We start from the raw sequence: 56,251 nt of genomic DNA, 5'->3' as shown, positions 1-56,251 counted from the left end.
TTTCGCGCATGGCCGGCAGCACCGCCTGCGCGGCCTGCGATGCCCAAGGTGTTCAGCGAGGCGTGCAGGGGCACGCCGCCGGGGACGCGGCGCAGGACGGCGCCGTCCACCACGGCGTCCTCCTGCCAGCCGAGCAGACCGCAGACCCGGTCCCCGACGGCGAAGCCGGGGTGCTGCGTCCCGGTCACCGTACCGGCGCCCAGGGCGCGCATGACCTCACCCAGGGGTGAGGGCGGGAGGGAAGTCGGGATGTCGTTCATCCAGCTCCTGGCCGCGGGCGTCCAGCGACATCCACCCGACCTCCACCAGCACCTGTCCCGCTTCGAGCCGCGGCACGGGAACGTCCTCCTCGTAGCGCAGGACGCCCTCCTGCAGCGGCCCGGCCAGCGTGGCGGGCCGCTCCGCGAGGACGTACCTGCGCGTTCGCCCCGGGCTTCCGGACATGGTCATCGCTCGCCCTCCCCGCGTCAGACGGCGGTCTTGTCGCCGACGAGGTTGCCCCGCATGAGCCACGTCGGGCCTTCGGCGTAGGCGGCGGCTTCGGCGAAGAACGCCGCGAAGTACGGTCCGGTGGCGTGGGTGTTGAACGAGTCCACGTCCGCGTAGACCTCGTTCAGGTAGAAGACGTCCGGGTTCTGCTCGTCGGCGATGACCTCGAACCGGTGGGAGCCGGGCTCGTTCGCGAGGGAGTCCTGCGCGGTCTTCCGGGCCGCCCGCACGAAGTCGTCGCGGTGATCGGGCTGGACGGTGAAGGAGACGAGGAACTGGTACATGCGGCATGCTCCCGAGCTCAATGCGGCCAGTTCAGTGACTGAACTGATCTCGGGTCCACGGTAGCACCGATCAGTTCGGTGAGTGAACCGCTCCTGGTAGGATGGTGGGCATGACCCTGCCCAACACCTACGCCGACGGGAACTGCCCCCTCGCGCGGACGCTGGAAGTCGTCGGAGAACGATGGACGCTCCTGATTGTCCGCGACGCGTTCTACGGGGTCCGGAGGTTCGGGGACTTCGCCACGCAGCTCGGGATCCCGCGGGCCGTCCTCACCAGCAGGCTGAAGACGCTGGTGCAGGAAGGCGTGCTCACACGCGACGACGACGCGGCGGGCGGCGTCGAGTACCGGCTCTCGGCCAAGGGCATCGCTTTGTGGCCGGCCGTTCACGCTCTGATGAACTGGGGGGAGTCCTTCTACTCCCCGAACGGAACCAAGCGCCTCATCCGCCATGACCTCGACGGGGGCCTGCTCGACCCCGACGGACGCTGCCGGGAATGCGGTGCGGCCGTTCCGGTCCCGGAAATTCGCATGGAACCCGGACCGGGCTTCCGGCCTCAGGGGGCCGACGACGATCCCGTCTCCAGCGCGATCAACACCCCGCGGCGGCTGCTCGAGCCCATCGTGACGGTGCGCACCCCGGCGCGGGGGCGGGGGCGCGACCGGAGCGTGTGACGGCTGGGCCCCCGGGCGCCGCTGAACGGCCCGTGGCGGAGAACCCTCCGCCACGGGCCGTGACACGTCCGACGATCAACTCACCTGTGGGCAGTACCCATTGCCGCTGCGCGCGGCCCCGCAGCGCCGCGGGTCACCTGCCGCGCTCGCGAGCGGCGCGGCGCACGCTGTGGCGTTCGGCGGGCGGCTGCTCGGCGCGGATGTCGGCGAGGAGCGCGGTGATGGCGGTCATGATGTCCTCCGTGGCGTCCTTCAGAACGCCCGGCGTGAGCTCCTTGCCGTGGTGGCGGCTGAGGTCGACCGGGGGTCCCGCCACGACGTGCACGGTCTGGCGGGGCACCAGCCACACCCTGCGGTTGCCGCGTCCCCCGCGCGCGTAAGGCGGTGCGATCCGGTGCGCGCCCCACTGGGCGACCGGGATGACGGGCGCGCCGGTCGTCAGCGCGATGCGTGCCGCACCTGACTTGGCGGCCATCGGCCACAGCTGCGGGTCGCGCGTGACGGTGCCCTCCGGGTAGACCGCGACGCACTCTCCCTTGTTGACGGCGGCGATCGCGTCCCGGAGCGCCAGCGCGGCGTCGGCGGTTCCACGGTGGACGGGGATCTGGCCGGTCTTGCGCAGCACCATGCCGACGAAGGGGATGGTGAAGAGGGAGGCCTTGGCCAGAAGCCGGGGCGGCCGACCGCTGTTGTACTGGAAGTGCCCGTAGGTGAGCGGGTCGAAGTACGAGATGTGGTTGACGGCGGTGATGAAACCGCCCTCGGCGGGTATGTGCTCGTGCCCGCGCCACCGGTGCCTGACGAGGACGAACAGCACGGGTTTCGCGATGGCCGCGGCCAGCCGGTACCAGAAGCCGTAGGGGTTGTGTGATCTGCCGGACACCCCGGTTCCTCCCTCACATGCGCGGCGCTGACCGGCCGCTCGTTCCTGTTGTTCCCCGGTGCGTGGCAGGCCGGTGGCGTGTCAGGCGTCCTCGTCGGCTCACCGTTCGCCGGGAGCGCCCTGCACGTCCGACAATTTACTTGATCAGGCAAGAGCCTAATGGGTGTGTGGTGCAACGATCAACTTGCCTCCCGGCCGTCGCCCCCGGCCGTGGCCTGCCGCCTGTCGCCTGGATCGCGGCGTCAGCCGCCCGGAAGGCCGACGGCGTCCGGTGTGCGACCGGCGAGCCAGACGGCGATCCGCTCCTTGAACGCGCGGATGACGTAGGGGCTGGCGTCAAGCACGATCCGCTCCAGGTGCCGCAGGACGTTCTCCGAGCGGTCCGGGTGGCGCACCGTGAGCACGTCGACGCCGGCCTCGCCCGTCGAGGCGCAGAGGTACACGCTGCCGTCGAGGGCCATCATGGCGAAGCCGGGATGCCCCGCGTGGACACCGAGGAACGCCGATGCCGCGCCCCGTCCCATGATGTCCCAGCGCTCCAGGAGCCGGACCCGCGCCCAGACCGCCGGCGCGACGTGGCCGCCGTTGTGCAGGTTCCACAGGGCGGCCTGGTGCGTTCGGGCGCCCTGCGGAAGCTGGACGAGGAATTCGCGGCGATGGTCGAAGAGCCCCGAGGCGACGGCGAGGTCGTACCAGTCCTCGTTGAGCCGCTCGACGAGCCGTGGGGTGTCGTACGGGTGGGAGAAGCTGCCGCCCACGTCCTCGGTCGCGTACCCGTGGACGAACGGCATCGTGCCGTCCGGCACGGCGTTCGGGATCACCTCGAGGCCGGCCCGCCGCAGCGGCCGGTACACCTTGCGGTCGCGCTCCCGGATGCCCATCGGCGCCTGTTCTACCAGGCCCGCGGCGGTCCGTCACCCGACTTACCGGAGCCGACGGGCGGAGGCGGCCGGCCGCCTCCGCCCGGTGTCCCCGCCGGCGACTCGGGACGCCCGGGCAAGCGGGCCGGGCGCCCTTCGGTGCGCGATGCGAAGACCGGGGATTTCCCGCCGGGGCCGGGTGCCGCTTCCGGCATGGGGCGCGTGCTCAAGTTGCCTGGGAGGTAGGGCTGTTCCCGTACGTCGAGGAGGTCTCAAGCTGGCTGAGCGACAGTCAGACCGCTGGCCGGGGTGGGTTGTTCGGCGGCCGGCTGGCGCGTGCGGTTCGCCGCGTCCGGTCGGCTGGGATGGCGAACCCACGAAAGCCGGTCAAGAGCGTCGACAGGGACTGGTTCATCCGATAATCTCCCGCAATCTCAGGCGAAGTCCACCATCCTTCCCACTCAGCAGACCGGTGCGACGAAGACGCCGCCACCCGTCGGACTCGCCGGCAAGGAACGCAAGTGAACCCGCAGAACTCCCCGTCCTGGGGTGCCGGATGGCAGTCCCCGCCGCAGGCCCAGTCCCCGGGCACCCCGGGCCGACGGAAGTGGCTCAAGCGCATCGGCATCGGCGCCCTGATATTCGCCCTCGGCGCCGGAGGCGGCGCCGCCGTCACCGCCAAGGGGGACACCGAGAGCAGCGCGAAGGCCAAACCGTCGCCCACGGTGACGGCCACGGCGACCGTGGCGCCCGCGGCCATGACCAGTCAGGTCGAGAGCACGCTCGCCGCGGCGGAGCACGTCGCGCGGAAGCACGGCTACACGGTCTCCGCTCATGACGCGAGCAACCAGGATGCCGCTCCCGGTGACGACTGGACCGTGTGCTTCGAGCAGGTCACCTACCACAGCGTCGACTTCGCCACGGTGCCCGGCGGCGCCCCGTGCCCCAAGGCGGACGGCAGGCCGATCCCTTGGCCGACCATGCCGGCGGTCGTCGGCCGCAGCTACGAGAAGGCCCTCGAGGCCGTCGGCAAGGTGACCGAAGGAGACGTCACGCTCAAGGCCGCCTACGCGGACGAGGACGTCGACGACGTCTCCGCCGAGGAGGGCGACTACGACACCTGGAAGGTGTGCTTCCAGGCCCCCGGCCCCACGACGCAGGTCAAGAACGATCCGACGGTGACGCTGTGGCTGACGGAGGGGGCCTGTCCGGCCAAGAAGGGCACCTACAAGGACAGGACCAACGACCCGGACTACTCCCCGCCGGTCCGCGACGACGACGCGCCCAGCTCCGGAAGCGGCTCGGCCGGAAGCGGTGACACGAGCACCACGTGCGAGATCGTCTCCAACGCGGGCAACTGCTACAACGCGGGTCAGTTCTGCCGGGCCGCCGACGTCGGCCGGTCCACGCACGCCGGCAACGGCCGCCTGATCTTCTGCCGCGACGAGGGCAGTGTGAACCGCTGGAACTACTGAATGCGGGGCCGGCGGCGAATGATGCGCACCCGTCCACAGCAGGACCGCGTTTTCGGTGTCACGGCCCACCCGTGTGGTGACATGCAGGTATGGCCTTCCTCGGTGTCGACGTCGGCACATCCAGCAGCAAGGGCGTCCTGGTCGACGCATCGGGCACGGTGATCGCGACCGCCGTGCGCACCCACACCGTCTCCCGCCCGAGACCAGGACACGTCGAGATGGACCCCGAGGTGTGGTGGCGGGAGTTCTGCGCCATCACCCGCGACCTCCTGTCCGGCGGTGTGCGCGTGGAGGCGGTCGGCGTCAGCGGCATGGGCCCGTGCGTCGCCCTGGCCGATGCCGCGAACCGGCCGCTGCGTCCGGCCGTCCTGTACGGCGTGGACACGCGGGCCGTTGCGCAGATCGCCCGGCTCGACGCCGAACTCGGCCGCCTGGCCGTCCTCGACCGGTGCGGGAGCGTGCTGTCCACGCAGGCGGTGGGGCCGAAGGTGGCCTGGGTGGCCGAGCACGAGCCCGAGGTGTTCGGTGCGGCACGGCGGCTGTTCATGCCGGCCTCCTTCCTCGCCCACCGGCTCACCGGCGCCTACGTGCTCGACCACCACTCGGCAAGCCAGTCGGTCCCCTTCTACGACAGCCGGGCGCAGGAGTGGTACCGCCCCTGGGTGGACGCGGTGTGGCCGCACGCGGAGCTGCCCGAGCTGCGCTGGCCCGGTGACCAGGCCGGCACGGTGACGGCCGGGGCGGCAGCGGCAACCGGGCTCCTGCCGGGGACACCCGTCCTGACCGGGACGATCGACGCCTGGGCCGAGGCCGTCAGCGTCGACGCGACCCGGCCGGGCGACCTGATGCTCATGTACGGCACGACGATGTTCCTCATCGCCACCGTCACCGGGCAGCTGCGCGTGCCCGAACTGTGGAGCACCGTGGGCGCCTTCCCGGGCACACGCTCACTCGCCGCCGGCATGGCCACCTCCGGCGCGGTCACCGAGTGGCTGCGCGGCCTGTTCGGCTCACCCGGCCGCGCGGACCTGCTGGCGGAGGCCGCGGCCAGCGGCGTCGGCGCGCGCGGGCTCGCGATGCTCCCGTACTTCGCCGGTGAGCGGACACCGATCGCCGACCCCGACGCCCGCGGGGTGATCGCCGGTCTGACCGTCGAGCACACCCGCGGCGACCTGTACCGGGCCGCGCTGGAGGCCACCGCTCACGGCGTGCGCCACAACATCGAGGCCATGCGCCGGGCGGGCGCCGGCATCGAGCGGGTCGTCGCGGTCGGCGGGGGCACGCAGGGCAGGCTCTGGACGCAGATCGTCTCCGACGTCACCGGGCTGCCCCAGGACATCCCCACCGTCACCGTCGGAGCCGCCTACGGGGCCGCCCGGCTCGCCGCCCGATGGGACGGTGGAACGACGGCCACCGCGACGTGGAACCCCGTCCGCGAGCAGTGCGTACCGGACCCGGCCACGGAGGCCGCGTACGCCAGGCTGCACGGCCTCTACCGGGAGCTGTACCCCGCGACCCGCGACACGGTCCACGCCCTCGCCCGCCTCCAGCGTGACGCCGCGGGCATCGCGGACGCCGGGCCCGGCCCTTCGGCTTCCTGACGAACCCTCACGTCCCGCTGCGGTCAGCCACGGGCGTAGGGGTCGCCGCCGAGCCAGGTCGTGCCGTCGATCAGTTCGCGGGCGGCGTCCAGGTGGCCGCTGTGGCAGGCGACCTCGGTGAGCACGTGGATCAGGATGTGGCGCACGTCGGGCAGCCGCCAGTCGGGCCAGATCTCCTCGGGCCAGGCGGCGGGCGGCTGTTCGAGTGCCGTGGAGGCCAGGACGGCGTCCGCACGCTCGACGGCCGCCCGGTAGTCGGCGAAGACCTCCTCGGCAGTCATCGTCCCGGGCACGGACCAGTGTGCCTGCGCCCCTGCCGTGAGCTGCCGGGCCACAGCCGGCTCGCCCGCGATGACGCCGGAGAACCAGAAGCGTTCGACGTCCAGGGTCAGATGGCGCACCAGCGCCAGGCAGCTCCAGCCGCTGGGCAGCACCGGCCGGCGCAGGTCGTGCTCACAGAGGCCGGCGAGGATCCCGAGGACATGCTCGCGCTGCCGGTCCAGGCCGTCTTTGAGGGCGTCGAATTCGGCTTGCCCCGTCGTGCTCGTCATCCACGCGCCTCCGTCAGCCGCACACCGCATCCCTGACTCCGGGCGGATGCTACGCCGGGGGTACGACAACGCGGGCCGAGGACCTAGGAGCGCCGCCTGGTCAGGTCAGCTCCTCGGGCACGGGGACCCCGAGGTGACGTAGGAGGACTCCGACCTTGCGGTCCAGCTCCCGCCCCACGTCGGTGATCTCGGGCCGCCCGAGCGCGGCGACCGTGTCGCTGGGGCGGTCGATCGCGAACAGCGCCTCCCCGGAGGGGGATTCGTGGACCGTGGTGCGCAGGGGGGCGTACATGAGGGCTCCGGCATCGTGCCGGTACATGCGCTCGGCGATGATGTGATTGCCCATCAGGTACTCCGTGCAGCGTGCCTGGTTCCCGGCGACGCCGAACAGGGGCTGCGCGTCGAACTTCCAGTAGATCATGAACCCCAGTGGGGCGTTCTCGTCCACCAGATCGCGCACGGCGCTCCACGTCGCCCGGGCGGCGACCAGTTCGAAGGTGCGCTGGTAGTCGAGCGGAGGAACGGCCTGTTCGTAGCGGGCGCGGAAGTCCTCGTAATCCTCTCCGACCGGGATCTCCAGTCGTGTGACGGAGCGGGGGAGTGCGTGGGTCGCGGGGTGGCTCGTCGTGGCGTTGTCGGCCATGACCGGCTCCCTTCTGGCCTGCCCTACAACAGTCAGCCTAGGGCGGTGGAGCGGTTCCGGCAGGGTTGCCGCCGGGTGCGAAGCGGTCTAGCCTCTATGGTGCAAATCGCGACAATCAAGACTTATTACTTTCTGTTTCGAGTGGGAGTTCCGTTTTCAGGCCCGACCGGCCAGGGGAGTGATCGTGTACGCACGTTTCGCAGAGAAGGTCATCCTGATCACCGGGGCCACCTCGGGCATGGGCTGGGCGACGGCGGAGCGCGTCGCGGGCGAGGGCGCGAAGCTCGTCCTCGCGGCACGCGGCCGGGAGGTCGGTGAGGCGCTGGCGGCCGACATCCGGGCCGCCGGAGGCGAGGCGACCTTCGTGCCCACCGACGTGACCGTGGAGGCCGATGTGGAGGAGGCGGTCGGGCAGGCGCTGAGCCGGTACGGCAGGCTCGACGGCGCGTTCAACAACGCGGGCGCCCCCACCGCCGACGGCAGGGTCACCGAGGTCGACAGCGGGGCCTGGCACGCGGACCTGGAGCTGAACCTCACCAGCGTCTTCTACGCCCTGAAGCACGAGATACCCGCGCTCCAGGCGAGCGGCGGGGGCGCGATCCTGAACAACGCCTCCGTCTGCGGCGTCGCCGCGTACCCGCACATGGCCCCCTACAACGCGGCCAAGCACGGCGTCATCGGGCTCACCCAGTCGGCGGCGCTGGACGCCGCCGCGGCCGGCGTCCGGGTCAACGCCCTGGTCACCGGCGGTGTCGACACGCCCTTGTCGCGGGCTCTCGCGCGGGCCGACCCGGACCTGACGCCGGAGGACTCCTGGCGCTCGGCCGAAGCGATGCATCCGCTCGGGCGGATGGCCCGGGCGGAGGAGATCGCCGCGTTCGCGGCGTTCCTGCTGAGCGACGAGACCGGGTTCATCACCGGAGCCGCGCTCGCGATAGACGGCGGGATGACCGCCCGCCTGTAGACGGTCAGTCCCCGGCCGCCGGGCGCCGCCGCCTGGGCGTCGTGGCCTCGTCGAACCGCTCGGTCTGGAGTGTGGTGATCCGCCGGAACGCGTCCTTGAAGCGTGCGTACTCCTGCTTGCCGATCTCCTCGGCGTGGCGCTCCTCGATGGCGGCCATGATGGCGTCGGACTTGCGCATCTGGTCGCGTCCCAGGGCGGTGGGCACGATCAGTTTCGCGCGCCTGTCGCTGGGGTCCGGGCGGCGCTCCACGTAGTCCAGGGCTTCGAGTTCGTCGATCAGATTGCCGATGACCTGTTTGTGGGCCCCGGACAGCCGGGACAGTTCCGTCGCCCGGCTGCCCTCTTCGTCGATGTATCCCAGGACCGCGCCGTGCTGGGGGCGCAGCTCGGGATGGCCCTGCTCGGCGAGCTTCTCGAAGAGTTCCTTCTGGACCGAGAAGAGCAGGCGTGCGGACATGATCCCGATGTCAGGATCCGTCACCTTCCGTTCACTGCGCCGCACGGCCGGCCACCCCTTTGCGTCTGGAGTCCCTCACTACGGTCGATCGTAGTGTGGCGGCCTCGCCGGGTGCCCGCTGTGCATCCGGGGCGCACCGCCCGTGTGTTCACCGCGGTGGATGACCGCGCACAGGGCGCCCGGCCCTCCGCCCGGCTTCCGCCCTCACTTGCAGCCGTCCCCGCGGACACCTAAGGTTGAATAGTCAAGATCAGTGACTATCAAGTTTGCTCACTAATTGTGTTCCGTGCATCTCCCGTTCAGGAGCTGAGGATGTCTGTGATCGAGCTGACGACTTTCGTCGTCGCACCGGACAGGACGTCGGACATGCTGTCGGCACGCTCCGGCATGCTGTCGGCGTTCCGCAAGGACCGCAGGGGCTTCATCGGCGCACGCCTGGTGCGCGTCGCCGACGACACCTGGCTGGACGTCGTCGAATGGGCGGACGCACTGGCCTTCGACGAGTCACGCGCGAAGGGGGGCAACCTCCCCGAGATCGCCGCGTTCTTCGCCACGATCGACCGGCTCGTCAGCGCCGACAGCGGGGTGCGCTACGACGACGCGGCCGATGGCTCCCGAGCCGTGCGGACCGTCGCCTACGGACCCGGGCCGTCCCAGGTCGGAGAGCTCTACCTCCCCGAGGGCGAGGGGCCCTTCCCCGTCGTGGTCCTGGTGCACGGCGGATGGTGGACGGCCATGTTCGACCGCCGGCAGGTCGTACCGCTGGCCGAGGACCTCGTGGCGCGCGGCTACGCCGTCTGGAACGTGGAGTACCGCAGGATCGGTGAACCCGGCGGTGGGTGGCCGGGGACGTTCGACGACATGGCCGCGGCCGTGGACGCCGTCGCCCACCTCGACCCGGCGGTCGACGCGAGCCGAGTACTGGTGGTCGGACACTCGGCGGGCGGGCACCTGGCCACATGGGTCGCCCACCGATCCGCCCTGCCGGACGGCGTTCCCGGCGCGCATCCCAGGGTCAGGCCCATCGCAGTGGTGTCGCTGGCCGGCGTGCTGGACCTGGTCCACGCCGACGCGGTGGCACTCGGCAACGGCATGACGGACTCCGATGCCGACGTCCCGCCCAACGCGCCGCCGCCGTCCCACGCCGACGTGTGGCCGGCGGTGGCCGCACAGGCCGGGGACGGCATCGCCCGGCTGCTGCTCGGAGGGAGCGTCGCGGAACACGCCGACCGGTACGCGGTCGCTTCCCCCGTCGAACTCGCCGACGGCGGGGTCCCGGTCCTGGTCGTCCACGGCTCCGCCGACGAGGTGATCCCACCGGCCTACGCGCAGACCTACGCGCAAGCGGCCACGGCCAAGGGAGCGGACGTCACGCTCGTGATGTCACCCGGAGCGGACCACTTCGACGTGATCGACCCGGACGGGCACGCCTGGGGCGTGGCCCGTACCTGGCTGGACGAGCGGCTGCGGCAGCAGACCGGCGAGTAGCCGAGGCGACATGCGTCATCCCGGTGCCGGGGCCGATGGCGGTCCCGGCACCGGGACGAGACGCGCGGCGCTACGTGCCGTACGCGGCGGAGATCTGCCCGACGAGCACGGCGAACGGCATGTCGAGGGCCGCGTACACCTCGGCGGCCTTGGCCGAGGCGTTGTCGCCGAGGATCTCGACCATCAGCGTGGCGTAGTCACCGACGATGACGCCCGCCTGCTGGAGCCGGATGAGGCCGGCCTCCCGCTTGGCGGCGGAGAACGTCCCGGACGCGTCGAGCGCGACGTAGGTGTCGTAGCCCTCCGCGGCGGCCGCGATGGCGGGCAGCGTCGCGCACACCTCCAACGAGATGCCCGAGAAGATGAGCTTGCCGCGCCCTGTGGACGTGATGCGCTCACGTACCCGGTCGTCGTGCCAGGCGTTGACCGTGCTGCGGTCGATGACCTTGGCCCCGTCGGGCAGCACTTCGGCCAGTTCGCCGATCAGCGGACCCCACAGGCTGTCCGCGGAGGTGGTGGTGACGACGGTCGGGACCCCGAGCACTTGCGCCGCCTTCGCCAAGGCCACCACGTTGTGCTTGAGCTCCAGCAGACCGGTGTCCCGCACGCCGCTGTAGAGGCCCACCTGGTGGTCGACCAGGACGAGGGCGCTGTTGTCGGGGGTCAGGAACTCGTGGAACTTGTTGTCCGGCATGGTGCACGCTCCTGCAGCCGGAGAGATGGATGAACCTCGATAGTCAACATAAGTGACTATATTCGACGCTAACTCGCGCCCCGGCCGTCTGCAAGCGGCCGAGCCGCAGGCTCAGACGGCCGGGTCGCCCAGTGCCGCATCGCGGGTGCCGGAGCCGCCCAGCTCCTCGGTGATGGCGGCGGCCGTCCGCAGGAGCGCCGACTCCATCTCCGTCGCGTGCTCCGGCAACGAGGACGTGGTGCCCACCAAGGCCACCGTGGCCGCGACGTCGTGTTCGTCGAAGACGGCCGCGGCCAGCACCACGCCGTCGATCGAGGGCACCCGGATCCGGCTGAGGCCGCGGGACCGGCACGGCTCCAGCGTGCCCTCGAGCGCCGTCCGCGCCTCGTCCGGAATCCGGGCCAGGTACCGCTTCACCCTCTCCTCGTCCTTGGACAGCGCGACGAACAGCCGGGTCTGCGCCGAGTCGGGCCCCAGGGTCGAGCCGATCCGGACGGTGATCAGGATCGGATGGGTGCCGGCCTCGGAGACGAGCGAGACCACGGGACCGGACGCGCCCCACAAGGACAGCACCACCGACCGGCCGGTCTCGACCGACAGCGCGTCCATGTGACGAGGGGCGGTGTCCAGCACCCGCCGCTGGCCCTGGGCGACGGCGCCGAGCTGCAGCAGCAGGCGCCCGGGCATGTACGCCGACGCGTCGTCCGGCGCGCGTTCGAGGATCTCGTCGAGGACCATCGAGGTGAAGTAGCGGTGCACGGTGGTCCGGTTGAGGCCGATCTGCGCGGCGGCCTCGGCGACGGTGACCTTCGGCTTGTTGAGGGTGAACAGCCGCAGGATTTCCGCGACGCGGTGCACCGCCTGGATGTCGCCGGTGCCGCCCCCGCTGGTCAAGCCCGCTCCTCACGTCGCTCGCACATCGAGCGGACTCTACCGAGCCACCGGCCCGGGGTTCAAATGGACAGCAGCTGAGCGGCGTTTCCTCCCGTCATCGACCTGATGTCGGCGGGTGCCACGCCCTGGTCCAGCAGCACCCGGACCATCCTGCGGTACGCGGTGACCGGCAGCGGATTGCCCTTCTGCCCGAGGTCGGAGGAGAGGATCGTCCGGCCGGGACCGGCCGCCCGGTAGAACGCGGCGATCCGGTCGAACGGCTCGGCCTTCGGCTCCCGGCCGACCAGCATCGCCAGGCAGTGCTCCACGAAGGCGCCCTTGCGGCACCAGTCGCCGATGCTCGAGGGTGAGGCGCCGAGGACGAAGTCGGGGTGGCTGACCACGATCCGCGTCACGCCCGCCTCGAGCGCGCCTGGGATCAGCACGTCGATCTCGTCGGCCGGCAGGTGCCCGCAGTTGAGGATGGCGGACTCGGCCGCGATCACGTCGAGGATGTCGCGGGTGGCGGCGTTGAGCCTGCCGGACCCGTCGAGCACGCTGATCGGCTCGTTCTCGCGCAGCGGTACGCCCGCGACCGGGAAGCCGCTGTGGTGGTGCGCGTGGAACTCAAGGTGCGCCCGCGAGGCGATCGTCGGGAACCACACGACCTTGCCGCCCATGCGCAGGGCCAGTTCGACGGCGTAGGGGTTGAGCCCGCCGACCGTGTGGTTGAGCGCGACGCCCCCGTAGACCTTGACCGGGACGTCCTGCAGCCCGGCCTGTTCCAGCGCGAGGATGTCGGTCTGCATGCTGTGGTGGTGCGACTTGGCCACCAGGGCGCGGAACCCGAGGGAGGCGGCGTCGGTGGCCGCGTCGATGATGGACATCCGGCGGGGGAACGGGCTGGGGCCGGGGTGGGTGTGCAGGTCGACGGCGCCGGTGAGCAACTCGTCCACCTCGGGGTCGGCCTGCAGCCGGTCGGCGTCCAGCGCCGGGTCCCACAGTGCGTTCACGGTCTGCGTCATGCGTTCGTCCTTGTCTGTGTTCGGGTCAGGGCTACTTGACGGCCAGCGCGTTGGGCGGTGATCCGACCCCTCCCAGCAGGTTGAGCGGCTTGGCCGTCAGCAGGAACTCGTAGACCCCGTCCGCGGCGCAGTCCTCGGCCAGTTCGTCGAGCTTCCACAGTTCGCCGATGATCAGACCGAGCAGCGCGATCAGCGGGCGGTGCATCATGCCGTTGTGCGAGGGCCCGCGCAGGGGCGGCGGTTCGTCCGGGTCCACCCAGCCGGAGCCCGGATCGACCGGGAACGACTCCAGCCCGCCGTTGTCCGACGCGGCGACGGAGATCCGGTGGTCCCACAGCCACGCGAGCATCTCCTCCGACTGGTGCAGGCCCGGGCTGCCGGTGCGCGCCGCGCGCTCTTGCGGTGTGCAGTTCAGCCAGTGCCGGGCCCATCCTGTGTGGAGCAGCAGGATGTCGCCCGGGCGGAACTCGACCCCGAAGTGCAGGGCCATGGCGTCGAGGTCGGACGGTGTGATGCCCCGCGGCGCGTTCGGCGCCAGCGGTTCGCCGATGCTGTCGAACCAGCGCACCGCGTCGAGCAGGACGCCCCGGCCCACGATGCCCTTCTCGGCGAGGAGCTGGATGCCCAGCGAGGGAGTGCCCACGTCGATGTCGGACTCCTCGACGCCCCCGTAGAAGCCGTGCCGGGGGTGGCGGATGTGCCGCAGCCCGTCCACCTGGGAGGTGGACTGCAGGTAGAACGAGTCCAGCCAGTCGTCCCGGTGGTGGGGGTTGTTGGCGAAGATGTGGTGCGCGGTCGGCGGCCGCGTGCCGGCCGGGCTGGGCACGAACGTGTTCAGCGGGTGGTCCAGGTTGAACACCCGGCCGCGCCGGACGAGCGCCGCGCCGTCGAGGGCCGACTGCGGGGTGAGGAAGTTCAGCGTGCCGAGCTGGTCGCCCGGGCCGAACACGTGCCACGACGACCCCGGCGGGGCGTCGGTGCGGCGCAGCAGCTCCTCATAGCGCGGAACGGTCAGGGTGCCGGACTTCATCGGTTCTCCAGGGTCGGGGTCGGGGCGTGCGCATCCACGGCAGCAGGAACGGCACCGCCACCGCGTTGAGCACGAACAACGTGAGGTACGCGAGGACGTAGTCCTGCGTGGTCGAGTAGATCTGGCCGAGGACCAGCGGCCCGGCCGCGGAACCCAGGCTGGTCCACGTCTGGAACTGGGCGAACTTCCGGGCGAACTCGTCGATCCCGAACAGCTCCACGATCACCTGCGACCGGATCAGGATGGTGATGCCCAGGCTCTGCCCGATCAGCACGGCCCCGAGGAACAGGACCCACCCGTACGGCGCCACACCGACCAGGGCGACCCCGACGGCCTGGGCGCAGAAGCTGGTCACCGTCCAGCGGTGCAGGCCCAGCCGCCGGATGCCGGCGCTGCCGATCCACCGCGAGGCGACGGCCGCCGCGGTCGCGACCGAGACCGTCATGCGCGCGCCGGTGAAGTCCCGGGACAGCGCGGTCGCCACGATGTACGAGGTCGCGCCCAGTTGCGAGGCGCTGACCAGGCTGAACGCCACGACCAACGGCCAGTGCCGGAGGAGTCGCACCCGACCGGCCGGGACGACGGGCGCACGCACCGGCGAAGGCCGTGCCGTCGCCCAGGAGCCGAGCGCCAGCGCGCCGCAGCTGATCACCAGGAATCCCGCCGCGATCGCCAGGAACGACCGGGTGAGGGCCGCCTGCGTGGTCAGCAGCAGTGCCAGCACTGGTGAGACCAGGATGCCGCCCGCCGAGGAGCCGGAGGTCGCCAGTGCCATCCCGGCCGTGGGTCTGCCGTCGAAGACCCGCACCAGCACGATCGTCCCCACCACGACGAGTCCGCCGCTGAAGATGGCGCCCAGCGTCGAGAACGCGGCGATGACGACGATCCCGGTGGGACGGACGGCCATCGCCGTGATGGCCGCCGTCCCGCCCAGTACCGCGCCCAGCATCACCAGGTTCGGCCTGCGCTGTCCGAGCCGGGCGAACAACGGCCCGGTCAGGGCGCCCACCACGAAGAACCCGGTACTCGCCAGGGACAGCCCGGCCGCGCTCACCGTGCCCGAGCGGAGGAACGCCGCGATGTAGACCGGGATGCCGTACACCGCCACACCGCTGCCCGCGGTCTGCAGGACGAAGACGGCTACGGCGACGGGCGTGGCTTTCTTGTCCGGGCGCATACCTGGCCTTCGTGGTGAGTGTCATGCCGTGGCGCCGGCTCGTTCGCCCACCGTGTTCAGGTCGACCCCGCGGGTCTCCGGCCCGGCCGTGACGGCCGTCAGGATGATCAGTCCGCCGAACGCGGAGAGGATTCCCGCGGTGTAGTGGAAGGGCACGAGATGGGCCAGCCACAGCTGGTAGTAGGAGAAGAACGCGGGGATGACGACCGCGGTGCTGTACGCGACTCCCCAGCCCGACGACCGGACCGCGGTGGCGAAGCGCTCGTTGATGTAGGCCGGAAGCACGCCCAGCGAGCCGACGATGAACACGTTCGTCAGCGAGGCCAGGGCGGTCAGCCCGAGCCAGCCGTGCACGTTCCCGCTGCCCATCAGCGTGAGCGTGACCGGCGTCAGCAGGACCGTGGTCGTCGCGGCGATGTACAGCGCCCGCTTGCGGCCGATCCGGTCGCTCAGCCAGCCGTAGAAGAGGTAGGTCGCCATGCCCGGCCACGCGTTGACCAGCTGGGTGTGCGCGAGGTCGGACGCGGTGTAGCCCTCGTTGGACAGCAGCAGCTGCGGCATGACGCTGCCGAGCATGTTCACCGCGAAGAAGACGCCGGTCATGATGAGGTAGGACTGCAGGAACGCCCGGCCGGACGAGCCCTTGAGCATGTCGCGCAACGGCGACTTGGACCGTGCCGTCTCCTTGTAGACGTCCGAGTCCTCGACCCGCCGGCGCAGGAACCAGGCGACCCCCCAGGACAGCAGGGCGCCGATGAAGAACGGGATCCGCCAGCCCCACTGGACGTACGGCGAGTGCAGTCCGGCGTTCGGCGCGAACACCAGGACGATCGAGGTGAGCATGGCCACGAAGAACGGGCCGCCGCTGGCCGAGCACTGGATCAGCGCGCCGGTGAATCCCCGACGCCCTTGCGGCGCGTACTCCAGGGCCATCGGCGTGGCGGCGGTGTACTCCCCGCCGAGGAAGATGCCTTCGATGAAACGCAGCCCGATCAGCAGCGTCGTGGCCAGCGTGGGGCCGACCACCTCGGCGCCCGGCAGCAGCGCGATGAGCAGGGAGATCGTGCCGAACCCGTAGATGGTGATCGACCCGACCTTGCGCCGGCCGATCCGGTCCGCGAAGTGACCGAACAGCAGGGCGCCGATCGGACGGCCGATCAGGGTCGCGGCGAAGGTCATGCCGACGAACACCGAGAGCTGGCTGGGGGAGAGGTTCGACTGGAAGTAGACCATGGCGGGCAGCAGGGCCGTCGACGCCACGTAGATGGAGTAGGAGTCGACGGCGAAACCGGCCCAGGCGCTGGTGATCGCCCGCCGTCTGCGGGCCCGTAGGTCGGAGTCGGTCGATCTGGCCTTGACTTCGGTGGTGGAGGACATGGCAAGGGGTCCCTTCGGCGCTGAAGGCACGATGTCTGGTGGGCCGGGGTCAGTTGACCGGGGCGGGGTACTCGTCGGCGTTGAGCACCCAGCCGGGCTGTGCGGAGAAGTCGTGGCGCGGGCCGGCGAAGATGTCGATCAGGTGGTTGACGCCGGACCCGATGGCCTGCGAGGTGTGCACGGTGGGCGGCGGGATGATGGCGACCGAGGGGCTGCCGACGCGGGCGTGGTCCTCCGGCCGCCAGGCCGTGGCGTCGGGGCCCCACGGCGTCTGGATGTGGTGGACGTAGGTGCCGGCGACGACCAGGCTGCACTGCTCGAAGTCGTCGTGGGTGTGCGGCGAGAGCCGGTGCGGATCACGGGGACCGTTGCCCGGCTTGAAGAACCCGACCATGAAGGCGCGGGTGCGGAAGAGCCGGCCGAAACGTTCGGGGTCCTCCGGCACGTCGGCCATCAGGTAGGTGCGCCAGCGGTAGCCGCCTACCGGCTCCGGCCACGGCTCCAGCGGCGCGACCCGCGGGTGCGGCTCGGCGTAGCGGTCGGCGTTGGCCGCCCGTTCAGCCCACTCGGCCTCGTCGGACTGGATCAGTTGCACGATCGGCCCGGTGCCCGTGCTGACGATCTCGCTGGAACCGGGCGGGACGACGACCAGGGCCGGACCGTCGACCGCGTGCTCCTCGCCCGATCCGGAGCCGCGCAGCGAGCTGTTCCCGTCGATCAGCAGCACGACCTGTTCCGACGCCAGCTCGGCCGAGAAGATCGTGTCGCCGGGCTCCGGCTGGGTGTGGATCAGTACGAAGTTCTGGCCCCGCACGATCCACTGCCGGCTGCCCGCCGCGGTGACGGCGTCGGGGGCGGTGACGGAGAAGTCGAGGAACTGCGGCGCGGCGATCGCCTCGCCGGACCCCCGGGGTGTCGGTGCTGTCCTCGCGGACAGTGCGGAGCGCGGATCGTCCTTGGTGTAGGTCACGGGTTCTCCTCGAGGTGCTCGAAACGCAGGTGCAGGCGTCCTTCCTGGTCGAGCCCCCGGCTGAGCCGCACGGGCGTGCCGACACGCAGCGAGTCCGGGTCGGCGTCCAGGTGGGACAGGACACGAGGGCCTTCCGCCAGTTCGACGTAGGCGATGACGAAGGGGCCCTTTCCGGCGTGGTCGCCCTGACCGCGGTGGTTGACGGTGTAGGAGTGGACGGTGCCGGTGCCGGACAACGCCTCCCAGGCGAGGCCGTCCGACATGCAGTGTGGGCAGCGGGCGCGCGGGTACCAGACGAGCGTGCCGCAGTCGGTGCAGCGGGGGAGTTCCAGCCGGCCCTCGGCCAGCCCTTCCTCCAGGCGGGAGAGGACCGGGTCGTGCGGGGTCATGCGTCCTCCGATCCGAGCAACAGGGTGGCCGCCGCGGTGCGGAAGCCGAGATTGCCGCCGTGGCCCTGGACCAGGGCGATCCGGCAGTCCGGCACCTGGACCTCCGGTGCCGCCTCGCCGCGCAACTGGCGGACGGCCTCGATGGTGCGGATCATGCCGCCGCGGGAATCCGGATGGTTGTTGCACAGGCCGCCGCCGTCGGTGTTGAACGGCAGCCGGCCGTCGGCCCGCAGGGTGCCGCCGGTGACGAAGGCACCCCCCTTGCCCTTCTCGCAGAAGCCGAGGTCCTCCAGGCTCATCAGCACGGTGATGGTGAAGGAGTCGTAGATCGAGACGTAGTCGACGTCCTGCGGCGTCAGCCGCGCCTCGGCGAACGCGCGTGGCCCGGACACCGCGGCGCCGGTGTGGGTGAGGTCGATCCGGCCGATCGCGCTGTGCTTCACCGTCTCGCCGTGTCCCAGGACCTTCACCGTGCGGCGGGGGAGGGTGCGGGCGACCTCCTCGGACACGACGACCAGTGCGCCGCCGCCGTCGGTGGTCACGCAGCAGTCCAGCCGGCGCAACGGGTCCGAGATCATCGGGGAGCCGACCACCTCCTCGATCGTGACCGGCTTGCGCAGCAGCGCATGCGGGTTGTACTGCGCGTGGTGCGCGGCCGCCACCTTGATCTCCGCGAGCTGTTCGGAGGTGGTGCCGTACTCGTGCATGTGCCGGCGTGCCGCCAGGGCGTATCCGGCAGGCACGGTGATGCCGTAACCCGCCTCATAGGGGTGTTCGGGACCGCGGGCACCACCGGTGGTGCCGCCACCGCTCAGCGGGAGCCCGGCCATGGCGACCAGGGCCACATGGCACTTGCCGCTCGCCACGGCGGCCGCGGCGTGTCCGACGTGCATGGGGTAGGACGCGCCGCCGGCCTCGGTGACGTCCACATAGGACAGGTCCGTCAGTCCGAGGTGGTCGGCCATCGCGATCGAGCCGAGCCCGGGGACCTCCGAGCAGAAGAAGCCGTCGACGTCCGCCGGGCCGAGCCCGGCGTCGGCGAGCGCGCCGTAGGCGACCTCCGCGATCACCTGTGGCACGGTGCGGTCGGGGATCTTGCGCAGGGGATGCTCGAAGGCACCGGCTATCCGTGCGGACACCTGCCTGGTCATACGGGTTGGCCCCCTCGCAGATCGACGGTGTGGGTCGCCTCGGTGGTTGCTGCGACGTGGTCCGGGGTGATGCCGGGGGCGCACTCGCGCAGCGTCAGGACGCCGTCGACGAACTCGAACACGGCCAGGTCGGTGTAGACGCGGTCGACCACGCCCGGCCCGGTGAGCGGGAAGCTGCACCGCTTGCGCAGCTTGGGTTCGCCGTGCTTGTCGAGATGGGTCATCATCACCCAGATGCGACGGGCGCCGGCCACCAGATCCATCGCGCCGCCCACCCCGGGGTTGCCGCCGGGGACCAGCCAGTTCGCCAGGTCGCCGTTCTCACCGACCTGGAGCGCGCCGAGCACGCACAGGTCCAGCCGGCCGCCTCTGGCGATGGCGAAGGACAGCGACGAGTCGAAGGAGGCCGCACCCTCGAGCAGCGTGACGGGGTTCTTGCCCGCGTCGGTGACATCGGGGTCCGGCGCGCCGTGCGGCGCCGGGCCGACGCCCAGCAGTCCGTGCTCGCTGTGGTAGACGATCTCCCTTCCGGGCGTGGCCTGTTCCGGCAGGAGCAGCGGAGCGCCGATGCCCACGTTCACGCACCACCCGTCCACCAGGTCGTCGGCCACGCGGCGGGCCAGTTCCGCCCGGGTCAGGCCCTGCTGAGTGGTGGTCATCGCACCGGCTCCCCTGCGGTTTCCACGACGTGGTCCACGAAGGGACCGGGCAGGTGGATGTCGTCGGGCGGCAGGGATCCGCTGCGTTCGACGTGGTCGGCCTGCACGATCGTGGTGCGGGCGGCCATCGCGGCCAGCGGGTTGAAGTTGCGGGCACCGAGCCGGAACCGGAGGTTGCCGTACCGGTCCGCCACGTGAGCCTTCACCAGGGCGAAATCCGGGCGCAACGGCGACTCGAGCACGTAGGTGCGGCCGTCGATGACCCGGCTCTCCTTCTCCGTCAGCGTCTCCCGGGCTGTGCCGCCTTCGCCGTAACGGACCACGAAACCGCCGTCGGCGAGCATCGTCCCGGCCGCGGTCGGGGTGTAGAACCCGCCGAGGCCCGAACCTCCGGCACGCAGCCGTTCGGCGAGGGTGCCCTGCGGTACGAGTTCGATCTCGACGTCGCCGGCGAAGTACCGCCGGAAGAAGTCGGGGTTGACCGGGAAGGAGCAGGAGAGCCTGCGGACCCGGTTCTCCTTGAGCAGCCTGCCGATCCCGCGCTCGCCGGGCAGTCCCCGGCCGCCGTTGTTGGCGATGACGTGCAGCTCGCGCACATCGCGGTCGCAGAGCGCGTCGATCAGGTCGACGGGCACGCCGGTCTGGCCGAACCCGCCGATGGCGACGGACGCTCCGCTGCGGATGCGGGTCAAGGAGTCCGCGGCGCTGGGCCGGATCTTGTCGATCATCGGACGGCCACCGGCAGGGCGTCCCGCGCCTGTGAAAGCGTCCGCCGGGCGGCTCCGGAGATCATCCCGGTGTCGTTGCCGACCAGGATGAACCGGCAGCCCTGTTCGGCCCGCAAGCGGATCTGCTCCTCGCCCCGGGCCACGGTGCCGACCGGGACGCCGGCGCGGACCGCGGCGTTGATCGACCTGGTCACGGCGTCGTGCACGGCCGGCGAGCCGCCGGGCACCCCGAGGCTGAGCGAGAGGTCACCGGGCCCGATGAACACGGCGTCCACGCCAGGCGCGGTGAGGATCGCCTCGATGTCCTCGACCGCCTCCCGCTCCTCGACCATCGCGATCCGTGCGGCGTCCTCTTGACCCGCGCGCACGTACTCGGCCGCACCGCCGCTGATACTGCCCCACAATCCGGCCCGGGCCGCCAGTCCCATCCCCCGCGTACCGGCGGGAGGGAACAGGAACTGCTTCATCGTCGCCTCCGCCTGCGCGGCGTTGGAGACGTGGGGAACCAGGATCCCGGCTGCTCCCGCGTCGAGGTAGCGCTGGCCGTCGCCGTATCCGTGGTCGGTGATCCGGACCAGCGGCGCGACGTCCATCCGGGAGTAGAGCACCACCAGGGAGTACACGTCGCGGACCGAGAGCAGGGCGTGCTCCGTGTCGATCACGACGAAGTCGAACCCCGCCGCGCCGATGATCTCGGCGATCTCCAGTGAGGGGATCTTGACGAACGTGCCGACCACGGGCGGGCCGGCTGACTTCAACAGCTGCTGGAACATGATCACGATCTCCGTCGATGAGCGGTGCCAGAGCGAGTTCATATTGCGAACACCTTGTTCGCGATACGCAGCATGGCACCGATGGCCCGACCGGGCAAGGGAGAGGACGGGATCGAAAAATCGCCGGCGCGCGACGGCCGCATCCGGGTCAGGCCACGGCCGTCCACGGGCCCAACGGCACGTCAAGTCCGCTCGCGCCGCAGGCGGCGAGCGGGACCCGGCCGTTGGCGGGAGCGGGCCCGGGCGTGGATGACAACACGCCGGCAGAACCTCGTTCGCGGTGCGTGCTGGTGATGACGGCGGTCGGCCGTCGCGCCGGTCCGTCTGCGCGACCTGTCGCAGTCTGCGGTACCGAGGTCACCTACCCGACGGTGCGACAGGCGCGGGCGCCGGACGTGTGGCCTGCGGCCGCCCGGAAGCTGCGCCGCTACCGGGGCGGGCGTTCGTCGAGGAGCCGGGCGACGGACTCGGAGTCCTCGGCTTCGACCTTGGCCGCCTCCTGGAACACCCGCTCCAAGCTGGCCTGAGGGATGACCACGGCTCCCGCCGCGTCGGCGAAGACGTAGTCACCGGGAGTGATGCACACCCCCGCGACTTCGACGGCGACGCCGGCCGCGTACGGCATGACGACGTCGCCGCCCCAGCGCGTCGCCTCGCCCCGGCACCACGACGCGAAGCCGTGGTCGCGCAGTTGGGCGAAGTCCCGCAGCCTGCCGTCCGCCAGCACGCCGGCGAGCTGGTGACGCTTGACCCGGGACAGTTTCGTACCGCCACCGTGCGAGACGTCCGGGTACCCGCCGCTGGACAGTACGAGGACCTTCCCGGCCGGGTCGTCGCCGACCGCCTGGTCGAAGAGTTCACCGAAGCCGGTCCCGGCCTGCGGCAGATCGTCGCGGTAGGGCAGGTACGCGAGGGTGACGGCCGGGCCGAACAGCGTCCTGGAGGGAACGGGGCTCGACAGGGCGAGGATGTGCGCGCGATGGCTGTGGACGCGGCCCATCGCGTCCACCATCGAGGCGCAGCCCAGCCGTGCCGCCCTGGCCGCGTAATCCGCGTCGTCATGGCTGCTCATGCTTCTCCTCCGAGCTTGCCGCGGCGCTGGAGACCGCAACCGATGTCCTAGCTCGACGGATCGTCGACCTTGATCGCATCCCCCGTGTTGCTGATGAAGACGACCAGCAACTGCGCGGGCTCCGTTCGGCTGGCGTTCTCCGACAGCACGTGGTGGGCGCCCGGCGGCTCGACCCAGTACTCACCCTTGCGGTAGGTGTGCACCGGCTCTCCGGCGAGCTGGCTGCGCACCGTGCCCTTGAGGACGTAGGCGTAGACGAAGGCATCCCCGTGCCGGTGCGGGGGCGTGCTCCCATCGGGCGGGTAGTCCACGACCGCCGAGGTGAACGTCTTGCCCTTGACGTTCGGGAGTGCCTGCTCGAGCAGGACGGACAGCTTGTCGGTCGGCCGCATGGACGTTGCCGGAGCGACGACGGCAGCGGGCGCCTCGCCGGTGGCGTCCTTCGCCGCGGGGGCGCATGCGGCGACGGCCGCCATGGTGAGGCCGAAAGCGAGAATGCCACGACGGAACGCCATCGGGGTCATGGCGGCTCTCCTATTCCTGTTCGAATTCTGCGATGTGCGGCGCGCAATACGAAGGGCTCCGGAATGCGAATCCACTGCGGCAGCCGGCCCATCGAGGATCCTAAAGCGGAATCGGTCCCTCCGCCTGGTCTGCCGCCGACTGACGAGCGGGCGGAATTCGGCCCGCGTGAAATGGCTCAAGCCCCCGGGGGTGGCCCCGGGGGCTTGAGCGCGGTCATCCTCGGTGTCCGGCGTCAGACGGTGCTGACGACCTCGTCGTAGGCCAGTCGCGGGTTGCGCGCGAACCACGCGTCCGTGCCCGGGTTGCCGATGTTGACGACGGCGAGGACGCAGTGGTCGCCGTCGGGGAAGAACTCCTTGTTGATCGCGTCGGCGTCGAAGCCGGTCATCGGGCCGGCGGCGAGGCCGGCGGCGCGGACGCCGACGATGAAGTAGCCCACCTGCAGTGCGGCGTTCAGGGCGGCGGACCGCTCGCGGACCGCGCGCTCGGCGAAGAACACGTCCTTGGCCTGCGGGAAGTGCGGGAAGACGGCGGGCAGTTCCTCGTGGAACTCGTTGTCGGCGGCGAGCAGGGCGACCAGCGGCGCGGTCGCGGTCTTCTTCTTGTTGCCCTCGGCCAGGTGCTGCACCAGGCGTGCGCGGGCGTCCTCGGAACGGACCAGGACGACCCGCAGCGGCTGCTGGTTCATGGAGGTCGGGCCGTACTTGACCAGGTCGTAGATGTCCTGGACCTGCTCGTCGGTGACCGGGGCGTCGGTGAAGGTGTTGGCGGTGCGGGCCTCACGGAAGAGCAGGTCCTGTGCGGCGGGGTCGAGTACGAGCGTCATGGCGGTTCCTCGGGTCGGTACGGTCGGTACGGTCGGTCCGGGTGACGGGGGTGAGGGGCGCCGTACGGTCCCGGCCCACCAGAACTGGGCGCCCGCGCCGAGCAGGTACACGCCGGTGGCGGTGGCCCCCACCAGGCCCCACAGCAGGGGCCCGGACAGGACGTGCGCCATCAGTGCGCTGAGCACGGCGCCGAGGGCGACCGTGGGCAGGTGCAGTGCGGCCCAGACGGGGCCGGCCGGTGGTGCCGTGCGCGCCAGGGGACGCCCGGGGCCGCCGTGGGCGGCGGCCCCCACCGCGACGTAGGTGAGCGTGGCGCCGGTGAGCAGCGCCAGCACCTCCGCGGCGGACGGTGCGTCCCGTGCGGACGCGGACACGGCGGTGGCCGTCCACAGGGCCAGGGTGTAGCCGTGGGGTGCCGCGCCGGCCGCCACGATGCCCTGGAGAGAGCCGCGGTATCCGCGCGCGGTCGTCATGGTCCCTCACTCCCGGAACTGAGCGGGGCGGCCACCGGACCGGAGGCCTGCCCCGCCACCAGCATCGGGAGGAGGGCCATGGGCGGGCATCGCCCATTCAAGGGATCTTGGCGGCCCGCGCGGTGAGGCCGCGATGGCCGCGGTCAGGTAGCGGTCAGGTCCGGTCGGCGCCCGCGCCGGTCCGTTCCACCGCCAACCGGGTCAGTTCCACGCGGGTGTTGATGCCGAGCTTGGTGAAGACGTGCTTCAGGTGGGTGTTGACCGTGTGGACGGACAGGTAGAGGCGGTCGGCGATGGCCCGGTTGGTGAGTCCCTCCGCGACGAGGGGCACCACCTTCAGCTCGGACTCGGTCAGGCTGTCCCAGCCGGAGGTGGCGGCCGCGCGGCGGGTCATCCCGGAGGCGCGTACGCCGAGGTCCCGCAGGATGCGGCGGACGCGCTCGTTGTCGTGGAGGGCCCCGGTCCCGGCGGTGAGCCGCGCGGCCTCCTCCAGCGACGCGACCGCCGCATCGGTACGGCCGTGCGCGGCCAGGAGGGTGCCCAGGTCCTCGTGTGCCGCGGCGACCGCCGGGAGGCGGCCCCCGAGACGGTGTTCCGCGACGGCTGCCTGCAGTGCCGCGGGGTCGTCATCCAGGAGCCCGTCGATGTGGTCCCGTACCGCCAGGACGACGTCCTGACCGCCGTTCTCCTCGGCCACGGCGCGCACGACCGTGGCCACCGCCTCGGCCGTCGCCCGGTCGCCACCGCGCAGTGCCGTACGCGCCAGGGCCGGCCAGTGGCCGGGGGGCAGACAGAGCAGCCAGGCCGTACGGTCACCCGCGTGGAAGAAGGCGCCGAGTGCCTCGGCCGCCGCCACGCCATGGCCCTGGGCCTGCAGGAGGCGGGCGTGGGCGAGCGCCGTCCACGGGCCGTACGGGGTGCCGTCGGGTGCGGCCGCGGTCGCGGCCCGCAGATGCGCACCGGCCTGGGCGAGGTCACCGCGCGCGGTGTCGACCAGGGCCAGGACGGCGCGGACCAGGGGCACCGCGCGGGCCGTCTCCAGCTCCGCGGCTACGGTGAGGCAGGCTTCGGCCTCCACGGCCGCATCGTCCAGGGCGCCGCCTTCCAGCAGGGCGATGGCCCGGCAGGCGTGCCAGTGGGGCAGTGACCAGCCCAGGCCGAGGGATTCGGCGGAGCGCTGGCCCTCGCGCAGTACCCGCGGGGCGTCCTCCAGCCGGTCGGTGGACAGCATCACGATGGCCAGCCACAGTGCCGGGATGCGGGGCGGCCGCAGCCGCAGGCCGTCGGCGGTCGTGGCGGCCCGTCCGGAGGCGTTCTCGGCGAGTTCTAGGGCGCGGTCCAGGTGGCCGCGGTAGAAGGCGGTCTGCGACTGGAAGACCATGGCGCTGACGACGACGGCCGGGTCGGCGCTGCGGTACGCCGCCTCGACCAGCCCGGTGTCCGTCTCCTCCGCGGCCGCGATCTCACGGCGGTGGATGTGGGCGGTCGCCTTGGCCTTGAGCAGCCGGACGCGCAGGTCCTGCGGGAGGTCGGGCAGCTCCAGGGCCCGCCGCAGATGGCTCATCGCGGCCGCGTCGTCGCCCGCCGCCTGGTGGATCTCGCCGCCGACCAGCCGGAGCGCGGCCTCCTGGGCGGGTTGCAGCCCGTCGGAGATGGTGGCGTCGACCAGCTCCAGGGCCTCGTTGACCCGCCGGGTCCAGCCGAGCAGTTCGGCGGCATGGGTGAGCAGTTCGACGCGCCGCGGGTCGTGGGCGGGCAGCAGGTCCGCCGCCTGACGCGCGAGGTCGGCGGCGGATCCGGGGACGGTCCGCGACAGCTCCCGGACGGCGGTGGTCAGGGTGTGCACGGACGCGTCGTCGATGGTGCCGCCGGCCAGGACGAGGTGCCAGGCGATCTCCGCCCGGTCGCCGCCGCCGTCGCGCAGGGCGTCGGCGGCCTCCCGGTGCAGGGCCACGCGCACCGGCAGCGGCAGGTCGTCGTGGACGGCCTGCCGGATCAGGTCGTGCCGGAAGGCGAACCGGCGGCCCGCGCTGACCAGCAGCTGTGCGCCCAGGACGCTGTCCACGGCGGACAGCAGCCCGCCGACCGGCCTGCCGAGCATCCGGGCGACGACGCCGAGGTCGAACGCGCGGCCCAGCACCGAGCCGATCTGCAGCAGATGCCGTGCGTCCTCGGGCAGCCGGTCCAGCCGCTCCCGGACGCTGCGCCGGAATCCGGCGGGCATCTCCTGGGTCAGGGGGGTCGCGGTGCCGCCGTGGATGCCGACGGCGTCGGCGTCGCGCAGCGAGCGCAGGAGTTCGATCGCCAGGAAGGGGTTGCCCGCGCTGCCGTCCAGCAGCCGGGACAGGGCGGGGGTGGGCGCCGCCCCGAGGACGTCCGCCGCCAGCTGCCGCAGCGCCGCGGGCGGGAGCGGCCCGAGGGTCAGCCCGCGCGCACCCCGGTCGCGCAGCGTACGGCTCATCCGGGTGACGTCTGACCGCTCGGTGCCGGAACGTACGGCGATCACCCACAGGACCCGGGAGGCCGCCAGCCGCCCGGGCAGCGTCCGCAGGGCGAACAAGGTGGCCGGGTCCGCCCATTGCGCGTCGTCGACGAGGACCGCCACCGGGGCGCGCTGCGCGCGGTCCTCCAAGGCGTCGGTGATGCCGTCCAGCAGCCACAGCCGCCGGTCGCCGGTGACGTCGGGGGCGCGGCCGGCGGCGGGGCCGTGCACCGCGGCGTGCAGCGCGGCCAGCGGGGCGTACTGGTCGAGCTCGTCGGCCCGTACCCACAGGACGTCGAACCCGGCCGCGCCCGCCAGCTCTCCCAGGCGGGTCAGCAGTCCGCTCTTGCCGGTGCCGGACGCGCCCTCCACGAGCACGCACGCGCCCTCACCGCGGAGCACCCCGTCCAGGGCCGCGCGCAGCGCGGCGATCTCGTCGTCGCGCCCCCTCAGGCGGGGGGAGTGCGTCGTCCGGGAGACCGCATCGTGCATGCCGCAATCGTGCCGCACGGGACCGGGCCTCCTCAATGCCGCAGGGCCTGTGACCGGCGGTTTCACCCGGGGTGATGTGCCGCGACGGGGCGCGCTCTCACCCCGTTGGGGCGCAGGCTGCGTTCCGTCCAGATCCCGTGTCCCGGAAAGGAGCACGACGTGCGTACAGGCAAGGAATACCTGGCGGCACTCGACGACGGCCGGAAGGTGTGGGTGGGCGACGAGCTCGTCGACAACGTCGCCACGCACCCGAAGACCAGGGCGTACGCCCGGCGGATCGCCGAGTTCTACGACCTGCACCACCGCCCGGACCTCCAGGACGTCATGACGTTCGTGGACGAGGACGGTGTCCGCCGGTCCATGACGTGGTTCCAGCACCGCAGCAAGGACGACCTCAAGCGCAAGCGGCGCTACATCGAGACCGTGCTGCACGAGCTGGGCGGCGGCGCCACCCCGCGCACCCCCGACGTCAACAACTACGTCTTGCTCACCTACGTCGACGACCCCGAGCCCTGGAGCAGCCAGGCGGTGGGGACCGACGGCCGGGACCTCACCGCGGGGATCCTCGACTTCTGGCGGCAGGCGCGGGACGGCGACCTCAACACCACGCCGGCGTTCGTGGACCCGCAGACCGACCGTTCCCGGGAATCCGCGCAGGCGGAATCGCCCGCGCTGAAGGTCGTGGCCACCTCCGACGAGGGCATCACCGTACGGGGCGTCAAGGCCATCGGCACGGGCGCGGCCTTCGGCGACTGGATCCACATCGGCGTGTTCTACCGCCCGGGCATCCAGCCGGATCAGGTCATCTTCGGCGCGGTCCCGCCCAACGCGCCCGGCGTCACCATCATCTGCCGGGAGAGCAACGTCCGCGACGGCGAGGACGTCGAGCACCCGCTCGCCTCGCAGGGCGACGAGCTCGACAGCGTCATCCTCTTCGAGGACGTGCTGATCCCCTGGGACCGGGTGTTCCACATCGGCAACCCCCAGCACGCCGCGCTGTACCCGCAGCGCGTCTTCGACTGGCTGCACTACCAGGCGCTGGTGCGGCAGATGGTGCGCGCCGAGCTGATGCTCGGACTGACCCTGCTGGTCACCGAGCACATCGGTACCTACCAGCTGCCCCCGGTGCAGGCGCGCATCTCGCAGTTCGCCGGGTTCCACCAGACGCTGAAGGCCCATGTGCTCGCCTGCGAGGACGAGGGCTTCACCACCCCGGGCGGCCTGTACAAGCCGAACGTCCTGATGTTCGACTACGGCAGGGCGTACTACCTGGAGAACATCGCCCGCATGGTCAACGAGGTGATCGACCTGGCCGGGCGCGCCTCGCTGATCTTCCCCACCGAGGGACAGTGGCAGCGCCCGGAGCTTCGGCCCTGGCTGGAGGCACTGCAGACCGGCCCGGTCGGCAGGCCGCACGACCGGCTGAAGATCAGCCGGGTGATCCGCGACCTGTTCCTGTCCGACTGGGGCGACCGCATCAGCACCTTCGAGAACTTCAACGGCACGCCGCTGCTGGCGATCCGCACGCTCACCATGAAGCGCGCCGAGCTGTCCCCGAGCGGGCCCATCGCCGACCTCGCCCGGAAGGTGTGCGGCATCGACGGTCCCGCCAAGGAGAAGGACACCGCGTACACGGCCCAGGCGGACTACGCCCGCCGGCAGGACGCCTCGTAGGGGGTGCCGGGCCCGGGATGCAGCACGCCGCACTCCCGGGCCCGGGCCACTGCGCCGCTGCGGCTGTGCGCGTCGAGCTTCCGGAACAGGGAACTGACCTGGGTCTTCACGGTGTTGCGGGACACGTGCAGCTCGGCGGCGATCTCCCGAAGCGTCAGCGGACCGCACAAGGCGCGCAGGATCCGGCGTTCCCCAGGGGACAGGTCCTGCGCTCGCGGCGCTGCACCTGATGCTGCTGGCTCGGGCCGTGCCGTGCCAAGGCGCGCGAGCAGACCGCCCAGCACCTCCGGAACGGCACCGTCATCCTCGGGCACGGACACGGGGACGGCGCCGCGAACGCCGCGCGGCAGACCCGAGGCGACGACACCGGCCAGCGCCCACAAGTGCGGCTCGCCGCCGTGGACGGTCGCCGTCATCGCCCGCGCCGCGCCGGACAGGGCCTCGGCGGCCTCGGTACGGGCGAGGTCCTCCAACAGCAGTCCCGCATGGCACAGATGGGCTGGCGCCGCGGCGAAGTGGCCGTTCAGACCCTCGGCACGGGCCGTGTCCAGAGCCTGTTCCACCAAGGTGCGCGCCCGTTCCCGGTTCCCGTCCAGATACGCGCACAGGGCCCGCGAGCCCAGGGCGCGGACCAGGACCAGCGAGTGCCGGGCGCCGTGCGCGTCGCGGACCGCCTCGGCCAGCCGGGCGTCCGCCTCCTGCGTACGCCCCTGCCACAGCAGCGCGGTGCCCTGGGCGACGCAAGCCAGCGCCCGCCAGGCGGTCAGCGCGGGGGGACGGCGGACAGCCGCCCCGTCGAGCCGGACCTGAGCGGCGCTCTCCCCCCGCAAGCAGCGGACGAGAGCCTGGGCAACGGCCGCCGCCTGCGCCACCGTTCCCCCTTCCCCCACGGTGCCCGGCCCGCACGGCCGGGCCTTCGCCACGTCGAGCCACCGCTCCGCCGCCTCGGGATCGCCCTCGCACAGCGCCGTCATCGCCGCCACGACACACAGCCGGGCGTCGGCGCGGACGGCGCGAGCCGGCAGCATGCGCAGCCACCGAGCGACGTCCGCGGTCCGGCCCGCGGCCAAGGTCTCCTCCCAGGCCTGAAGGACCGCCGTCAGCGCGCCGGGGGTGTCGCCGGCCGCCACGAAGTGCCGTACGGCGGGCGTCGTCCGACGCCGCTCGCCGTACCAGTGCCCGGCCGCGTGGTGCAGTGCCGCGGCCCCACCTGGCTGCTCGGTGGCCAGGACCCCGGCCAGCAGCGCGCGCAACGCCGGGTGGTGCCGGTAGGCCCCCGGTGCCGTACCCGAGGGCACGAGCAGCTGTACGGTCCGCGCGAGGTCGCGCAGCAGCACTCCGGCGCGGTCGCTGCCCGTGACGGCACGACAGGACTCCGGGCTCAGCTCGTCCAGGACGCTGGTGCGCAGCAGGAAGGCGCGCTGCTCGGTGGTGAGCCGGTCCAGGACCTCGGTGCCGAGGTAGTCGGCGACCGCGCGGGCGCCGTCGACGGCATGCCCGCCTTGACGGACACCGGCCGCGTACCCGGCGCGCGTGCGCCCCAGCATGCACAGGCCCGCCGCCCATCCCTCGGTCAGGTGGTGCAGCTCGCGCACCCTGCGCTCGTCCACCGGGCCGCCGGAGCCGCATGCCAGCAGGGCGGCCGCCTCCTCGGGGGTGAAGCGCAGCTCGTCCGCCGCGAGGTCGGCGGCGAGCCCCCGGGCGCGCAGCGCCGGCACCGGCGCCCCGGGGAGGTGGCGGGTGGCCAGCACGGCCCGCATGCCCGCGGGAAGCGCGGTCAGGAAGTCCCCCAGGCAGCGCAGGGCCGCCTGGTCGGTGAGCCACTCCACCCCGTCCAGCACCAGGGTGAGCGGCGATCCGCCCGCCGGCGCCGCCAGGATGCGCGGCAGCAGGTCCTCGACCCAGACCTCCAGGGTCCATGCCCCGGCGGGCGGAGGAGTGGGCAGCCCCGGCCGGAACCGGCTCAGCGCCGTGAGGATCCCGGCCCACAGCCGCGCCGGGGTGTTGTCGTACGCGTCCAGCTCCAGCCACGCCACCTGGCCGCCACGGGCCCGGAGGGCGCGGGCCCAGTCGGCGAGCAGCACGCTCTTCCCGGCGCCCGGCGGCGCCGAGACGACGACCACGGGCTCCACCGCGGCGTCCAGACGACGCAGCAGCCGCGGCCGCGGCACGAACCGCCGTGGCCGCGCGGGCGGGTGGAGCTTGTACTCGGCAATGGTGTTCAAGGAGCCTCCCACCGGGCCGTAGGGGTCCCCGGTGCCCGGCGGGCACGACACGGCACCGGGCACCGGGGGGACTGTGACGAAAGGGCCTAGCTCAGGACGCCGAAGCCGCCCGCGAAGTACAGCAGCGGACGGGCCTGCGCCTTGTGCTCGAAGTGCCGGACGTCGCCGACGAAGATGGTGTGGTCGCCGCCGGGCAGCGCCTGGGAGACGTCGCAGACCATCGTGGCGATCGCGTCCTTGAGCACGGGCACGCCGTGGTCCTCGTCGACGTTCACGCCCGCGAAGCGGTCCTTCACCGGAGCGGAGAAGGTACGGGCCAGGTGTTCGCAGTCCTCGCCCAGGACGTTGACGGCGAACCGGCCGTGCTCGGCGATCGCGGTGCGGGTGAACAGGTGGTTGCCGATGCACACGATCAGCTGCAGCGGGTCCAGCGACAGTGCGGAGACCGCACTGGCCGTCATGCCCACGGGGGCGCTTGCGGTCCGGGTGGTGATGACGCTGACCCCGGTGGCCAGGCGTCCCATCGTGGCGCGGAAGGCGACGGTCATGTCGAGGGTTTCAGTCATGGGAGACCTCCGGGAAGGAGTGTGCCGAGCCCTGGTGGACGTGGTGAACTGTGCGCCGCCGCCTGTTAATAGGAGGGAAACCGCACTGTGGCCGGGGGTTCACGGCTCATCGGCGCAGCCGCTCGACCAGGCGTCTCATCTCTTCCGACGGGCGCACGCCGAGATCGGCCATGGCCCGCAGGTAACCCCGGTACAGCTCGATGAGTTCGTCGTCGTCCCCGGCCGCCTCGGCGCCGGCCAGCGCCAGCCGCCAGGCCTGCTCGCGGTACGGATCACGTTCCAGCGCCGCTCCCGCCAGCTCCCGCGTCTCACGGATCCGGCCCAGGCGCAGGGCGACGGCGCCGGCGTCGACCTGCGCCTGGATGAGCGCGGCCGCCAGTTCCTCGCGCCGGGCGTCCAGCCACGGCGTGGACACGCCCTCGAAGTACGGGCCGCGCCCCGCGGTCCGCAGCGCCTGCAGGAGGGTGTGGAGCCGGTGCTCGCCGTCCTGCCTGCCGGCCTCGGCCAGCAGCCGCCGGAAGGTGCCCGAGGAGCCCGCCGCGGACGCCTCGGGCGTCAGCCGGTAGACGTCACCGTCCTGCAGGAGCGCCAGCCCTTCCGGCAGCACCTCCCGCAGCCGGTACACCGCCTGCCGCAGGTAACTGCGCCCCGCGGCGTCGCTCCGGCCGGGGAACAAGGCGCTCAGCAGCATCGGGCGCCGCGCGGTCGCGGCGGGCCTGGCCAGCAGGAACGCCAGCAGTTCGGTGCTCTTGGCCAGGCGCGGGTGGACCTCCCGCCCGTCCGCGGACAACCGGACCGCCCCGAACTCCTCGAGGACCAGCCGCGGTGCGGCGGGGGCGCTGAGCGCCGGGCCGGAGGACCGCGCCGCCACCAGCTCGTGCCAGGGCGAGGAGTGCGAGGGCTCGGCGTCGGCCCTGCGCACGGCCACCGCCGGCATGTCGTCCAGCGCCTGCAGCAGCAGATGGCGGCCGCCCTGGGCGGCGGACACCCCCAGGGCCAGGTCGGCCGCGGCGTCCGCGGCCTCCACGTCACCGGCGCGCCACATCGCCTCGCTCAAGTAGACGGCCGCGGTGGGCAGTTCCAGTAGCAGGTCGCCCGCGGTCATGGCGGCGACGGCGTCGGCCAGCCGGCGGGCCGCCTCCTGGTCCCGGCCCGCCAGGAGCAGTTGCAGGCCGTGCCACGTGCCGGACAGTTCCCGGGTGAAGGCGTAGCGGGCGCTGCCCCGAAGGCCGGCCGCGGTCAGCGCCCGGGCGGCCCGCGCCAGGTCGCGGTCGAGCCGCAGCGCCAGTTTGGCCTCCAGCAGCAGGCTGAGGATCCCGTACACGCGTGAGCCGGTCGCGGCGATGGCCGGGCGTCCGGCCGCCAGCGCGGCCCAGGCCTCCTCGCGCCGTCCGAGGTCGGCCATCAGCTCCACGTCGTCGATGGCGGTCAGCCACACCGGCCGGGGTCCGTCCCCGAGGGACGCGTACATCTCGCCGGCCTGGGAGATGCGGCCGGTCGCGCGGAGCGCGGCGACGGTCCACGGGGCGCCGGTCGCCCGGCGCCAGGCACCGGGCGGCGCGGGATCGTCCTGGAGCTCGGCGAGCCGTCCGCCCATGTAGGCGATCCGCATCAGCATGACCTCGACCGGGCCCGCGGCGTCGGCCCGCAGGTCCGGGAGCGGGGTGAGGGGGCCGCCGTCCGCCAGCGACATCAGCGAGGCGGCGATGTCGCGGTGGCGGCCGGGGGGCATCACCTGCAGCATCCGCCGGGCCTCGTCGAGCCTGCCCGCGTGCCAGAAGCACCACACCAGCAGCGCCAGGTCCTCGCTGCCGCCGGGCTGTTCGGGCAGCCGGCCCCACCAGGACCGTCCGTGGTGGTCGGCCAGCCGCAGCCCGCGCCAGCACTGCTCACGGCCGAACGCGACGCGCAGCGCGGCGGACGCGAGCCCCGGGGCGGGCGGCCCGGGCACCGGCCGCATCCGGTCCAGCCAGCTCTCGGCCGTGGTCAGGTCCAGCCGGTCCAGGATGCCGGGCAGGACCTGTTCTGCGGCGCGCCGGGCCGCCGCCGACTCCCCGGCCATCAGCAGTTCGGTGACGGCGTCCTCGTGACGGCCCGCCGTCTCCAGCAACGCGGCGTGCCGGCGTCTCAGCTCGCGCCGGGCGCCGTCCTCCATGGCGTCGGCGCGTTTGCGCAGGTACTGACGGAACCGTGGCAGCGCCCGCATGCGGGTGCCGTCTCGGGACCAGGTCAGCGGCAGCCGGCGGTGGCGCAGGGAGGCCATGACCCGGTCCGGTCCGTACAGCCCCAGCGCGTTGGCGGACTCGGCGGTCACCTCGTCCAGCACGCTGGTGGCCACGAGCAGCGCCGTCTCGTCCTCGGTGAGTTGCCCCAGCAGGTCGGCGGAGAGCAGGTCGAGCCTGCCCGCCGCGGCCGCCGGGTCCGTGGCCCACCAGTCGTACAGGACCCCGGTGACCCAGCCCCCGGTGGCCCGCACCCGCAACTGCGCCTGGCCGTCCTGCCCGGTGGGTCGCAGGGCACGGGCCGCCTCGGAGACGTCGAAGGCGAGGTCGGTGTCGTCGAGGAACGCCACGCGATGGACGTCTGCGAGCCCTCCGATGCCCTGGGGCGGATCCGTGCGCGTGACGAGCACCAGCCGCAGCCCCCGCGGCGGTTCCACGACGAGCGCGGTGAGCGCCTCCTCGGCCGTGGCCCGGCCTGCGACGTGTTCCAGCCCGTCGACCACGAGCACGGGCGGCCCCGCGCCGCCGGCGGACACGGCCTCCGTCAGACGGCCGCGGAGCACCTCACCGGCGCCGTCCCCGGCGGGGAGCCCGCCCAGGGGGATCCAGGCTGCCGGGCCCGGCAGGGCCCGTGCCGCCTGGAGCACCGCGGTGGTCTTTCCCGCCCCGGCGGAGGCCGCGACGACCAGCACGGGATGACCCGCCAGCGCCTGAAGGACGCGGCGGGTCACCCGCGGCCGGGGTACGACGTGCGCCGGCAGGTCCGGCAGGGCCGGGCGCCGCCCGTCAGGAAGGCCGGGGGTCATGAGCCGACCGTCCCGGCTCGAGCACGAAGGTGTGACGGAGCAGGGTGTACGGCTGGTCGGTCCGCGTGCCGTAGGGACCGGTGCCGGCCGGGTGGCTCGCGTACTGCGTCACCAGCGACTGCTTGACGCCGAAGACCGGGTCCTGGTCGAGGTACAGGTCGTCTGAGGGGAACAGCATCGTGGTCACGCGCTGGAACCCCTCGGCGGCGATCATGACGTGCAGATGCGCCGGCCGCATCACGGACCGGCCGGTGGCCCGCATCATCTCGCCCACCGGACCGTCGTCGGGGATGGGGTAGCTGGACGGGCGGATCGAGCGGAAGCGGAAGCGCCCTTCGCCGTCGGTGCGCAGCAGGGCGCGCATGGCCGGGTCGGACAGGCCGGGGACGTCCACGTCGTAGTGGCCGTCCGCGTCGCTGTGCCATACGTCTATCCCGGCGTTGGCGACCGGCGCGCCGTGGTCGTCGGTCACCAGTCCCTCGAAGAACAAGGGCGTGCCCGGCAGCCCCTCGGAGATGTCGGCGCCGTCGGCCGCCTGCGGGCGGTCGTCGCGGAAGAAGGGACCGAGCACACTGTTCTGCGTCGATCCCTCCGCCCGCCGGTTGCCGAGCGCGTCGACCAGCATCGTGATCCCCAGCACGTCGGACAGCAGGATGAACTCCTGCCGCGTGGGGGTGCACTTCTGCCCCGTACGCGTGAGGAAGTCCACGCCGCGCGCCCATTCCTGCTCGGTCAGACCGGTCTCACGGACGAAGTCGTGCGCGTGCCGGACCAGGCACTCGAGGATCTCGGCGAGGCGGTCGTCCTTCGCGTCGCGGACCGTGGCGACGACGGCCTCGGTGATGGTGGAATCGGTGAGGTCACGCATGACGGGCTCCCGTCGGGTCGGAGGAATGGTCGTCGGCGGCCCGGTGGGGCGGTTCGCCCGCCCAGGCCCTTTGGAGGAGGTCGCGTACGGCGTCCCGCCGTACCGGGCGCGGGTTCCAGTAGCCGTCCCGGACGATCAGGTCGGCGGCCTCGCCGATGCCCGACTCGGGCATGCCGAGGTCACGCAGCGCCCGGGGCGCGCCGATGCCGCCCGCGAAGTCGAAGACCGCCGTCGCGGGATCGAGGCCGGCGCCGGGCAGCGCCCGGCCGATCCGGGCCACGGCCGCCTCGGCCGCCGGGGCGTTGTACGCGATGACGTGGGGCAGCACGACGGCGTGGGTCTCCGCGTGCGGCAGCTCGAAGGAGCCGCCCAGGACATGGCACACCTTGTGGTGCAGGGCCATGCCGACGGTGCCCAGGCAGGTCCCCGCCAGCCACGCCCCGTACAGCGCGGCGGCGCGCGCCTCGGTGTCCGCTGGATCCCGAAGGAGCGCCGGCAAGGCCGCGGCCAGGGCGTCCAGGGCCTCACCGGCGGTGAGGAAGGCGAGCGGGTCGCCGTCCTGGGCGTACAGGGCCTCCACGGCGTGCGCCATGGCGTTGAGTCCGCTGACCGCGGCGACGTGCGGGGGCAGCGTCATGGTGAGGTCGACGTCGTACACGACCGTGTCGAGCAGGATCTCCGGCAGCCGCCGGGTGGTCTTCACACCGCCCTGGGTCTCGCCCAGGATCGGGGTCATCTCCGAACCCGCGTAGGTGGTGGGAAGGGCGAGCTGCGGCAGCCCGGTGCGCAGCGCGACGGCCTTGCCGAGGCCGATGGTCGAGCCGCCGCCCACGGCGACCAGGCAGTCCGCGCCGGCCGCGCGGGCCGCGTCGACCGCCTTCCCGGTGACGGGCACGGGCGTGTGCGCGGCCGCCTGGTCGAACACCCCGGCGGCGAGCGGGCCGAGGAGCTCGCTCACCTCCCGGGCCTGGTCGGTCTGGCCGGGGGTGCACAGCACGAGGGCCCGGCCGCGCCCCAGCGCCCTGACCTCGTCGGCGAGCCCCTTGCGCGTTCCGCTGCCGAAGACCACTTTCGTGATCTGTCCTCTATGCACGAACGACTTCATAGTTGCCCCTTGCACATTCTTTACCGGAAATGGAGTCTCATCGGCCGCTCGGTGATGCGTCAATGAATGTTTCGCGCGATCGCGCGCGCACGGCGCCGATTACCCCATTCACGCGACGAACGGCCGGCTCCCCGGATCCGGGGACAGGAGCGGATATCACCCATCCTGGTGATGCGCGCGGCGTGAGGGCCGCCCACGGAGGAGGGCAGCGGAAACGCCACCGTGGGTACGGGCGGCGGAAAGGCCCCGATTCCGACTTCGGCCCCAACGGGCCCTCGCTCCCGCTCCCTTGGGTGCCTACGGGGTCTGCGCGGTGTTCCGCATGCGGGCGGCGTCCCGGCTCGGGGGAGCGCCGAACTGGCGGCGGTACTCGCGGCTGAACTGCGAGAGGTTGTCGTACCCGACGCGTTGGCCGACTCCGGTGACGTCGCCCGGGTGGGTGGCGAGCAGCAGCCGTGCCTCCTGCAGTCGGATCTGCTTCTGGAACTGGATGGGGCTCATCGCCGTCACCGCCTGGAAGTTGCGGTAGAAGGCGGAGACGCTCATGCCGGAGCGACGTGCCACGTCCTCGACCCGGAAGGGCTCGGCATAGTGCTCGCGAATCCAGCGCACGGCCCGGGAGACGTGGTTCAGGCCGCTGTCGGCCAGGCCGAGCTGGCGCACCGCCGCACCCTGCTCACCGGTGATCAGCCGCCAAAGGATCTCGCGCTTGACCAGCGGGGCCAGCACGGCGCGGTCGCGGGGCTCGTCGAGCAGGCGCAACAGCCGGACCACCGCGTCCAGCAGCGCCGCCGGGGCGTCGCTGACGGCGATACCTGACGGAGCGCCCCCGCCGGCCCGGGGGATGTCGCCCGGGCCGGCCTGCAACAGCAATTCCGCGACGGCGGACGGTTCCAGCGTGAGCCCGAACCCCAACGCGGGCCGGCCGGGGTCCGCCTGGGTGAACTGCCCGGTCACGGGCAGGTCGACGGATGCGACCAGGTACTGCCCGGGTCCGTACTCGTAGACCCGGTCGCCCAGCGCGAGGCGTTTGGCGCCCTGGGCGATGACGGCGAGCACCGTGCCGGACATCGAGGGCGCCGGCGGATCCGTCCGGTCCACCCTCGAGACCAGGACGCCGTCGATGTCCGTGGCCGAGTCGGGGCGGGCGTGCCGGGCCAGCAGGGTGCGGAACTCTTCGAAGGGCATGCGCCCATTGCAGCACCCTTGCGTACGGCAGCTCCCCCGTCTGAGAGGAACGTGCAAGGACGAGCGAGCATCGTTCTAACGTTTACGCAGGTCAGCTCGGTTGAATGGAGTCACCCCACTCCATCACCGGGAAGAAGGAATCCATGATCGCGCAGTACGGCTTCAACGCCACCCTGACCGCCAGGCCCGGAACGGGCGACCAGTTGGTGGACCTGCTGCTGACCGGGCTGAACGAGGGCAGCCCCGGGGCGAGCGAACACTGCGTCGTCTACCTCGTCTCCCGTTCCGCGTCCGATCCCGACGTCGTCCACGTCACCGAGGGGTGGACGAGCGAGGAGGACCACCACCGGATCTTCGCCGGCGAGGCCGCGCAGGCCATCGTGGCGCGGATCGGCGGACTGCTGGCCGATGAGCCCGCGTACACCGACTACGTCCCGGTCCGCGGCAAGGCCGCCTTCTGAAGCCGGAACGCCGCCGCGTCCGTCACCACCCCACGAAAGGCCCACGACCATGACCACGAGCATGCCCGCGACCACCTCCACGACCACGCCGCGACCCGCCCTGGACCCCGAACTGCTGGACCTCCTGGCCGACATGCCGCTGATGTCCCGGCTCAGCCCGGAGGTGCTCGCGCAACTGCGCCGGATGCCGTCGCCGCCCGTCGACTCCCTCACCGCCCACCGTCGGGTCGACCGGCGTGAGTTCACCGTGCCGGCCGAGGACGGTACGCCCCTCCCCATGTCGGTGTTCAGCTCCGCGAGCCCCGATCGCAGCACGGCCGCACCCTGCATCTTCTGGCTGCACGGCGGTGGGATGGTCATGGGCGACCGGTTCTCACAGGTCGACATCCCGCTGGAGTGGCTCGACACCTTCGGCGCGGTCGTCGCCTCCGTGGACTACCGGCTCGCCCCCGAGGCCACCGGCACCACCCTCGTCGAGGACTGCTACCAGGGGCTGCTCTGGATTTCCGAACACGCGGAGGAACTGGGCATCGACCCCGCCCGGATCGTCGTCGCCGGCGCCAGCGCGGGCGGCGGGCTCGCGGCCGGAGTCACCCTGATGGCCCGCGACCTCGGCACCCCCGCCATCGCCGCCCAGATGCTGATCTGCCCCATGCTCGACCACCGCAACACCACCGTCTCCAGCCGCCAGTACTCCGGCGGCCCCGGCGTCTGGACCCGTGAGATGAACGCGTTCGCATGGCGCGCGGTCCTCGGCGACCGCACCGACGACGAGGTGTCCCCGTACGTCTCGCCCGCACTGGCCGACGACCTCTCCAGCCTGCCGGCCACCTACGTCGACACCGGCTCCGCCGAAGTCTTCCGCGACGAGGACACCGACTACGCCACCCGGATCTGGGCGGCCGGCGGACAGGCCGAACTCCACGTCTGGGCAGGCGGTTTCCACGGCTTCGACGCCCTGTACCCGCAGGCGCGCATCTCGGCCACGGCCCGCCGGACCCGCACCGATTGGCTCGCCCGGCTCCTGACCCAGCACGGCGCCGCGTGACGCCGAGATGTGTGAGGGGGGTGCGCCGGAATCCCGGCGCACCCCCGCTCCGTCAGGGCAGGATCTCGACGTACCCGTCGGTTCCGTGCACGCGGATCCGCTGCCCGTCCCGGATCCGCCGGGTGGCCTGGTCCACGCCCACGACGGCCGGCAGGCCGTACTCCCGGGCGATCACCGCGCCATGTGTCATCAGACCGCCCACCTCGGTCACCAGGCCCGCGATGGCGACGAACAGCGGCGACCAACTGGGGTCCGTGAAGGTCGTGACCAGGATGTCGCCCGCCTCGAGATCGGCCTCCGCGATGTCGAGGATGACGCGGGCCCGTCCCTCGACGGTCCCGGCGGAGACCGGGAGGCCGATCAGGGCGCCGGCCGGCACGTCGTCGCGCCGGTACGCCCCGGTGAGGGCCTCGCCGTCCGATGTGAGGACCCGGGGCGGTGTGAGCGCCTGGTACGACCGGAAGGCGTCCTTGCGCTGCTGGATGAGCCGGTCGTCCACCTGGTGCGACCGCACCACGTCGTGGAATTCCTGGAACGTGAGGTAGAAGACGTCCTCCTTCTCGGCGAGCACGCCGGCCCGCACGAGGCGCTCGGCCTCCTCCAGCAGGGCCTGCTTGTAGACGAAGTAGCGGCTGACGATGCCGTACTTCGGGTACTCCCGGTACCCGATGAAGGTCCTGACCCGGTCGATCATCCGCTTGGTCTCGTCGGCCTTGCGGTCCCCGTCCGGCAGGGCCCGCAGGCGTGACAGCACCTCCTGTTCCTTCTCCTGCGCCTTCTGCCGGCCTTCCTCGAAGCGCCGCTGGGCGGCGCCCGGCTCGAAGTTCCTGACGTTGTCGAGGATCACGGGCACGAGCGCGGTGGGGCGCTCGCGCCAACGCGGCCTCGTGATGTCGATCTCGGCGACGCAGCGCATCCCGTACCGGTCGAGGTAGCCCTCGATGGCGTCGCGCGTCTCGGTCCCGCCCGCGAGTTTCGGCAGCTCGTCCAGGAAGCCCTCCTCCTGGACGCCCTGGAGGAACGCCACCACCTCGGCATGCGGGCGGATCACGTCCGCGACGTCGAGCAGCGCCAGTCCCATCTCCGACGTGATGTTGTCGGGGGCGGACAGCGTGAGCGTGTCAGCCGCGTTCTTCTCGTCCAGCCACTCCTGCAGCTTGTCGTTGAGCCACCAGGTGGCCTCCATCCCCGCCATGATCGCCTGCATGTTCAGCGGATCACCGAGGGCCCGCTTGTGCTCCTCGAAGGCCTCCAGCAGGAAGGCGAACAACGCCGGGCCGGTCTTCGCCTGGATGTCGCGCTCCAGGGCCGCGATGGACGCCTCGCTGCGCTCGATCAGCTCGGTGACGACGGCCGGATCGGTCTCGATCGGAGCCGGCGCAGCGTCGAACGGGGGCCCGCCGGGACCCGCGTCCGGGAGCGACGGGACGAAGTCGCCGCGGTCGAGGACGGTCTCCAGGGCGTCCCTGACCAGCGGATCGCCCTTCCCCATGACGTCCAGCAGGGCGGCGCGACTCGCGGGCGAGGCCAGGCGCCGGGTGGCGTCGACGAACAGCCTCCCTCCGGCCGCGTGCATGGGCGCCATGGCCGTCAGCTGCCACATGGACAGCCCCAGGGGCTTCATGGGGTCGGTCATCATCTGCTGATGGCCGACGGAGACGTAGACGTGGTTCTCCTCGTCCCCGGCCTCGGGGATGGGGAACAACGTCGTGATCGGCCGGCTCTGGACGATCTGGAAGGCGTCGTCGACCAGGCACCATTCGATGTCCTGCGGGCGGCCGAAGTGCCCTTCGATCCGCCGCCCGAGCTGCACGAGCCGTACGACCTGCGCATCCGTCAACGCCGGCTGCTCCTGCCGCTGCGCGTCGATCGCCACCTCCTGCGTGCCGCCGGCCGGCAGGGCGCGAACCGCACGTTGCTTGGCGGCGATCGCCTTGGTGACGACTTCGCCGTCCCGCACCGTGTAGACGTCCGGGTTCACCAGGCCGGAGACCAGGGCCTCGCCGAGGCCGAAGCCGGCGTCCACGGTGGCGAGCTTCCGGTTGCCCGTGACGGGGTCGGCCGTGAACAGGATGCCGGACGCGTGCGGGAAGACCATCTGCTGCACGACCACGGCCATGTGGACCGTACGGTGGTCGATGCCGTTGCGCTGGCGGTAGGTCACGGCCCGCTCGGTGAACAGCGAGGCCCAGCACCGGCTGACGTGCCGGAGGATCGCCGCCGGCCCCACGACGTTCAGGTAGGTGTCCTGCTGGCCGGCGAAGGAGGCCGTCGGCAGGTCCTCCGCCGTCGCGCTGGACCGGACGGCGTAGGCGGCCTGCTCGCCGAGCCGGGCGAGCGGGTGGGTGATCGCCGCCGCGAGATCGCCAGGGATGACGATCCCTTCGATGGTCCGGCGGATCCGTGCGCTGAGCGTGCGGATCGCCTCGCGGTCGTCCGGGTCCAGGCGCGACAGCTCATCGAGCCGCTCGCCGATCGACGGCGCCTCCGCCATGATCCGCCGGAAGGCGTCCGTCGTCACGCAGAAGCCGGCCGGCACGCGGATGCCTTCGATCCGCGACAGCCCGCCCAGGTGCGCGCCCTTGCCGCCGACGACCGTGACCTGCGTTTCGTCGACCTCTGGCAGATCGATCACGTACTGCACGTCGTGCCCTCATTTCCGCAGGTTGTGGCCTCGGCCGACGATTGTGCGCCACCCCCGGGGCCTTGCCGCAAGCCCCCTGGTGCGCTATACCTTGAGAGTGGCAAGGAGAGACGTCTCCTTGCCTTTGCTTTTTCGCCGTCCGCCGGGACGGCCGAGCCGGACGTCCCGGCGGTCTGCGGATGCGGCCGCGGAACGGGAATGCGCAACGGCCCGCCGGAGGAACCGGCGGGCCGTCACGAAGACCGTGGCTAGGGGATGCGTACCGTCATGGACTTGCCGGGCTTGAGGGTGAGCTGCTTGCGGAAGTCGCCGGCGCGCAGCTCGGTGGCGGTCCCGCCGGTGCTGCGGATGGTGGCCTCGGTCACCTTGCCGTTGCGCCAGGACAGGTCCACCTCGAAGCCGCCGCGGGCGCCGACGCCGGTCACGGAACCCTTGGCCGCCCAGGCCTGGGGGAGTGCGGGCAGCAGCTCGATGACGCCGGGCCGTGAGTAGAGGATCATCTCCAGCGCGGCGGTGGCACCGCCCAGGTTCGCGTCGATCTGGAAGATCGTGTAGCTGCCCTGGCTGTACATGTCGAACCAGTTGGCCGAGGTGCCGTTGCCATTGGTGATGGACGGCCGCAGGACCGTCAGGTACAGCTGGTAGGCCTTCTCCGCGTCCTTCAGCCGGGACCAGCACAACGACCGCCACGCGCACGCCCAGCCGAAGCTGTCCATGCCGCGGGCGGTGAGCAGCGCACGGACCCCTTCGAGCAGCTCCGCCGGGCTGGTGTCGGCGGCTATCCGGTCGCCCGGGTAGAAGCCGATCAGCGGCGACAGGTGCCGGTGCGTGACCTCGCCGAGGTTGTCGGGGGTCATCCATTCCTCGAGCCAGCCGGTCTTCGGGCTGACCCGGGGCAGGTAGAGCTTGGCCTGCATCGCGCCGAGCTCGGCGGCCAGCTCGGTGTCCCGGTGGAGCACGCGGGAGGCGGTCTTGAACTCCTCGAAGAGCTCCCACGCCAGTTCCTGCCCGTAGGTGTTGCCCTTCCCGTCCGGACCGTGCTCCGGCGACCAGGAGGCGTCGTCGATCAGGACCTGCTGTGACGTGCCGTCCGTCCCGGTGACCGTGGTGCTGATCAGGCGCGCCTGCCAGAACTCCGCGGCCCCCTTCAGCACGGGGTAGATCAGCTCCAGGTAGGCGCGGTCCTGGCTGTACTCGTAGTGCCGCCACAGGGAGTTGCACAGCCAGGCGTTGCCGGAGGGGTGCCAGGCCCAGCCGCTGCCGCCGTGGATGTTGGTGGAGAACGCGACCGCCCAGCCGGCGATCTTGCCCGTGCTGTTGCGGAACCGGTTGCGTTCGTCGTTGAACAGCCGCTTGGTGACGTCGGTCCAGACCGGCAGCTGGGACACGCAGTACCGGGCGAGGGCGTACGCGTTCTCGCCCAGGCCGGCCGGGTCGGCCAGCCAGTAGTTCATCTGGACGTTGATGTCGGTGTGGTAATCGGCGTACCAGTCCGGGTTGTTGTTGTGCACCCAGATGCCCTGCAGGTTCATAGGCAGCCAGTCGCGGGAGCCGGTGATGGTCAGGTAGCGGCCGTACTGGACGTAGGCGGCTTCCAGTTCCGGGTCCGGCGTCGTCGCGTCGGTGTACCGCACGGCGATGCGCGACCAGGAGTCCAGGGACCGCTGCAGCGCCGACGACTCGCCCAGGTCGATGCTGAACCGGTTGTAGAGCCGGTGGTAGTCGGACACATGGGTCTTGAGCAGCTCGTTGCCGGACACCTTCGCCGCGGCGGCGATCTTGGCGCGGGCCACCGCGAGGGGATCGGTGCCGGGCTCGCGGAACTTCTTCGCGGCGTCGGGGGAGTAGTCGGTGCCGCCGCACACCACGATCAGCAGCTCCCGGCACCCGGCGAAGGACAGCTTGTCGCCCTCCACGCTGACCCGGCCCGACGCACTGACCGCGGTCACCGCCGCCGCGTAGCGCAGACCGTTCTTCAGCGTCCCGGTGAACGACACGTGCCCGCTGCCGCCCGCGGTGGTCTCGCCGTGCGTGCCGGCCAGCGAGACCGTACCGGTGTGCGGCCCGCCGCTGAGCCGGACGACGACCACGTCGTCCGGATGGCTGGCGTACACCTCGCGGCGGTGGAGGTTGCCCTCGTGCAGGTACTCCGCGGAGACCACGCCGTTGCTCAGGTCGAGCCGGCGACGGTACTTGCTCACCGCCTTGCCGGAGTGGCCGGGCAGTGCGATCCGGAGCTTGGCCAGGAGGCCGAAGCTGCCGAAGTCGTCCGGCCCGTACGGCAGTTGGCCGTCGTCGGTCAGGGTGTCGTTGGTGCCGCCGGTCCAGAACGCGCCGTCGGTCAGGTAGAGGAAGTCGTCCGCCGGATCACCACCGACCAGCGCGCCCAGCCGGCCGTTGCCGACGGGCAGTGCCTCCTGGATGATGCGCGCCTCGTTGGCGGGCGTGCGGTACCAGAGCGACGTGGCCTTGCCCTCCGGGACGATGTCCACGCTGGTCGGACGGGCGGGAGCGGCATGTGCGGCGAACGGGTAGAGGCCGCTCGACAGGGCGAGAGCACCACTGGTGGCGCCGGCCAGGCGGAGGAAGTCACGTCGGGAAGAAGCGGACACGGCAAGGGTTCCCTTCCAGGGTCGCAGCAGCCCACGAAAAGTATTCATAAATAATCAAGTTGTTTCGCCCATGTCAACGGCCGATGCCAAATTAACCCGACCTTTGCCCTCGTCGCTGTTGATCTTATGGAGTTTTAGTCCGCGATTTCCCCACCTTCGGCTCGAACTTCAAGGTCCATGATGCGATGAGGTCGGATGTCTGCGAAGCCACGGCGAAGGCGCTCTGACGGATCGTCGGGTGTCAGTGCACGCACGCTCATCGACGGCGGCGCATGGTGTGGTGTCGAATGGCCGTCATGGGCAGGCGCGGCCGCACCGTGGGGAGGGCAGCACTGTGGACCCTGCGGAAGTGACGAACGCCGACGCCTGGACCGCCTACGGAGCCCACCACGTGGCCAGGGGCACCGACGTCCCCGACGCGGACGACATCTCCTGGGGCTTCTGGCCGGACGAACACGGCGTGGAGGCCCTGGGCGACCTGTGTGGCCGGCGGGTCGCGGACCTCGGATCGGGCCTGGCCAGGCATGCCGCCCACCTGGTCCGTGCGCACGGTGCCGACGTCGACGCCGTCGAAGCCTCGCCCACCCAGTACGAGCGCGCCGCTGCGCGTTACTCGGCCGTGCCGGGATTGCGCCTGATCCTGGCCGACGCGGTCGAGCATCTGCGGCGGGCGGATCCGTACGAGGTGATCTACTCCGTCCACGGTTTCGCGTACGTCGACCCGCGCCGGCTGCTGCCCGCCGTCGCGGACGCGCTGGCACCGGGCGGCAGGCTGGTGTTCTCGGTCCTGCACACCGACTCCGACGGCCAAGGCCCCTCGGACACCGTCACGGCCCGCCCGCAGATCCTGCCCCTGGCGGGCGGCGGGCGGCTGACGGTGCAGATGTGGGTCCTGACGCCGGAGTTGTGGCGGGACCTGCTGGAGGAACACGGCTTCGCCGTCGAGCGGATCGAGGTCCTGGACGCGCCGGAAGCGGGCGTCCCGACGTCCTGCCGGCTGTACCGCGTACGTCGGCGCACCCGGGTCACCAGCCGCCCCCGCACCACCGGCCCGCCGCCGCCGAACACCGCCCTCGGCGTCGGGGCGATCCTCCACGGCCCCCGTGGTCTTCTGCTGGGCCGGCACCGTCGGGGTACGTGGGAGCTGCCCGGGGGTTCGGTGGAAAGGGGGGAGTCCCTGGCCGGTACGGCCGGCCGTGAGGTGAACGAGGAAACCGGCTGCACCGTACGCGAGGAGGACGTCGAACTGCTCGGCCTGCTCCTGGACGAGGCCCAGGGCACGCTGCGGGCGACCGTCGCCGCGGTGATCACCGCATGGGACGGCGAGCCGGCCGACCAACCCGGCGAGAGCGTGGGCGACTGGCGGTGGTGGCCGCTCGACCGGCTCCCGAACGGCCTGTTCGTCCCCAGTGCCCAGTGCCTGACCACCTGGCGCCCCGACCTGCCGATCGAGCACCCGCCCGCCCGGCTCCACCCCCTGCAGGGAGCCGGGGGCGTGCGCGCCCGCCGCGAAGGCGTATGAGTTCGGGCCGCAGGCAGGCGGGTTGCCCTTGGCCACCGCGCTCTGGATGATCTCTGCCGGTCTGGGTCCGGGCCCGGTGGACCCCTCGTCAGGCCGTGTCGGCTGCCTCGGCCAGGATCCGGGCCAATTCTGCGGGCTGGGTGATCATGGGCCAGTGGCCCGAGTCGATGTCGGCGAAGTCGACGTGCTTGGTCCGGGCGAGCTCCGGGATGTCACCGGCGTTGATCCACTCCTGCGCCTGCGCGGGCGTGAACTCCGGGCATACGAGCACGACCGGGACGTCGAACCTCCGTTCGTCCGTCAGTCGCACCAGTGCCTTGGACACACCTGCGGGCACCGGGATCGCGGCGGACGCCAGGTCTCGCCTGGCGCCGTCGTCGAGGTCGGCGGCGTCCGGCCCCTCGAAGGGGCCCCAGCCGGGGAAGGGCATGACGCCGTCCGTCACCTCGAAGAAGTCCGCGTACGGCTGACCGCCGGCGGTCGGGAAACCGCCGATGAGGGCGACCTTGGCGACCCGCCCCGGCCGCCGGTCGGCAGCCAGCCAGGCCAGCGTGGAGGCGGCGGAGTGCCCCACCACCAGGGGCTTGCCGGGTGCCGCGTCCACCGCGGCGAGCACCGTTGCCAACTGGTCGTCGAGCGTGGCGGACACGGAGCCGTCCCCCTGGCCCGGGAGGGTGAGCGGCACCGGGCGGTGGCCGAGCGATTCCAGCGCGGACGCGACGCGGCCCCACACGGATCCGTTCAGCCACAGGCCGCCGATGAGCAGGATGTCCATGGTCGGTTTCCCTTCTCCAACTTCGTGGACGCCACCGTAGGAGGAGATCCGGACGATCCACTGCCGGTTCATCCGGGCTAACCTGCTCCCGTGCCGAACGATCTCAGCCCCACCGCGCGGGCGCTGCGCGCCCTGGAGATCCTCCAGACCCGCCCCGGTACGACGGCCGGCGAACTCGCCGTGCGGCTGGGCGTCACCGAGCGCGCCGCGCGCCGGTACGTCGGGATCCTCCGGGAGGCAGGCATCACCGTGGAGTCGGCCCGCGGGCCGCATGGCGGGTACCGGCTGGGGCGCGGGACGAGGCTGCCCCCGGTGCACTTCACTCAGTCCGAGGCCCTCGGCCTGGTGATGGCGGTGCTCAGCGCCCAGCCGGCCGCAGCCGGCACCGACGACCTGGTCGGCGCCGCCCTGGGCAAGGTCGTCAAGGCGCTTCCGGAGAGCGTCGGCCAACAGGCTGCGCTGCTGCGGGAGTACGCGTCGGCCGCGGCGGACCCGTACGCGACGCGCCCCGATCCGGCCATCACCAGCGAACTCGTCGACGCCGTCGCGGCCCGGCGGCGCGTGTCGGTCACCTACCGCAGCGAGGCCGGCAACGAGTGGGAGGCGGAGGTGGATCCCTGGTCCATCGTCGTCCGCTACGGGCGCTGGTACGTGCTGTGCCACTCCCATCGTGCGGACGCGATCCGCACCTACCGGCTCGACCGGATCCGTGCGGTCCGGCCGACCGGGCACCGCTTCGAGCCGCCCGAGGGCCTCGACCCGGTGGCGGCGCTCGAGGAGAACCTGGGTATGGGGTGGGAGTTCTCGACCCGCGTGGTGTTCGACGCGCCCCTGGCCGAGGTGGCCCCGTGGATCCGGCCGCCCATGGGGCGGCTGGAGCCCTCGGGGGAGGGATGCGTGCTGGTCGGCAGCACCCGCAACCCGGACATGTACGCGCAGGAATGGCTGGCGAGGGTGCCGTTCGCCTTCCGCGTCGAGGGCGGGGAGGAGCTGCGTGCCGCGGTTGCGGCGCTCGTGGCGCGTTTCGCCGCCGCCGTGGCGGACCGGTCCTGACCACGGCCTCGACGCGGAAGGCATGCGGGGTCGGCGTCGCTGCTTGAGCCGGTCATCGGCAAGGATGTCCCGTCAATGCGGTGATCTCCCGTAGGGCCGGGAAAGGGGATGGCGCATTTGGGGCATCTGTGCGGTTATGGGAACTTTCATGGGTCCTGGCGGAGTGTCACGGCGCAGGCTGCTCGGTGCCGTGGCGGCCCTGACGCCCGTCGCTGCCGTTCCGGCTGTGCCCTTGGCCGGTGCGGCCGACGTGGCGCCCGAGCCGTATGCGGACCTGGGGGAGGAGGCCGTCGCCTCGTTCCGCAGGGCGTGGGACGCCTACCGACGGCTGGCCTGGGGCCGTGACGAGCTGCGGCCGCTGCGTGGCTGCGGTGCGGACTTCTTCGTCCGGGGTCACACGTTCGGCCTCACGATCGTCGAGGCGCTCGACACGCTGTACCTGATGGAACTGGACGAGGACCTGGCCGCGGCCGTCCATTGGGTGCGCAACGAACTCGTCCTCGACCAGGACGTGTCGGTCCAGGTCTTCGAGTCGATCATCCGACTGGTCGGCGGGCTGCTGTCGGGGTACCTGGCGACCAGGGAACCCGTGCTGCTGGAGCTGGCCCGCGACCTCGCGGACCGGCTGATGCCCGCCTTCGTCAAGTCGCCCACGGGCGCCCCCTACCGCTACGTCAACCTCTCCACCGGCGCGGTGGGCGGCCGGGTCAACTACCTCGCCGAGATCGGCACCTGCATCACCGAGTTCGGGGAGTTGTCCCGGCTCACCGGCGACCGCTCCTACTACGGTGCGGCCAAGCGGGCGCTGCGCGCGGTCTGCGAACGCCGCTCGCGGCTGGACCTGGTGGGCACCAGCATGAACGTCGAGACCGGGGCGTGGACCGGTACCACCGCCACCCTCGATCCGCCCGTCGACTCCTTCTACGAGAGTCTGTGGCACGGCTGGGCGCTGTACGGCGACGAGGAGCTGCACACCTGGTACACCACGCTGACCGCCGGGATCTTCCGGTATCTCGCCGACCGGGACACCGGGCGGCTGTGGTTCCGGCAGGCGCAGATGGCCACGGGCCGCGCGGCCGGCCACGTCGAGTCCGGGCTGACCGCCTTCTACGCCGGCCTGCTCGCCCAGAGCGGCCACCTCGCCGGCGGCGAGAGCTACCTCGACAGCTGGACGGCCGCGCTCGACACCTTCCGCCTGCCGCCGGACCTCTTCGACTACCGGACCCTGCGCGCGATCGACCCGTCCTACCCGCTGCGCCCGGAGTACGCCAACTCCTGCCTGCTCCTGTGGCTCACCACCGGGAAGGAGCTGTACCGCGCACGCGCCCGCGAGATGTTCGGCCGCCAGGAGCGCTACTGCAAGGTCCGCAACGGCTACACGGTCGTCCGGGACGTGACGGCGTCCCCGATGGAGCTCGGGGACCTGACCCCGGCGTACTGGTTCAGCGAGAACGCCAAGTACTACTTCCTGCTGTTCGCCGATGCACGCCGCTTCGACTACGGCTCCAGCTACCTGACGACGGAGGGCAACGTCCTGCGCGGGCTGCTGCACCCCGGCACCGCGGGCCCTGCCGGTAAGTGACGCGGCGAAGACGGCCGCCTGGTGATCACCCGTCATCGCCCGCGTGTGCGAGCAGTTCCTCGGGTGACCAGGCCAGGCGTCCGTCCGCGAAATCGGCCAGGACGCCCCGGACCCACGCCAGCTCCGCCGCCGCCATCGTGCGCACGTACCCCAGCTCCAGCGTCGCGATCCGCGGCAGCCCGCTGTCCGCTTCCCGGGCGAGGTCCGCGTCGTGCTGCGCGAGGGCCGTCTCCAGGGCCTCGGCGCGGCGGCCGAGCGCATCCCGCAGTGCCTCCGGCGTCAGCATCATGATCAGCGACAGCGCGGCGGGGAACTCGGGGAACTCCTGCTTCGGCGTGGAGAGCATCTCGTCGAGCCAGCGGTGCGCCGTCTCGCTGCCCGCCCCGGTGACCTCGTACACGGTGCGCTCCGGGTACTGCGCGTCCCGGCCCGTCTCGCGGACGGCGATCAGCCCGGCGGCGAGCAGGCGCTCCATGGTCCGGTACAGGCCGGCCCGCTGACCGACGTTGACGACCTGGTCCTTGCCCCATTCCTTGAGCAGCCGCTGGATGCCGTAGGGATGCAGCGGCTTGTAGTGCAGCAGGGCCAGGACGGTCAGGGCGAGGGGGGAACTCCGGGGCGCAGTGCTCATGGCCCGATGCTACCCACGGTCGAACTAGTTGACCAGAGACTAGTTGCAGTGCAACTATCACGTCATGACGAACTCGACTGGCACCACGAACGGCAAGGTCCGCTCCGCTCTGGTCATCGGCGGCGGCATCGCCGGTCCCGTCACCGCGATGGCGCTCCGGCAGGCAGGCATCGAGGCGACGGTCTTCGAGGCGTACGACGGCCCGGCGGACGGGGCCGGCGGCGGCATGGGACTGGCGCCGAACGGATTCCAGGCGTTCGACGCGATCGGCGTGGGCGACGCGATCCGCGCGGTCAGCACCGAGATGAACGGCATGGTGCTGCAGAGCTGGAACGGCAAGAAGCTGGCCGAGTTCGGCACGCTGCCCGGTATCGATCCGACGCGCTTCGTGTTCCGCGCGGAGCTGTTCCGGACCTTGCGTGAGGCCGCCGAGGAGCGGGGCGTGGCCACCGTCTACGGCAGACGCATCGTCGACGCGAGCGAGGACGCCGACGGTGTCACCGCGCGCTTCGAGAACGGCAGCACGGCGACCGCGGACGTGCTCATCGGCGCGGACGGACTGCGCTCCACGGTCCGCGGCCTGATCGACCCGACCGCCTCCGCACCGCAGTTCGCGGGCACGGCCGGGTTCGGCGCCATGGTCGCCGACGCCGGCGTCGCGCCCACCGACGGCATGATGCACATGACCTTCGGCAAGCGCTGCTTCTTCGCCTGGCAGGTCTTCGCCGACGGTACGGGCCTGTGGTTCATCAACCTGCCCGTGGCGCAGCCGCTCTCGGTCAGCGACCAGCGCGAGCGCGGCGGCGCCTACTGGCTGGAACACCTGGCGGAGGTCTGCGAAGGCGACGCCGCCCCGGCCGGAAGGATGCTGGCGGCCACCGACCCTAAGGCCGTGCTCTTCGCCGGCAGCACGGAGAACATGCCGCAGCCGGTGCGCTGGAGCCGCGGCCGGATGGTCCTCACCGGGGACGCCGCCCATGCGCCCTCCTCCAGCTCCGGCCAGGGCGCCTCGCTCGCCGCGGAGAGCTCCGTCGAACTCGCACGCTGCCTGCGCGACCTGCCCCTGCCTCAGGCGCTGGCCCGCTACGAGGAACTGCGCCGGCCCCGGGTGGAGCGGATCATCAAGGAGACCGCCCGCACCAACGCCCGCAAGGCCGCGGGCCCGGTCGCGCGGGTGATCCGCGACGCGCTACTGCCGACGATGTTCAAGCTGGTGAAGCCCGAGAAGAACGCCTGGCAGTTCCGGTACCCGATCGACTTCGACGCCCCCGTGGCGTGACGACCGGAACTCGCTGAGCTGCGAGGAGTCACCCGGTCGGCTACCGAATGTGCACGCCGGGAAACGCAGGGTGATCATTGCTGTGGGCTCGCTGCTGTCCATGCCAGCTTCCTCTCCGGGCGGCGTCTGCCGCGCGCTGTGAGCCCCTTCCTGGAGGTGACGTGTTGTCCCGAATAACCCTGCCTCAGGCGTCCGTAAGCCGACGCCGAGGTGGTCTGCGGATGTGGACGATGGCCGCGAGCGTGGCCCTGGCGTCCAGTGCTCTGACAGGTGCCGCGCACGCGGAAAGCGCCGACGGTGGACAGGCTGACGCCGTGAAACCCGGCGCCACGACCGCTCTCGCCGACCCGTGCTTCCTCTTCCCCTACTTCCCCGGGTACTGCCCGAGCCGCCCCGGCTACCACGGCTACCCCGGATACCCGGGCCGTCCGTGGCATCCCGGCCGACCGGGCATCCCCGGGCCTCCTGGCCCGCAGGGCCCGCCCGGACCGCCCGGACCGCCCGGAACTCCCGGAACTCCCGGAACTCCCGGAGCGCAGGGTCCGGCTGGTCCTGCCGGGCCAGCCGGCCCGCAGGGCGACCCCGGAGCGCAGGGTCCCGCCGGGCCTGCCGGCCCGCAGGGCGACCCCGGGGCGCAGGGTCCGCAGGGTCCGCAGGGCCCGGCTGGTCCGCCCGGGACCGCCGCCGCCCCCCACGACCTGGTGGACTTCAGGGTCGGCGACGGAACGTTCACCCCGCCCGCCGGGGTCACCAGGGTCTTCGTCCAGGTATGGGGTGCGGGCGGGGGCGGCGGTGGAATCGGACTCATCCCCGTCCCCCTCGGTGGAGGCGGCGGTGCCGGCGGCTTCGCCTGGTGCCCGGTGGACGTGACACCCGGGACGGTCTACAACGTGACCGTCGGTCAAGGAGGGATCGGTGCCAACGCCATCGGCGTGAACGGTACCAACGGGGCGAACACCGTCCTGTCCGGCCCGAGCGGCATTCTCGCGAGGGGTGACGGCGGCACCGGAGGACGCGCCGGCCTCCTCCCCTTGACTCCCAGTCCCGGCGGAAACGGCTTCTGCTCGGTCGGCGGTACGACCCGTCAGGGCGCCGCGGGCCAGCCTCCCGTCGTGGCCCAAGGGCTGGCAGGCCCCGGCGGCCAGCCTGCGGTGAGCGGCATCGTCGAGCCCGCCCCACAGGGTGCGGGCACGGGAGGCGACGGTACGGTGGCCGCGCTGATTCCCGCCGACAACGGGGGCGACGGATACGCCGTCATCTGGTGGTAGCCGAGGACACGCATCAGGCCCGGCGCACCCTTCGGTGCGCCGGGACCTCGGGTTTTCGTGCCATGACCGGCTCGGTTCCGTTTGACGCAGCAGATGGCAGGCTCAGGTGCAGCGGCCGCAGCCGATCCGGTACCTTCGGTGCATGCCGGATGTGAGCGTGGACTACACCGAAGCCGAGCTGCGGCAGTTGCAAGTCGCCGCCGCAGCCGCCGGGATGTCCGTCGAGGACTACATCCACGCCACGACCGTCCTCGAAGGGCGCCGCCGCGTCTTCGTCTCCACGGCGCTCGACTTCCACGACGCCCACGCGGCCGCCTTCGACGAGGCCTTCCCCGACGACGCACCCCGCAGTGGAGCGGGTGCCGCCGCCTGATGGAGCTCTTCGTCGACGTCCGCTGGCTCCTGGAGATCCAAGAGGCCCGCATGACGGACCTGGCGGTACGCGACTACTCCGCACTGGTCGCAGCCGTCGCCCGGCACCGCGTGAACACCCCCGCCTTCGGTGCCGACTACGACGAGGCCTGGCGCGCGGCCGCCCTGATGCACACCATCATCCAGCTCCGCCCCCTCCCCGCCCGCAACGCCTTGTTCGGCGCGATGGCCGCGGTGGCCTACATGACGGCCAGCGGCCACACCCTCACCGCGCCCTACGCCCCGGTGGAGCTCGCCCGCGACATCGTCAGCGGCAAGGCCGACGTGTTCACCGCCGCCGAACGCATCCGCTCCTGGCGAGCGTGAAACGCAGGGCTGGCCGGGAATTCTGTTGCCGTTGATGTCTGAGGGCCCGCGGAGCACACTGCGCCGGTTGCAGCCGCGAGTGGGCACAGATTGACGCTCACCGCTGCGGTAGCCAAGCTGGTGAGGGGGCTGGTGGAAGGGACCGCGGCCGTGAGTGCTGGAACGAGTGGACTTCCCCGGCTGCTGACGGCGGCCGAGACAGCGGCGCCGGCGGATGCCGTCGACGTGGTTGCGGAGGACCTGCGGCTGCGTTTTCAGGCTACGAAGGTCTCTTTCCTCATTGTGGACCTGACGGGGAAGGCGGTAGCGCGGCTGTCCACCGCCGGGGCAGTGGGGGGTGACAGGGAAGCGGAACGGATCCCCCTGTTCGGCAGCGTCTACGAGCAGGTGATCCGTACCCAGCGGCTGTATCAAGAGACGACGAGCCGCGGACAGCGAATGATCGTACCGGTCACCAACCGGGGGGACGCCATTGGACTGCTGGAGCTGCTCCTGCCGACTGACTGCGGCGAAGACGTCCTTGATGCCGTCGGGGAAGCCGCCCATGCCCTGGCCTATGTCGTGATCGCCGACGGGCGTTTCACCGACTTCTACACCTGGGGCAAACGCTCCAGGCCCCCGACCCTGGCAGCGGAGATCCAGTACCAGCTGCTGCCCGCGTCATTGTCCTGCGAGGCCGCGCAGTTCACCCTGTGCGGGAGCCTGGAGCCCTCCGAAGACCTCAGTGGCGACACCTTCGACTACTCCGTGGACCGGGACACCCTGCACTTGTCGGTGACCGACCCCATGGGGCACGACATCGACGCCGCCCTGGCCGCCACGGTCCTGGTGGGCGCTCTGCGCGGCGCGCGCCGTGTGGGAGCCGGCCTGGCCGAGCAGGCTCGTCGGGCCGACCAGGCCCTGGCTGATCACGGCCACGGTCACGCCACCGGGCAGCTCCTGCGTATCAACCTCCACACCGGGCAGGCCCAGCTCGTCAACGCGGGTCACCCCTGGCCACTGCGCGTACGCAAGGGGGTCGCGGAGGTGATCACCTGCGAGGTGGACCATCCCTTCGGGCTCTCCGCGTATGCGCCGCACCCTTACCGGGTCCAAGACATCGATCTGCGCCCCGGTGACCGTCTGCTCATGCTGACCGACGGCATGCTCGAGCGCCATGGGCAGAAGGTCGACCTGCTCGACATGCTGGAGCGCACCCGGGACCTGCATCCGCGCGAGACCGCGCTGACGCTGACGTCCGCAGTCCGGGACGCCGCCGGCGGCCGGCTCGAAGACGATGCCACCGCGATGTGCCTGGACTGGCACGGCCCCCAGGAGACCCAGCGGCACGTCAGCTCCGGCGCAGACATCCAGCAAGCCTCAGCCGGCCGCAGGAAGCCGCAGCCGTGATCTGTGAGCCCTCCTGGACGGTGCCGGTGCCGGGGCTCTGACGACGGGGACTGGTCGGTCACCACGGTCCACCGGCAGGGACGGCGTGACGCGGTCACCCCGCGCAAGGGTCCCTGCATCTACGTGCCCGGCGACGGCCTTGGGCATCGGCTTGCTGGATGTGCGGGGCGCGGTCCTCGTGTGAGTGGTGCAGGCGCATGAGCCAACCGGCATGTTCGAAGGCGATCTCGGCGCGCGCCTGCGCATGGAATTCCGCGACAGGAACGCGGGCCGGTACGGATTCCCGTTCCAGTGGCTCGCCTCAGAAGGACGCATCTGACCCACCGTCCATGGGATGCAGCGCCGGGGTCAGCGGGTCAGTGCGCTGACGGGCCACGGTCACTCATTCCGGATGATCCACTCCCGGGCGAGTTCTGCGACCCAGGTGGCCGCCGCGTCGGGAGCGGGCGGGGGTGCGCCGACGACGACGAGTTCCGAGACGCCCGCCGCGGCGAGGGCCGGCAGGTACTCGGGCGTGCCGTCGCTCAACGCGACGGCGACCGTGAGCTCGTCGAAGGCGCGACCTTGGCGGGCGCACTCGTCGGCGAGGACGGCCACGTGCGAGCCGACGTCGGCCACCGGGACGTTGAAGCCGTACCACCCGTCGGCGTGCCTGACCGCGCGGCGCAGGGCGGCGTCGCTGTGGCCGCCGACCACGACCGGGAGCCGGCCACCGCGCAGGGGCTTGGGGTTGACCCGGATCGCGTCGAAGCGGGTGAACTCGCCCGCGAAGGAGGCCGGATCCTCGGCCCAGAGGACGCGCATCGCGGCGAGGTACTCTTCGGCGCGCCGACCGCGCCCGGCGAAGGGGACCCCGAGTGCGGCGAACTCCTCGGCCGACCAGCCGACCCCGACCCCGAGGCAGAAGCGCCCGGCTGAGAGCACGTCGAGTGTGGCGGCCTGTTTGGCGACCAGGACCGGGTTGTGCTCGGGCAGCAGGAGCACACCGGTGGCGAGTTCGATCCGGCTGGTGACGGCTGCCGCGTAGCTGAGCGCGAGCAGCGGGTCCAGCCAGTCCGCGTCCGCGGGTACGGCGATCCGGCCGTCCGCGGAGTAGGGGTAACGGGAGGCGGGCGCGTCCACGAGGACCACGTGCTCGCCGCACCAGAGCCGGGCGAAGCCGTGCGTCTCCGCGGCTGTGGCCACCGCGCCGATGACCTCCGGACGGGCACTGTCTCCGATGCCGAGTGCGTGCAACCCCACGCGCATCCGCCACCTCCTGGCGTCACCCTAAGCGCGAAGTGCGGACGCCTTCGGCGTGACGTGGCACGCCGCGCGTGGAGGCGGCGCAGCGCGTCACCCGGACGGACGAGGCCACCGCCGGTGTCCGCCGGTGTCCGCCGGCGCGCCCGGCGGGTCGTGGACCGACCTCACGCCCGGCCAGGCCCGACGTGCGCCTGGACGCCGTCGAACCTCGGCGGCGCGGCCCGGGTCGTCGGGGGCCAGGTGTCCCGGTGCCCCGGGTGTTTG

51 protein-coding genes and 1 pseudogene (1 of these 52 running past the window's edge) are annotated in these 56,251 nt (G+C 72.0%); 16 read left to right on the top strand and 36 right to left on the bottom strand.

Annotated features, from left to right (window positions below; translation table 11 throughout):
- From AC1VWI_RS01055 to AC1VWI_RS01040, 4 genes and pseudogenes are all read right to left on the bottom strand, one after another.
- Positions 1-22, bottom strand: the start of a protein-coding gene (locus tag AC1VWI_RS01055; protein WP_499508953.1) for an SDR family NAD(P)-dependent oxidoreductase. Its footprint begins 425 nt before the window's first position; the window shows 22 of its 447 coding nt (coding positions 1-22); it begins with the start codon at positions 20-22; its stop codon lies off the left edge, out of view.
- A 124-nt stretch (positions 23-146) separates the two neighbouring features.
- Positions 147-260 (bottom strand): annotated as a pseudogene (locus tag AC1VWI_RS01050) (NADP-dependent oxidoreductase); the annotation flags it as partial.
- Positions 217-450, bottom strand: coding sequence for a hypothetical protein (locus AC1VWI_RS01045; protein WP_499508952.1), 234 nt, complete (start codon positions 448-450; stop codon positions 217-219). The gene AC1VWI_RS01045 and the pseudogene AC1VWI_RS01050, both read right to left, overlap by 44 nt.
- Before the next feature lie 17 nt (positions 451-467).
- Positions 468-773, bottom strand: coding sequence for a putative quinol monooxygenase (locus AC1VWI_RS01040; protein WP_499508951.1), 306 nt, complete (start codon positions 771-773; stop codon positions 468-470).
- A 110-nt stretch (positions 774-883) separates the two neighbouring features.
- On the opposite strand from AC1VWI_RS01040, the gene AC1VWI_RS01035 reads away from it, so the two are divergent.
- Positions 884-1,447: a winged helix-turn-helix transcriptional regulator gene (locus AC1VWI_RS01035; protein ID WP_499508950.1), complete on the top strand. Its 564-nt coding sequence runs from the start codon at positions 884-886 to the stop codon at positions 1,445-1,447.
- Between the two features lie 133 nt (positions 1,448-1,580).
- Here AC1VWI_RS01035 and AC1VWI_RS01030 read toward each other — a convergent pair whose 3' ends face one another.
- Both AC1VWI_RS01030 and AC1VWI_RS01025 read right to left on the bottom strand, forming a co-directional pair.
- Entirely contained in the window at positions 1,581-2,330 is a 750-nt protein-coding gene (locus tag AC1VWI_RS01030; protein WP_499508949.1) for a lysophospholipid acyltransferase family protein, read from the bottom strand.
- A gap of 242 nt (positions 2,331-2,572) precedes the next feature.
- Positions 2,573-3,211 (bottom strand): hypothetical protein, encoded by a 639-nt coding sequence (locus tag AC1VWI_RS01025; protein WP_499508948.1) that lies wholly within the window; start codon positions 3,209-3,211, stop codon positions 2,573-2,575.
- A 500-nt stretch (positions 3,212-3,711) separates the two neighbouring features.
- Between AC1VWI_RS01025 and AC1VWI_RS01020 the strand changes: the two genes are divergently transcribed.
- Both AC1VWI_RS01020 and AC1VWI_RS01015 read left to right on the top strand, forming a co-directional pair.
- Positions 3,712-4,665, top strand: coding sequence for a PASTA domain-containing protein (locus AC1VWI_RS01020; RefSeq protein ID WP_499508947.1), 954 nt, complete (start codon positions 3,712-3,714; stop codon positions 4,663-4,665).
- An 89-nt stretch (positions 4,666-4,754) separates the two neighbouring features.
- Complete coding sequence (locus AC1VWI_RS01015) at positions 4,755-6,266, top strand: FGGY-family carbohydrate kinase (protein WP_499508946.1); 1,512 nt, start codon at positions 4,755-4,757, stop codon at positions 6,264-6,266.
- A gap of 23 nt (positions 6,267-6,289) precedes the next feature.
- On the opposite strand, the gene AC1VWI_RS01010 is transcribed toward AC1VWI_RS01015, so the two are convergent.
- Together AC1VWI_RS01010 and AC1VWI_RS01005 are read right to left on the bottom strand one after the other, a co-directional pair.
- On the bottom strand, positions 6,290-6,817 hold the full coding sequence (locus AC1VWI_RS01010) for a DinB family protein (protein ID WP_499508945.1): 528 nt from the start codon (positions 6,815-6,817) through the stop codon (positions 6,290-6,292).
- A 100-nt stretch (positions 6,818-6,917) separates the two neighbouring features.
- Complete coding sequence (locus tag AC1VWI_RS01005; RefSeq protein WP_499508944.1) at positions 6,918-7,460, bottom strand: DUF302 domain-containing protein; 543 nt, start codon at positions 7,458-7,460, stop codon at positions 6,918-6,920.
- Positions 7,461-7,644: 184 nt separating this feature from the next.
- Here AC1VWI_RS01005 and AC1VWI_RS01000 point away from each other — a divergent pair, with 184 nt between their 5' ends.
- Positions 7,645-8,424 (top strand): SDR family NAD(P)-dependent oxidoreductase, encoded by a 780-nt coding sequence (locus tag AC1VWI_RS01000; RefSeq protein WP_499508943.1) that lies wholly within the window; start codon positions 7,645-7,647, stop codon positions 8,422-8,424.
- A 4-nt stretch (positions 8,425-8,428) separates the two neighbouring features.
- Here AC1VWI_RS01000 and AC1VWI_RS00995 read toward each other — a convergent pair whose 3' ends face one another.
- On the bottom strand, positions 8,429-8,881 hold the full coding sequence (locus AC1VWI_RS00995; protein ID WP_499508942.1) for a MarR family winged helix-turn-helix transcriptional regulator: 453 nt from the start codon (positions 8,879-8,881) through the stop codon (positions 8,429-8,431).
- Between the two features lie 312 nt (positions 8,882-9,193).
- Between AC1VWI_RS00995 and AC1VWI_RS00990 the strand changes: the two genes are divergently transcribed.
- Entirely contained in the window at positions 9,194-10,369 is a 1,176-nt protein-coding gene (locus AC1VWI_RS00990; protein ID WP_499508941.1) for an alpha/beta hydrolase family protein, read from the top strand.
- A 70-nt stretch (positions 10,370-10,439) separates the two neighbouring features.
- On the opposite strand, the gene AC1VWI_RS00985 is transcribed toward AC1VWI_RS00990, so the two are convergent.
- From AC1VWI_RS00985 to AC1VWI_RS00910, 16 genes are all read right to left on the bottom strand, one after another.
- Positions 10,440-11,063 (bottom strand): isochorismatase family protein, encoded by a 624-nt coding sequence (locus AC1VWI_RS00985; RefSeq protein WP_499508940.1) that lies wholly within the window; start codon positions 11,061-11,063, stop codon positions 10,440-10,442.
- Positions 11,064-11,174: 111 nt separating this feature from the next.
- Positions 11,175-11,957, bottom strand: coding sequence for an IclR family transcriptional regulator (locus tag AC1VWI_RS00980; protein WP_499508939.1), 783 nt, complete (start codon positions 11,955-11,957; stop codon positions 11,175-11,177).
- A gap of 59 nt (positions 11,958-12,016) precedes the next feature.
- Entirely contained in the window at positions 12,017-12,961 is a 945-nt protein-coding gene (locus AC1VWI_RS00975) for a DUF6282 family protein (protein ID WP_499508938.1), read from the bottom strand.
- Positions 12,962-12,992: 31 nt separating this feature from the next.
- Positions 12,993-13,991: a cyclase family protein gene (locus AC1VWI_RS00970; RefSeq protein WP_499508937.1), complete on the bottom strand. Its 999-nt coding sequence runs from the start codon at positions 13,989-13,991 to the stop codon at positions 12,993-12,995.
- A complete protein-coding gene (locus tag AC1VWI_RS00965) occupies positions 13,957-15,168 on the bottom strand; it encodes an MFS transporter (RefSeq protein ID WP_499508936.1) in 1,212 nt (403 codons plus the stop codon). The genes AC1VWI_RS00970 and AC1VWI_RS00965 overlap by 35 nt, the downstream gene beginning before the upstream one ends.
- 21 nt (positions 15,169-15,189) lie before the next feature.
- Positions 15,190-16,545 (bottom strand): MFS transporter, encoded by a 1,356-nt coding sequence (locus AC1VWI_RS00960; protein WP_499508935.1) that lies wholly within the window; start codon positions 16,543-16,545, stop codon positions 15,190-15,192.
- Positions 16,546-16,594: 49 nt separating this feature from the next.
- Entirely contained in the window at positions 16,595-17,515 is a 921-nt protein-coding gene (locus AC1VWI_RS00955; protein ID WP_499508934.1) for a cupin domain-containing protein, read from the bottom strand.
- Positions 17,512-17,904 (bottom strand): Zn-ribbon domain-containing OB-fold protein, encoded by a 393-nt coding sequence (locus tag AC1VWI_RS00950; protein WP_499508933.1) that lies wholly within the window; start codon positions 17,902-17,904, stop codon positions 17,512-17,514. Before AC1VWI_RS00950 ends, AC1VWI_RS00955 begins: the two co-directional genes overlap by 4 nt.
- Complete coding sequence (locus AC1VWI_RS00945; RefSeq protein ID WP_499508932.1) at positions 17,901-19,043, bottom strand: thiolase domain-containing protein; 1,143 nt, start codon at positions 19,041-19,043, stop codon at positions 17,901-17,903. The genes AC1VWI_RS00950 and AC1VWI_RS00945 overlap by 4 nt, the downstream gene beginning before the upstream one ends.
- 8 nt (positions 19,044-19,051) lie before the next feature.
- Positions 19,052-19,714 carry a 3-oxoacid CoA-transferase subunit B gene (locus AC1VWI_RS00940; RefSeq protein ID WP_499508931.1) on the bottom strand — a complete coding sequence of 221 codons (663 nt, stop codon included), beginning with the start codon at positions 19,712-19,714 and terminating at the stop codon, positions 19,052-19,054.
- Positions 19,711-20,442, bottom strand: coding sequence for a CoA transferase subunit A (locus AC1VWI_RS00935; RefSeq protein WP_499508930.1), 732 nt, complete (start codon positions 20,440-20,442; stop codon positions 19,711-19,713). The genes AC1VWI_RS00940 and AC1VWI_RS00935 overlap by 4 nt, the downstream gene beginning before the upstream one ends.
- Positions 20,439-21,257: an HpcH/HpaI aldolase family protein gene (locus AC1VWI_RS00930; RefSeq protein WP_499508929.1), complete on the bottom strand. Its 819-nt coding sequence runs from the start codon at positions 21,255-21,257 to the stop codon at positions 20,439-20,441. The genes AC1VWI_RS00935 and AC1VWI_RS00930 overlap by 4 nt, the downstream gene beginning before the upstream one ends.
- 385 nt (positions 21,258-21,642) lie before the next feature.
- Positions 21,643-22,287, bottom strand: a complete 645-nt coding sequence (locus AC1VWI_RS00925; RefSeq protein ID WP_499508928.1) for an RraA family protein — start codon at positions 22,285-22,287, stop codon at positions 21,643-21,645.
- A 47-nt stretch (positions 22,288-22,334) separates the two neighbouring features.
- The gene (locus AC1VWI_RS00920) at positions 22,335-22,811 is read right to left on the bottom strand and encodes a cupin domain-containing protein (RefSeq protein WP_499508927.1); all 477 of its coding nucleotides are present in this window, start codon (positions 22,809-22,811) and stop codon (positions 22,335-22,337) included.
- 233 nt (positions 22,812-23,044) lie between these two features.
- Positions 23,045-23,638 carry a malonic semialdehyde reductase gene (locus tag AC1VWI_RS00915; protein WP_499516692.1) on the bottom strand — a complete coding sequence of 198 codons (594 nt, stop codon included), beginning with the start codon at positions 23,636-23,638 and terminating at the stop codon, positions 23,045-23,047.
- 628 nt (positions 23,639-24,266) lie between these two features.
- Entirely contained in the window at positions 24,267-27,086 is a 2,820-nt protein-coding gene (locus AC1VWI_RS00910) for a helix-turn-helix transcriptional regulator (RefSeq protein ID WP_499508926.1), read from the bottom strand.
- 159 nt (positions 27,087-27,245) lie between these two features.
- On the opposite strand from AC1VWI_RS00910, the gene AC1VWI_RS00905 reads away from it, so the two are divergent.
- Entirely contained in the window at positions 27,246-28,760 is a 1,515-nt protein-coding gene (locus AC1VWI_RS00905) for a 4-hydroxyphenylacetate 3-hydroxylase family protein (protein ID WP_499508925.1), read from the top strand.
- Here the strand turns inward: AC1VWI_RS00905 and AC1VWI_RS00900 are convergent.
- The 6 genes from AC1VWI_RS00900 to AC1VWI_RS00875 all read right to left on the bottom strand — a co-directional run bounded on the left by AC1VWI_RS00900 (position 28,733) and on the right by AC1VWI_RS00875 (position 37,740).
- A complete protein-coding gene (locus AC1VWI_RS00900; protein WP_499508924.1) occupies positions 28,733-30,985 on the bottom strand; it encodes a helix-turn-helix transcriptional regulator in 2,253 nt (750 codons plus the stop codon). The genes AC1VWI_RS00905 and AC1VWI_RS00900 overlap by 28 nt on opposite strands.
- A gap of 86 nt (positions 30,986-31,071) precedes the next feature.
- Positions 31,072-31,551 (bottom strand): flavin reductase family protein, encoded by a 480-nt coding sequence (locus AC1VWI_RS00895; protein WP_499508923.1) that lies wholly within the window; start codon positions 31,549-31,551, stop codon positions 31,072-31,074.
- Positions 31,552-31,657: 106 nt separating this feature from the next.
- Entirely contained in the window at positions 31,658-34,579 is a 2,922-nt protein-coding gene (locus AC1VWI_RS00890; protein WP_499508922.1) for an AfsR/SARP family transcriptional regulator, read from the bottom strand.
- On the bottom strand, positions 34,560-35,447 hold the full coding sequence (locus tag AC1VWI_RS00885) for a dioxygenase family protein (protein ID WP_499508921.1): 888 nt from the start codon (positions 35,445-35,447) through the stop codon (positions 34,560-34,562). Before AC1VWI_RS00885 ends, AC1VWI_RS00890 begins: the two co-directional genes overlap by 20 nt.
- On the bottom strand, positions 35,440-36,552 hold the full coding sequence (locus tag AC1VWI_RS00880) for a maleylacetate reductase (RefSeq protein WP_499508920.1): 1,113 nt from the start codon (positions 36,550-36,552) through the stop codon (positions 35,440-35,442). Before AC1VWI_RS00880 ends, AC1VWI_RS00885 begins: the two co-directional genes overlap by 8 nt.
- 297 nt (positions 36,553-36,849) lie before the next feature.
- Positions 36,850-37,740 (bottom strand): AraC family transcriptional regulator, encoded by an 891-nt coding sequence (locus AC1VWI_RS00875; protein WP_499508919.1) that lies wholly within the window; start codon positions 37,738-37,740, stop codon positions 36,850-36,852.
- Positions 37,741-37,883: 143 nt separating this feature from the next.
- On the opposite strand from AC1VWI_RS00875, the gene AC1VWI_RS00870 reads away from it, so the two are divergent.
- Together AC1VWI_RS00870 and AC1VWI_RS00865 are read left to right on the top strand one after the other, a co-directional pair.
- Positions 37,884-38,201, top strand: coding sequence for a putative quinol monooxygenase (locus tag AC1VWI_RS00870; RefSeq protein ID WP_499508918.1), 318 nt, complete (start codon positions 37,884-37,886; stop codon positions 38,199-38,201).
- Positions 38,202-38,250: 49 nt separating this feature from the next.
- On the top strand, positions 38,251-39,249 hold the full coding sequence (locus AC1VWI_RS00865; protein ID WP_499508917.1) for an alpha/beta hydrolase: 999 nt from the start codon (positions 38,251-38,253) through the stop codon (positions 39,247-39,249).
- A 52-nt stretch (positions 39,250-39,301) separates the two neighbouring features.
- On the opposite strand, the gene rph is transcribed toward AC1VWI_RS00865, so the two are convergent.
- Together rph and AC1VWI_RS00855 are read right to left on the bottom strand one after the other, a co-directional pair.
- Positions 39,302-41,893, bottom strand: coding sequence for a rifamycin-inactivating phosphotransferase (gene rph / locus AC1VWI_RS00860; RefSeq protein WP_499508916.1), 2,592 nt, complete (start codon positions 41,891-41,893; stop codon positions 39,302-39,304).
- A 248-nt stretch (positions 41,894-42,141) separates the two neighbouring features.
- A complete protein-coding gene (locus AC1VWI_RS00855; protein ID WP_499508915.1) occupies positions 42,142-44,505 on the bottom strand; it encodes a glycosyl hydrolase family 95 catalytic domain-containing protein in 2,364 nt (787 codons plus the stop codon).
- Positions 44,506-44,854: 349 nt separating this feature from the next.
- Here AC1VWI_RS00855 and AC1VWI_RS00850 point away from each other — a divergent pair, with 349 nt between their 5' ends.
- Complete coding sequence (locus tag AC1VWI_RS00850) at positions 44,855-46,027, top strand: bifunctional class I SAM-dependent methyltransferase/NUDIX hydrolase (protein WP_499508914.1); 1,173 nt, start codon at positions 44,855-44,857, stop codon at positions 46,025-46,027.
- Positions 46,028-46,115: 88 nt separating this feature from the next.
- Here the strand turns inward: AC1VWI_RS00850 and AC1VWI_RS00845 are convergent, their stop codons facing one another.
- Positions 46,116-46,802: an alpha/beta fold hydrolase gene (locus tag AC1VWI_RS00845; protein WP_499508913.1), complete on the bottom strand. Its 687-nt coding sequence runs from the start codon at positions 46,800-46,802 to the stop codon at positions 46,116-46,118.
- Between the two features lie 90 nt (positions 46,803-46,892).
- Here AC1VWI_RS00845 and AC1VWI_RS00840 point away from each other — a divergent pair, with 90 nt between their 5' ends.
- The gene (locus tag AC1VWI_RS00840) at positions 46,893-47,855 is read left to right on the top strand and encodes a helix-turn-helix transcriptional regulator (RefSeq protein WP_499508912.1); all 963 of its coding nucleotides are present in this window, start codon (positions 46,893-46,895) and stop codon (positions 47,853-47,855) included.
- A gap of 148 nt (positions 47,856-48,003) precedes the next feature.
- Positions 48,004-49,437 (top strand): glycoside hydrolase family 47 protein, encoded by a 1,434-nt coding sequence (locus tag AC1VWI_RS00835; RefSeq protein WP_499508911.1) that lies wholly within the window; start codon positions 48,004-48,006, stop codon positions 49,435-49,437.
- Positions 49,438-49,462: 25 nt separating this feature from the next.
- Here AC1VWI_RS00835 and AC1VWI_RS00830 read toward each other — a convergent pair whose 3' ends face one another.
- The gene (locus AC1VWI_RS00830) at positions 49,463-50,068 is read right to left on the bottom strand and encodes a PadR family transcriptional regulator (protein WP_499508910.1); all 606 of its coding nucleotides are present in this window, start codon (positions 50,066-50,068) and stop codon (positions 49,463-49,465) included.
- A 64-nt stretch (positions 50,069-50,132) separates the two neighbouring features.
- Between AC1VWI_RS00830 and AC1VWI_RS00825 the strand changes: the two genes are divergently transcribed.
- The 5 genes from AC1VWI_RS00825 to AC1VWI_RS00805 all read left to right on the top strand — a co-directional run bounded on the left by AC1VWI_RS00825 (position 50,133) and on the right by AC1VWI_RS00805 (position 54,742).
- On the top strand, positions 50,133-51,347 hold the full coding sequence (locus tag AC1VWI_RS00825; RefSeq protein WP_499508909.1) for an FAD-dependent oxidoreductase: 1,215 nt from the start codon (positions 50,133-50,135) through the stop codon (positions 51,345-51,347).
- Between the two features lie 701 nt (positions 51,348-52,048).
- On the top strand, positions 52,049-52,615 hold the full coding sequence (locus tag AC1VWI_RS00820; RefSeq protein ID WP_499508908.1) for a glycine-rich domain-containing protein: 567 nt from the start codon (positions 52,049-52,051) through the stop codon (positions 52,613-52,615).
- Between the two features lie 142 nt (positions 52,616-52,757).
- Positions 52,758-52,988 (top strand): hypothetical protein, encoded by a 231-nt coding sequence (locus AC1VWI_RS00815; protein WP_499508907.1) that lies wholly within the window; start codon positions 52,758-52,760, stop codon positions 52,986-52,988.
- Positions 52,988-53,353, top strand: coding sequence for a toxin Doc (locus AC1VWI_RS00810; RefSeq protein WP_499508906.1), 366 nt, complete (start codon positions 52,988-52,990; stop codon positions 53,351-53,353). The genes AC1VWI_RS00815 and AC1VWI_RS00810 overlap by 1 nt, the downstream gene beginning before the upstream one ends.
- Before the next feature lie 150 nt (positions 53,354-53,503).
- Positions 53,504-54,742 (top strand): PP2C family protein-serine/threonine phosphatase, encoded by a 1,239-nt coding sequence (locus AC1VWI_RS00805; RefSeq protein WP_499508905.1) that lies wholly within the window; start codon positions 53,504-53,506, stop codon positions 54,740-54,742.
- Between the two features lie 378 nt (positions 54,743-55,120).
- Here the strand turns inward: AC1VWI_RS00805 and AC1VWI_RS00800 are convergent, their stop codons facing one another.
- Positions 55,121-55,990 carry an LLM class F420-dependent oxidoreductase gene (locus AC1VWI_RS00800; protein WP_499508904.1) on the bottom strand — a complete coding sequence of 290 codons (870 nt, stop codon included), beginning with the start codon at positions 55,988-55,990 and terminating at the stop codon, positions 55,121-55,123.
- Positions 55,991-56,251: the final 261 nt, after the last annotated feature.

This window comes from Streptomyces sp. TOM-9 (assembly GCF_056858595.1).
The sequence above is the reverse complement of the archived record's forward strand: the minus strand, read 5'-3'. Positions and strand labels throughout refer to the sequence as shown.

Excerpts from the sequence above, each read along its gene's own strand:
- AC1VWI_RS00825 (WP_499508909.1), top strand. The coding sequence starts at position 50,133 with ATGACGAACTCGACTGGCACCACGAACGGCAAGGTCCGCTCCGCTCTG.
- AC1VWI_RS01015 (WP_499508946.1), top strand. The coding sequence starts at position 4,755 with ATGGCCTTCCTCGGTGTCGACGTCGGCACATCCAGCAGCAAGGGCGTC.
- AC1VWI_RS00885 (WP_499508921.1), bottom strand. The coding sequence starts at position 35,447 with ATGCGTGACCTCACCGATTCCACCATCACCGAGGCCGTCGTCGCCACG.
- AC1VWI_RS00915 (WP_499516692.1), bottom strand. The coding sequence starts at position 23,638 with ATGACGCTCGTACTCGACCCCGCCGCACAGGACCTGCTCTTCCGTGAG.
- AC1VWI_RS00835 (WP_499508911.1), top strand. The coding sequence starts at position 48,004 with ATGGGTCCTGGCGGAGTGTCACGGCGCAGGCTGCTCGGTGCCGTGGCG.
- AC1VWI_RS00810 (WP_499508906.1), top strand. The coding sequence starts at position 52,988 with ATGGAGCTCTTCGTCGACGTCCGCTGGCTCCTGGAGATCCAAGAGGCC.
- AC1VWI_RS00830 (WP_499508910.1), bottom strand. The coding sequence starts at position 50,068 with ATGAGCACTGCGCCCCGGAGTTCCCCCCTCGCCCTGACCGTCCTGGCC.
- AC1VWI_RS00870 (WP_499508918.1), top strand. The coding sequence starts at position 37,884 with ATGATCGCGCAGTACGGCTTCAACGCCACCCTGACCGCCAGGCCCGGA.
- AC1VWI_RS00910 (WP_499508926.1), bottom strand. The coding sequence starts at position 27,086 with ATGCACGATGCGGTCTCCCGGACGACGCACTCCCCCCGCCTGAGGGGG.
- AC1VWI_RS01035 (WP_499508950.1), top strand. The coding sequence starts at position 884 with ATGACCCTGCCCAACACCTACGCCGACGGGAACTGCCCCCTCGCGCGG.
- AC1VWI_RS01010 (WP_499508945.1), bottom strand. The coding sequence starts at position 6,817 with ATGACGAGCACGACGGGGCAAGCCGAATTCGACGCCCTCAAAGACGGC.
- AC1VWI_RS00940 (WP_499508931.1), bottom strand. The coding sequence starts at position 19,714 with ATGACCACCACTCAGCAGGGCCTGACCCGGGCGGAACTGGCCCGCCGC.
- AC1VWI_RS00880 (WP_499508920.1), bottom strand. The coding sequence starts at position 36,552 with ATGAAGTCGTTCGTGCATAGAGGACAGATCACGAAAGTGGTCTTCGGC.
- AC1VWI_RS00990 (WP_499508941.1), top strand. The coding sequence starts at position 9,194 with ATGTCTGTGATCGAGCTGACGACTTTCGTCGTCGCACCGGACAGGACG.
- AC1VWI_RS00995 (WP_499508942.1), bottom strand. The coding sequence starts at position 8,881 with ATGTCCGCACGCCTGCTCTTCTCGGTCCAGAAGGAACTCTTCGAGAAG.
- AC1VWI_RS00815 (WP_499508907.1), top strand. The coding sequence starts at position 52,758 with ATGCCGGATGTGAGCGTGGACTACACCGAAGCCGAGCTGCGGCAGTTG.
- AC1VWI_RS01005 (WP_499508944.1), bottom strand. The coding sequence starts at position 7,460 with ATGGCCGACAACGCCACGACGAGCCACCCCGCGACCCACGCACTCCCC.
- AC1VWI_RS00930 (WP_499508929.1), bottom strand. The coding sequence starts at position 21,257 with ATGAACTCGCTCTGGCACCGCTCATCGACGGAGATCGTGATCATGTTC.
- AC1VWI_RS00965 (WP_499508936.1), bottom strand. The coding sequence starts at position 15,168 with ATGCGCCCGGACAAGAAAGCCACGCCCGTCGCCGTAGCCGTCTTCGTC.
- AC1VWI_RS00800 (WP_499508904.1), bottom strand. The coding sequence starts at position 55,990 with ATGCGCGTGGGGTTGCACGCACTCGGCATCGGAGACAGTGCCCGTCCG.
- AC1VWI_RS00925 (WP_499508928.1), bottom strand. The coding sequence starts at position 22,287 with ATGAGCAGCCATGACGACGCGGATTACGCGGCCAGGGCGGCACGGCTG.
- AC1VWI_RS00960 (WP_499508935.1), bottom strand. The coding sequence starts at position 16,545 with ATGTCCTCCACCACCGAAGTCAAGGCCAGATCGACCGACTCCGACCTA.
- AC1VWI_RS00875 (WP_499508919.1), bottom strand. The coding sequence starts at position 37,740 with ATGCCCTTCGAAGAGTTCCGCACCCTGCTGGCCCGGCACGCCCGCCCC.
- AC1VWI_RS01040 (WP_499508951.1), bottom strand. The coding sequence starts at position 773 with ATGTACCAGTTCCTCGTCTCCTTCACCGTCCAGCCCGATCACCGCGAC.
- AC1VWI_RS00970 (WP_499508937.1), bottom strand. The coding sequence starts at position 13,991 with ATGAAGTCCGGCACCCTGACCGTTCCGCGCTATGAGGAGCTGCTGCGC.
- AC1VWI_RS01025 (WP_499508948.1), bottom strand. The coding sequence starts at position 3,211 with ATGGGCATCCGGGAGCGCGACCGCAAGGTGTACCGGCCGCTGCGGCGG.
- AC1VWI_RS00845 (WP_499508913.1), bottom strand. The coding sequence starts at position 46,802 with ATGGACATCCTGCTCATCGGCGGCCTGTGGCTGAACGGATCCGTGTGG.
- AC1VWI_RS00985 (WP_499508940.1), bottom strand. The coding sequence starts at position 11,063 with ATGCCGGACAACAAGTTCCACGAGTTCCTGACCCCCGACAACAGCGCC.
- AC1VWI_RS00865 (WP_499508917.1), top strand. The coding sequence starts at position 38,251 with ATGACCACGAGCATGCCCGCGACCACCTCCACGACCACGCCGCGACCC.
- AC1VWI_RS00975 (WP_499508938.1), bottom strand. The coding sequence starts at position 12,961 with ATGACGCAGACCGTGAACGCACTGTGGGACCCGGCGCTGGACGCCGAC.
- AC1VWI_RS00935 (WP_499508930.1), bottom strand. The coding sequence starts at position 20,442 with ATGATCGACAAGATCCGGCCCAGCGCCGCGGACTCCTTGACCCGCATC.
- AC1VWI_RS00950 (WP_499508933.1), bottom strand. The coding sequence starts at position 17,904 with ATGACCCCGCACGACCCGGTCCTCTCCCGCCTGGAGGAAGGGCTGGCC.
- AC1VWI_RS00890 (WP_499508922.1), bottom strand. The coding sequence starts at position 34,579 with ATGACCCCCGGCCTTCCTGACGGGCGGCGCCCGGCCCTGCCGGACCTG.
- AC1VWI_RS00920 (WP_499508927.1), bottom strand. The coding sequence starts at position 22,811 with ATGACCCCGATGGCGTTCCGTCGTGGCATTCTCGCTTTCGGCCTCACC.
- AC1VWI_RS01045 (WP_499508952.1), bottom strand. The coding sequence starts at position 450 with ATGACCATGTCCGGAAGCCCGGGGCGAACGCGCAGGTACGTCCTCGCG.
- AC1VWI_RS00895 (WP_499508923.1), bottom strand. The coding sequence starts at position 31,551 with ATGACTGAAACCCTCGACATGACCGTCGCCTTCCGCGCCACGATGGGA.